This is a genomic window from Methanolacinia paynteri (genome assembly GCF_000784355.1).
Lineage (GTDB): Archaea > Halobacteriota > Methanomicrobia > Methanomicrobiales > Methanomicrobiaceae > Methanolacinia > Methanolacinia paynteri.
The window spans coordinates 1-57,671 of record NZ_KN360930.1 but is presented as its reverse complement, the minus strand read 5'-3'; the positions used below and the strand labels follow the sequence as shown (position 1 = coordinate 57,671).

The following is a 57,671-nucleotide window of genomic DNA, read 5'->3' as shown; positions in this document are numbered from 1 at the left end:
GCCCAGTGCTTCGCTTGACGTAAGTATAATCTCGAACGGCGGCGACACAAAGGACCAGTATGTCATGCTGATCAAACACCTGGGTGGTGACAGTATTCCATCAAATGACATTCAGATCATGTCGTACTATACTTCGCCTTCGACATGCACCAACGGAAAAGAGATGCTCAGCGGTTCGATAACACAGGGAACCCCTGCAATTTCGGCATCAAAATTAAGCTACAGCGACCAGGATGTAAAGATTCCGTACTTAAACAACCTGGCTGTGGGAAGTCCGGGTGATTCCGGCACAAACTTCGGCGAATACACGTTCAGTGCAGGCGATGTGTTAAGCACAGGCGATGATTTCGGCACGGCGGTTGCAATCTTCGGAATCACTACGACATCGGATATCGATGATAACGAATTTTTGGAATACGGCTTTTGCAGGGGTTCATCAGTAGAAGTCAATATAATTTACACGCCCAGTCAGACGAGCATATATAAAGGTATGGTGACTGTAGTATGATTCGGAAGATAAACGGAAAAGGAAACGACATGGCCGTATCCCCTGTCGTGGGGGTCATGCTGATGCTTGTAGTTACAATCATAATTGCGTCGATCGTATCTTCGCTCTCGGGATCACTTGTAGATTCTGAAAAGACCGCACCACAATCACAGATAGCTGTAGGATACGACGTCCAGATTACAGATGCTGACAAGACGAATAATGTTTCGGACAGTCCCCGTAACAACAACCGGTTCACTTTCCGTCTAAGCGGCGGAGAACCGATATCGCTCGACAACATCATGATTGAACTCAATAAAGGCGATAGTTCGATGAAATTCACCTCCGGCACTGTACTGAATTCTTCTGATGCGGCTGTAGAGGAGGGAAACAGTCTTGAGCTTTATAAAAACAAGGCCGGAAATTCCACCTACTTTGCCGTCTCTCCCGGAATGTCGGATATTGTCGGAGTCGGCGACACGTTCATGCTTGTTGCGGATGACAGTTACGACAGCACTCTCGCTACGGACGATTCCATAGAAAAAGGAAGATTTCTTACCTGGACACCTGAAGGATCGTCGGGTACGTTCAAAGCCCAGTACAACGTTCCTATCGAGTATATAATCTACGATACCATCAGCAGCAAGCAGATCCAGTCTGGAACGATTATTCTTCAGTAACGGAGATGGCATTGTATGATGGCAAAGATAAAAAAAAGGGCGAAAAACAATCCTTCCTTTCTCTGGGAGGAAGAGGCCGTGTCTCCTGTCGTGGGAGTGATGCTGATGCTCGTTGTAACGATAATAATTGCAGCGGTAGTGAGCGGTTTTTCCTCCGGCATTGTCGATACTACGGAGAAATCTCCTACTGTGTCGTATGAGTTTACAATAAAAGCGGGAGACACAGGTTCAAAATCCGACGGTTATCCGATCGAACTACGTGTCCTTGCCGGAGACACCGTCCCCACTGAAGATCTTCAGGTTATAACCACATATACGGTTCCCGATACTTATCGCGGAACGACCCTTGATAACGGGGGCAGAGTAATCAAGCATACTCTTGACGGTTCCATATCCCCATTTATGGAAGGGTCCACATCGTCGGACACTTCAGTAGACGTAGATGACACCGTTGAAGGCTACCCTTTTACTCCACAAGTAAACGGTTATGGCTATTCACTCTTTCCAAATACAGCCGGTGGGGATGGTACACATGGTTACCAGAATACACAGTACTTCGGTGTCTGCAACTTCGAGCCGAACTGCGTTTACTTCTTCATGTATCCTGAGAAATTTCTGGGATTCGATACGGAAGACAGCCAATACGGTTTTGGAGAAGGATCTATCGTGCACATATCGGTTGTCCATAAACCCAGTGGCACAGCAATATTCGACAAGGATGTGACGGTCAAATGGTAAACACAAATACAAAAAAAGAGGCAGTATCCCCTGTCGTAGGAGTTATGCTGATGCTAGTTGTGACGATTATCATTGCCGCAGTAGTTTCGGGGTTTGGAACCGGTATGATCGGAGATGCTCCCACGGCGACTCCCGCTTCGGTTAGGTACGTGGGCATCAGTCCCGGCGGTTCTGATATGGTACTTGATGACGGATTCGTCGGCCTGATCTTTGAAGTTACGGGGGGCTCGCTTGACCTCGAGAAGCTTAAATTTTACATATACGGCAGTGACTTCGGTGGTGGCGGCGAGGCGTACATGACATACAACGATGTCCCGTGGAGCAAATATTATGTTGGCGGGGAAGGAGCCAGCGGCGGGTTGAGATTCTATTATAACAATCCCGGAACAGGCACGCTTGCATATGAGCCAGCTGAATTCTATACAAGCCGTATGATGAAATTCACGAGTCTCGATTATACGGGCGAGGGCATGTGCCCCGGAGATACCATACTGACAACCGGCGACAGGTTCATCCTTTTCTTCGAGTATTTCAAACCCCAGACAGCAACAGGTCCTCCGACACTCGGCTTCGGAATGCACAGGAACACCGGATCCGGAGCAAGTACTGCATTCCAGAGCGGAGCGGTATATGCAAACGGCGATGGACAGGGAATTCTTTCAGGCATCGACGGAACAGTATACTGGGATGGTTACCTGAAAGCATCAGATATCATCTGATCTTCCCTGAATTAATTCTTTTTTTAAGATTAAATCCACTTTTAGTGTTCAATCAGAAGTCTGACTCTTTAAATTAGGCAAAGACAGCCGGGTGTTTTAATTTGATAAACATGTGTGAATTTTTAAAAAAATATTTGGATATGGTGTACGCTAGAAATTTTAAACCAACGATTATTTAAGCATCCAGTGACAAAGTATTATCCCACTCAAGTAATTTTTATTAAGTTACATCAATTTATCTTGTGTTAATGAGAAAATCCGGTAATTCAAGGATAGTGCATCTTTGTAGAAATCAAAAGGGGGGTTTTAGAAAAAATCAATTCAGATAATTAAGAGGAAAAGATCATGGTTGTGAAGAGGTCTTCTGAAGAAATTACATCGGTCTTAATGGGAACTCTGCAAAAGAGCAGATATGGTATGACTATCGCAGATATTGTGCGCAAAACTGGTATAAGCAGGAATACTGTGGGAAAATACTTAACAATTCTCTGCACTTTAGGACAGGTCGAAATGCACATAGTGGGGCCGGCACAGGTATACAATCTGTCGAACAGAATCCCGATAACAAAAATCTGGCTTGAAAAAGTCCCGTTCCCATATATTCTCATATCAACCGATGGAAAGATCAAGGAATTAAACACCAAACTATGTGAACTGTTTTCAATAGAAAAAGAAAAACTGATCAGTAAAAAAATAACTGAATCAGGCTTTGAAGTTCTGAATAAAATTGCAGATACATCGGATTACAACCTTGCACTTGAAGGAAAAATTAAAAAGGAAACCGAATTCGATTTTATTGAAACCGAAGGCACAATCTATGTAGCATGGACATACCCGGTTGTACTTTATGATGGGAGCTATGGAATAATCAGCTCGCTTACACCATTAAATTCAAGCTAATTTTCTACCGGATGAACTACCTGCTATATCCCTGTTTTGAACAGGACAATAAGATCCCGGTAAACTGTATCAATAGCATAAATATTAAGGAGCCAGCTCCGGCTTTTGACTAAAAATTAGTAAAAAAATCCAGTTCACAATAAAAAATTGAACAGAACAAGAGCCAACAATAAAATATTCTTATTATTTGTTGCAGGTCTTTCTTAGCTCGTTTATGAAATGACTTATCTGGAGGTTGTCACTTATTTTCTTCTCGACAAAACGCTCGAGCATGCTTTTTCTTATCTGTAGATTGTACTCAAGTGTCTCGTCATTCCACCCGTGAGTATACGCAATATCATCCAAAATCCTGGATCTTTTTTGATTTTTAATAAATTTATCATTTATATGATCCCACTTATAGATCTCATTCCACCTGATATCCCCGTCATTCACGATCATCTCATTGATCGAAAGACAGCGCCGGAAGCCATGCCCTTCATCAAACTGAAGTCCCTGGATAATCATAAGATCGAGTGCACCGAACATGACACGCGGAACATTTATCGGCTCATGTGTAAGCCTGTTGATGGCTTCACTTACGCCGCCGGCATGAAGGGTCGAATAAGTAGTATGGCCGGTATTCATAGCCTGAAACAATGTCTGTGCTTCTGAACCCCTTACTTCTCCCACGATTATATACTCCGGACGCTGCCTCAGGGCTGCCTTGAGAAGCATGAACATATCGACATCGGATTCCGTGGCAGAGATACCCGTATCTCTTGTTCTCATGGCAAGCCAGTTTTCGTGCGGAAGCTGGATCTCTCTCGTATCCTCTATAGAGACAATCTTTGCAATCGGCGGAATGAAGAAGGATGTGGCATTCATCGTCGACGTCTTCCCCGATGCAGTGCCTCCTACAATAATTATGCTCTTGTTGTTCTCAACTGCAAGCCAGATGAAAGCCATTAACTCTGCATCATATGTCCCAATCGAGATAAGATCCGCAGGAGTCATGGGATCTGTCTTAAATTTTCGGATTGTAAAGGAACTTCCTTTCGACGATACTATATCACTGTACGTTATCTGTGCCCTCGCACCTGTCGGGAGAGCGGCATCGATTATCGGCGTTGTCAGGGAGAGTTGTTTGTCCGCTTTCTGGGCAAGTTTGAGAACATATTTATTCAGCTCAATATTGTCGAAAACGAGATTCGTCCTGAGATTGGAATACTTGCGATGGAAGATATACAATGGGATGTTTGCACCGTTGCAGGTAATATCCTCGATGTTTTCATCATTCATCATCGGATCGAGCTTGCCGTAACCGGTAAAATTCCTCTGCAGGTAATAGATCAGGATATCAGTCCTTTCATCGCTTATCGATGGATTAAACGATTTTATAGCTTTCCTGACAAATTCAGGATCAACTGTCAGATCTCCTTTCGGTTTAGGAGAATCAAATACCAGAGCAGTTCTAAGGTACTCATAAGTCTCTTCAAGAACAATCAGCTCCTCTTTCGTTATCTTCGGCTCGATAATCGTGTAAGTCAGATCGAACTCCCAGTTCTTCACAATCTTTACATATGAAAAGGGCGGCTTCAGCCAGTATCGCTCAACAACCCAGTCAACCTCTTCCTCTGTCAATTCCGGGAGTAAGTATTCAGTATCCAGATAATCCTTCAGGATTTTATCGATTTTTTCATCGACAACGCTTTTTTCGTGATCGACGGATTCAACTATCTCTTTACCATGATCGGACCTCCCATCAGGACCGGTTTTAATTTTTACTTTCATTTTTGTTTTAAAGGAGAAGGCTGGTTCTCCTTCTCCGGCCTCTTTTCTTGAGGGTCTGAACTTAAAAAGACCTGTATTACCGGTTTCATGACGATTTACATCATCTACGTTTTCGCCGGCGTTCCGGGCAGTGGTTTTTTCTTTTCCCGGATTTACCGGAAGCGATAGCCGTGGAATTTTCATATAATTGCACCTCTCGGAAGACAAAAAGAACTCTTACTGACCTGCCCTCTTTGCCATATTCAAATTGTATTCAAAAATCAGCTCCCCAAAATAACCCCGATAACCAAAAAAACAGATTATTGACGAGATAACTATTATAGTGATCACCTGACAGAATATCTGAACAATATATCAAATTAATTTTAAATATATCTTTTTTATTTGTTTTATAATTCTAAAGATCCTAATAGACAAATAGTAAAATGCTTAAAATATTTACGCCTGAGCCGCTTGAACATATTAAGAAAAAAACATTTCCCGATCAACAAAAATAAATTTTCTCAAACACAAAATATATTTATCCAAAATTTTGTCAGCTTTTATTACAGTTGAAAAGCAGGTGTTTAAATTGACCGGGAATATTTTCAAAAATATTAATTTTTGCAAAGATCCTCTGCTGATATTTAAAACAGCCGGAGGTCTAAGGCTCAATTCTTTTAATTCAAACGGATTTGTAGCAGCAGTGAATCTGAAGAATGCAGCAATCGTAATCGCCTTAATTGAGGGAAATTATGACTGAAGATAACCCTGTTTACCCGTTTTCTGCAATTGTCGGGCAGAATAATATGAAGGATGCACTCCTCGTAAACGTAGTCAATCCTTCAATCGGGGGAGTCCTGATCAAGGGAGAAAAAGGGACTGCAAAATCAACGGCAGTAAGAGCAATAGCAGATCTTCTCCCTGAAAGAAAGGTAATTAAAGATTGCATCTTCCACTGCGAAGCAGGACAGACAAGGTATCTCTGTCCTTCATGCAGGGAGTTGATCGAATCGGGTGAAGCTCCAGAATATGAATATATCAGGATGCGTGTGGTAGAACTCCCGATAAGTGCAACAGAAGATCGTGTCGCGGGAACGCTCGACATCGAACATGCCATTACAAAAGGGAAAAAGAAATTCGAGCCCGGTGTTCTTGCTTCAGCCAACGGGAATATTCTCTATGTCGATGAGGTCAATCTTCTCGACGATCATATCGTGGATCTCCTGCTCGATGCCGCAGCGATGGGTACAAACTTCGTAGAACGTGAAGGAATTTCATACTCGCACCCGGCCCGCTTTATGCTCGTAGGGACAATGAACCCCGAAGAAGGAGACCTGCGCCCGCAGCTTCTTGACCGTTTCGGTCTCTCGGTCAACGTGGAAGGAGAAAGAGAGATCAAAACAAGGACCGGGATCATCAGAAAAAGGCTTGAATTTGAGAAAGATCCTCACGCATTCTGCGAATTGTATGAACCGATGCAGCAGGAGATCCGGGATCGCATAGGGAATGCGAAATCGATCCTGAAAGAGATGGAGCCCGACGATCTTCTACTTGAAACATCGGTGAAGATCTCGCTCTTCCTTGGAGTCGACGGGCACAGGTCCGATATTACCTTCGTAAAGACTTCCGTCGCCTTTGCAGCCCTTGATGAAAGAGATGAAATAATGAGAGAAGATCTCATAAAAGCCGCACGACTGGCACTGCCGCACCGTATGAGGAAACTTCCGTTCGAAGAGGCAAAACTGGAATTTGACAAGATTGATTCCGTTATCTCGGAGAGTTATGCAAAGTGAGCGAATTTGTTAACTATCCGTTCCCTGCCATAGTAGGGAATGAGACCGCGAAGAAGGCGATACTTTGCACCCTTGTAAATGAAGATATTAAAGGGCTGCTTATTACTGGCAGTTGTGGATCTGCAAAGACTGTTCTTGCAAGATCAGCATCTACAATAACAGATGATAAGCGGATCAGGATTGTCCCGCAGAACACTACAGAAGACAGGCTGTTCGGCTCAATTGATATTGAAAAGGCAATAACTGAAGGAAATATAGGAATTGTAAAAGGAATCCTGGCCGAAAGCGACTGCCAGATTGTTGTTGCAGACGACATCAACCTGCTTGATGAAAAGATAGTTCACGGGATACTAAACACCGCGGATACGGGCAGTATAATACTGGAAAGGGATGGATTTTCAGAAAAAATCAGTATGAGGTATATTCTTACCGCCACAATGGACCCTGACGAGGGAGAACTTTCTCCCCAGATTCTTGATCGGTTTGATATCTGTATTGAAACCGAAAAGATAGAAGATGAAAGTGAGAGATCCAAAATAATCAGAAACTGTCTTGCCTTCGAGAAAGACTCTGTTCAGTTTTTAAAAGAATATTCCGACGAAATCAATGAGACCAGGGAAAATATCAGAAAGGCAAAGGAAAGACTTCCCTATGTAATGATTCCCGAATCGCTGCTCGATATGATCTCGGAATTATGCATCGAACTGAACGTTTCCGGGCAGAGAGGAGATATCGCGCTTGCAAAAACGGCAAAAACACTGGCTGCAATCGACGGCAGGGATGATGTCGTTTTCGAAGATATCAAACTGGCCGCTTTAATGACCCTAGAGCACAGGAGAAGAAGCCCTCCCGACGGGAATCCTCCCCAGAACCCCGATACCCAAAACAATGAGGATGATAATGAAGACGAAGAGAAAGAGGAGGGTAAGGAAAATGAAGGCAGGCAGGATAACAGGCAAAAAAATTCAGGACCGAACCAGGAGATGGATCAAAGTGATGAGAACGACAAACAGAATCGGGATCAATCGGAAGATTCCGACAGAAATAACGAAAACATAAATAATCTGCCGCCACCGGAACAGGTATTCGATATCGGTTCAGTCTTCAGCGTCATCGAATTTCTTGACGAGAAGGGCAGATCCAAATCGAAGAAAGCAAGCAATGGCCGCAGGAGACGAAATATCAGCAAGGATAAGAGCGGCCATTATTTCTCCTACAGACAGCAGGACAGAAATAAAAACGACATCGCAATCGATGCTTCACTGAGAGCAGCTGCTCCATTTCAGGTTAAGAGAGATAAAAAAGGGCTCGCAATTAAGGTAGACAAAGTCGATCTGAGGGAGAAGATCCGGGAAAAAAAGACCGGAGATGTCATACTCTTCCTTGTCGACGCCAGCGGATCGATGGGTGTAAGGAAGAGAATGGTGGCAGTGAAAGGAGCCATTCTTTCTCTTTTAAACGACGCGTACCAGAAGAGAGACATGGTCGGCCTTATGATATTCAGGAAAAACGAGGCAACCCTTCTTCTTCCCCCGACCAGGAGCACCGATCTCGCGTACAAACTGCTGAAAGAGATACCGACAGGTGGAAGGACACCTCTCTCAAAAGGACTTATAGAAGCGGCAAAACTCCTGACACAGGGACGATACTCAAAATCTATGGACTCCAAAACGGTAGTTATCCTGACGGACGGCAGGGCGAACACCTCCGAATCCGGTAAAAATTCATACGAGGAGCTGAAGGAAGCAGCTGAAAAAGTCACCGGACAGAAAATAAAATATGTTGTTGTTGACACTGAGGAAGGCTTCCCGAGAATGGGCCTCGCCGTGGACCTCGCATTTGAACTCGACGCCATCTACCTCCGTCTCGATGAACTCGACAGCAGTAAACTGGCAGGATCTGTCGGTAATATTGTACTAAAGGAGATGCCTACATGAAATACAGAGAACAAATGAGTTTTTCAATTTACGAATACGATCTGAACAAATTCGATAAAAGCTGGGACAATGTCAGAAGCTTTGTGCAAAGACACCAGCTTGACGGAATAGAACTTCTGGTTAATTTCGAAGAAGTACCGGCAGAGATCCCTGCTGATCTGGTATCTTCAGTCCATCTCCCTTCTTTCATGGGATGGTACAGGTTGTGGGAAGATGAAAATTTCAGGGTTCCTGAAGAAATCCCTGATGAATCACTGAAATATTTTTACGGCGGGAAAAGTCGCAATGAAGTTGTATCAAACTTCTGCGAGGCCATATCATATGCATCGGTTTTAAAACCTGCATATGGTGTGTTTCATGCAGCTTATACGGAGATCGGCACTGCTTTCAAAAAAATTCAGCCTTATTCAGACAAAGAAATTCTTGAAGGAACTGCCGAATTTTTGAATGAAGTTGCATCACGATTCCCGGGCGGAGAGCCTCCATTTGACATCTATATCGAAAACCTGTGGTATCCGGGTCTGACATTTCTCGATTCGGACGCTGCGGCGAAATTTGTCGATAAACTTGAGTTTAAAAACTGGAAACTTCTCCTGGACACGGGTCATCTCATGAACGCCACGTGTTCCTGTAATGACGAAGAAGAAGCAATCGATATAGTGCTGGAATTATTAGGAAAGCTTGATGAGAATATTCTCGAAAAAATAGCCGGCATTCATTTCCACCTTAGCACCTCCGGCAATTATCAGAACGAGATGGAGGAACCTGAGAATTATCCCAGGATGACACTTGAAGAGAAATATTCGTGCATATACGAACTCCTGAAGAATGTAGACCAGCACCGGCCCTTTTCGTCAGAGAGGTGCAGGGAGATTGTTGATTTCGTTTCACCGGATTTTGTGACACATGAACTTCCGGGAATGTCGGCAGAAGAGATCGAGAACAGAATTTCCCGGCAAAGAAGAGCTCTCCATTTTTAATCAGTTTTCACGGATAAGAGAAATGTTTTTAATCTTTCTAACAGGGCTGAAAATCAATTAAAAATAATTTTATTTAACTAAAACAAATTGTACTAAGTGCAGAAAAATCCCTGATTGTTCTACTACAGGCCTTCAACAAGTCCGGCTTTACATCAGCACAATTTCACCTGGTTAAAGCTGTCTGTATCTTGTTACCTCTTCATGGATTTAATTGAAATCAACAAAATACGGAGAGAACAAAGCAGGCCATTAGAGCAATGTTTTGGTAAAAATTTGAGGAGAAATTTGTCTTGGCAGAATATGAGAATAAACCCGGAGAACCAGTTACCGAACTGAAGATGATCTATGAAACCGGCAGCGGCGAGAAGATCTATCGGAATAACAATACCATAGTTGTAAAACTACCTGAAAACAGGAATTGCATCACCACTTCATATGTAAACGGAGGTTACCAGGAAAATCTCGAGGCTGTCTTCAACCATGAGCCGGATCAGACAAGGGGGCACTGCGGCCATGACATGGAAGGAGGAAGTGTCGAGGCATATACTGAAATACATGCCAAAAGGCTGGGATTGAATCCAGGTCGAATTGCAGCGATGATGACGGCGGCAAAGATGAAAAATGCCGCGATAAGCAGCCGGTGTTTTCGTGATCTCGAAGTAACAGCAATAGTCACCGCCGGGATAGAAGTAAACGGCGGAAGAGCGGGAGATCCCGCATCCTGGCATGAAGAGGACGGAAATTCGGTATACGTAGGCGGGACCATCAACACGATTATCATTATAAGTTCCAGGCTTCCAGCCCATGCATTAAGCAGGATGATAATGACTGCAACCGAAGCAAAAACGGTTGCAATCCAGCAGCTTATGGCCCCGAGCAGGTATTCGACAGGAATTGCCACAGGATCGGGAACAGACCAGATCAGCGTAATATCCAACATGCACAGCCCGAATGTCATAACATGGGCAGGAAAACACTCAAAACTCGGGGAACTTGTCGCAAAATGCGTAATAGATGCAACAACCGAGGCGCTTGACAGGCAGACCGGCCTTAACCCTGACAACCAGCGTGATATGCTGATCAGGCTGGAACGCTTTGGTATTGACGAGAAAAAATACTGGCAGACCGCATCCTCGCTTGAAGGCGAGAACAAAAAAGAGTTGTTCATTAAAAACCTTCGTGACTTTTCAAAGAACCCTTCCGTTGTTGCAATGACCGCCTCAATTCTGCATATCGTCGATGAGATCAACTGGGGCCTTATCCCGGAAAATGCAGGCAAAAAAACAGCATTTTCCATAATGAAGGCCCTTCCCGAGATGGCAGGCGTCAGGAATTCCCCGGACTTCAGCTACGTGATGAACGAGCGTGACCCGATTATCGACAACTGGATCAGGCTAAGCTCCTGGTGCGTGAAAAGCGGTTTTTGAGGATTTGGATAATGTTCTCCGGATTTTCTATTCTTAATCCCGCGATCGACAAAGAGGATTTTTCCAATAACACTAAAGGTGAATGAATTGGCAGATGAAAAACACAAAAAAATAATATACGCTGTACTTGTTGCGGCAATAATTATCGCGGTTGCTATAACGGGGATCTCCCTCTCTCTAAACAGTGCTGACAATGGCCAGTCCGCGGGAACCGTTCAGGAACAATCCGCATATACAGAAGATCTCTTTACTGACAAGGCATATCCCGAATATGCAACAGGATATACTGTGGAATATCACGGGACATATAAAGTAGTCCAGGTAAACGACCCGTGGGGAAGAACTTCGAAGGACCTGACATACCTTCTCGTCCAGGAGGGAGAGGAGATACCATCAGGGTACCAGGATGCAGAAGTTATCACTATACCAATAGATTCCATAATCACTCTTTCAACAACACAGCTTCCACACCTGAAAGAACTGAACGAGACCTCCTCGATCAAAGGACATAACGGGATCGATCTTGTTTACGATGACGAGTACCAACAGCTCGCTGACGAAGGCAAACTGCTTGAGATCGGAAGCGGAGCGATGTCGATGGAGAGTCAGCTCAAGGTCGAGCAGATGATAGAGCTTGATCCGGATGTCGTCTTCTGTTCTGCCAGCAACACGGATGAATACGATAACCGCGACAAACTGGAGGAAGCAGGCTTAACTCCTGCAGTAGTCTCGGACTGGATGGAAAACGATCCCCTCGGGCGTGCCGAATGGATCAAGTTCTTCGCCCTGTTTTACAATAAAGAAAAAACAGCCAACGAGGTCTTTGACAGAATTGAGGAAAACTATACCACAATCAGGGACCTGGCCGAAAGTGCCGGGACAAAACCCATTGTATTTTCAGGAATAGATTTCCAGGGAACCTGGTATGCAGCGGGTGGAGACAGCTATGTTGCAAAACTCTTCGCCGATGCAGGTGCCGACTATCTCTATGCGGATAATAACGAAAGCGGCTCCATTGCACTCGATTTTGAATCTGTTTATGAAAAGGCACAGGATGCCGATTTCTGGATGAATACAGGGTATGGAAACGACGCCGCTGATCTTCTTTCATACGATTCCAGGTATTCTAAATTCATGGCCTACCAGACAGGAAATGTCTACAACTATAATGCAAGGGAAAATGAATACGGCGGCGATGACTACTGGCAGTCGGGAATAATCAAACCTGACGTCATACTTGCGGATCTCGTAAAGATATTCCACCCCGAGCTCCTGCCGGATCATGAATTATATTATTACAAAAATATAGGTGCCACCCAGACGGAGGAAAGTGCATGAATTTCTCCGGCAGTGATAGCGGGGACAGTCTGAAGAGACTTACCTTAGTCCTACCGGTGATCCTCATAGTCCTTATTGCTCTGTTTATCCTTGACCTTCTGGCAGGATCGGTGAACATTCCCCTGGAAGCTTTTGTAAAAATGCTGACCGGAGGCGATGTAAAAACAACGTGGGAGAATATCTTCTGGGACTGGAGGCTTCCCAAGGCAATAACCGCCGTATTTGCAGGCGGGGCACTTGCTCTTGCCGGTCTCCTCATGCAGACATTCTTCAGAAATCCGCTTGCCGATCCGTATATCCTCGGTATAAGCTCGGGAGCGAGTCTCGGTGTTGCACTGGTTATGCTCTCTGCAGGCGCCTGCGGTGTAGGTGCGATATTCGCCACCATCGGGTTCATCGGCGACCTGAGCATATCGGTTGCTGCGATAATCGGATCCTTTGCAGTACTGGCCCTGATATTGATCATCTCGTCAAAGATCAAGAGCAACATCACGATCCTTATTCTCGGAATAATGGTCTCCTATATAAGCAGTGCAATAGTCACCATCCTCCTACAGTTTTCAGATGAATCCAGCATGCACTCTTATACCGCCTGGACCTTCGGCAGTTTCTCGGGAGTTACATGGGGGCAGGTCCCGATCATGGTGGCCCTCCTCCTTGTAGGATTCATCCTTTCGATCTGCACGGTCAAATCGCTCAATGCCCTCCTGCTGGGAGAACAGTACGCCGAGAGCCTTGGAATGAACTACAAAACGACCAGAATACTCATCATAACCAACACAGCGCTTATGGCAGGAGTGGTTACGGCCTTCTGCGGCCCTATCGGTTTCCTTGGAATTGCTGTTCCACACCTGTGCAGGGCCATGTTCGTGAGCGCCGACCACCGTATTCTCGTCCCCGGGTGTATAATCGTCGGCGGAATCATCGCACTCTGCACCGATATCATATCCCATCTACCCGGAACGGACATTGTGCTGCCAATCAATGCAATCACTGCCCTATTCGGCGCACCGGTCGTGATCTGGGTGATCGTCCGCGGAACGAAATTCGGAAGGGGTGTGACGACATGATCGGAGATCCGATCCTGACCTGCAGCAACCTGACAATTGGCTACAGGAACCAGAAGACGATCATCAAAGAAGTCTCCAAAGATCTCAACCTCAACCTAAGGAGGGGTGAACTTGTATGCCTGATCGGTCCCAACGGGTCGGGAAAATCCACCCTAATCCGTACCATTACAGGGATACAGCCGCCACTCTGCGGTGAAGTCCTGCTTTGCGACAAAAAGATAGAAGAACACACGTCCGAGGAAAAGGCGAAAACCCTGAGCGTGGTGCTGACGACTCCGGTCGAGGCAGGATACCTGACTGCTTTTGACATCGTGGCGCTCGGGAGATTTCCCTATACCAACTGGGCAGGCAGACTCACGGATTCAGACAGGGATATCGTAATATCGGCACTTGAATCCGTTGGTGCGGGAGAGCTGGCAAGGCGTTTTATGCACGAGATGAGCGATGGCGAACGGCAGAAGGTGATGATCGCAAGGGCACTTGCACAGGAACCGGAGATGATGGTCCTTGACGAGCCGACCGCATACCTGGACCTTCCGCATAAGATCGAAACGATGCGCATTCTCAGGACTGTAGCCAGGAAAACAGGAAAATCGATCCTCCTCTCCACGCACGACCTGAATCTTGCAATTCGCTGCGCCGACCAGCTCTGGATCATAGACAGAAGGGGAAATATGATCTCCGGTGTCCCGGAGGACCTAGTACTCTCAGGCATCTTCGGATCGGCCTTCGAGATCGACGGGGTGAGCTTCGACGCAGTGAGAGGGGAATTCACAATTCCTGTTGAGAAGAAAGGGACATTCTCACTCTCGGCTCCCGAATCGATTGAAAAGATCTGGACCCTGTATGCTCTTGAAAGGATCGGCTACACATCTGCCACAGCCGCAGGAGAAACGGAGACAGAAGAAGACATCCGTATCGCGATAAATAACGACGGAGGAAAAACCATATGGAATATCCATACGGAAGATTCAGAGAAGGAATGCACCAGCATTTCAGAGATGATCGAATGCATCCCGTCTTCGGACAACGGTGGTGATAGGGATTAGAATTGCCGTCTATGGAAAAGGCGGGATAGGAAAGTCGACGATCTCCGCCAATGTATCAGCCGCTCTTGCAGGGAAGGGTCTGAAAGTTCTTCAGATTGGGTGCGATCCCAAGCATGATTCCACAAGACTTCTGCTCGGAGGCAATATCCCTACAACTGTTCTCGATTACATCAAATGCGCCCTTCCAGAAGACAGGCACCTTGAGGATATCGTATTCACAGGGCACGGCGGAGTCGCATGTGTCGAGGCAGGAGGGCCCGAACCTGGTGTAGGCTGTGCTGGAAGGGGCGTAATTACCACCTTTGAGCTTCTCGAAGAGCTTGGCCTGGACCAGGAATATTTTGATGTCAGCATCTATGATGTGCTGGGGGATGTCGTATGCGGGGGATTCGCAGTACCGGTGCGTGACGAGTATGCCGATGTGGTCTTCATCGTAACCTCAGGCGAATATCTCTCGCTCTATGCCGCGAATAACATCCTTAAAGGAATAAAAAATTTCACAGAGAAAACCAGCAAAGTTGCCGGTATAATCTACAATACCCGCGGACTGGAGGAAGAAGACGACCGGGTAAGAAGGTTTGCAGAGGCAGTAAGGCTACCGGTTATAACACAGATTCCTCGTAGCGAAATATTTGCCAGTGCCGAGAAAGAAGGGCACACAATAATTGAGAAATATCCGTCTTCAGCCGAATCAGAAATTATCCGAAATATTGCCGACCACATTAAGAAGATCCTGGATGACAGAGAAGAAAGACTATATCCTGCCCTGCCGCTTGAGGAAAAAGAGCTTGAGAGCATCGTCCTTCAGCGGGAAGATTTGGCTGATGTAAAGAAATTCGACGTCTCGGTTCTGAAAAAACGCATGGAACAGGTTAAGGTAAAATCGCCGTCCGTAAAGAACAGGCGCCCCCTCATAGGCTGTGCGTTTGCAGGTGCGGTATCTGTTGCAGCCCAGATTACGGATGCTGCAATAGTTATGCACTGCCCGAGGAGCTGCCTCCTGATGATCTGTGAAAAGCTGTTTGACAGGGAACTGCATTCTGCACAGATCTACAACCTTCCATATGACGCAGGATTTATGAAGCGGTTCTTCTCCACGGATATGACTGATGAGGACTTCATCTTTGGCGGGGAGGAAAAACTGAAGCAGACGATAGAATCCTCGATCGGCAAAGGGTACAAAAATATATTCATCGTCACTGCCTGCCCTCCCGGAATAATCGGGGACAACGTCGGCGGTGTCGTATCGGGGATACTTGAAGATTACCCAAGTGTAAACCTGATACCTGTCGAGGTCGACGGAAACCTGAAAGGTGACTTTGCACAGGGCATCATGGAGGCATACAGGACAATTGCGGGAATAATCCGCTCCGGAGAGAGAGGACAACAGGCTAAGGAAAGATCCGTCAATGTGATTGCGGAGAAATGGCTTGCAACAAATGATGAAGCCTCGATGGATATCATCGAAGAACTCCTGAAAAGACTTGGAATATCCTTAAACTCCCGCTTCCTGAGTAAAGTTCCATTCAGCTCCCTGGAAAACTTCAACAGGGCGGCTCTCAATCTCCCTGCCGACGCGGAAGATACTTCTCTATCTATTAAAACGCTCCTTTCTTCGGCCTCCGACGTACCGTTCTTCGATAAATCCCTGCCTACAGGATTCAGGGAATCTGAAGAATGGTTGTTAAACATTGCAGAACTCTTTAATGAAGAAAATACTGCGAAGGAGATCATTGCAGAGGAAAAAGAAAAGTACCAGCAGAAGATTGAACGGTTAAAGCCTCATTTTGAAGGAAAGAAAGTGCTGATAACATCCTATCCCAAATCCGTCGACTGGATCTGTGATCTTGCTCATGATCTCGATATGAAGATCCTGAAGATTGGCCTCACGTATTCTCCTATTTCCGAATCGTTCACATCCCGTTATGAGGGGGAGATCGAGATTGAAAAGAATTACCCGCTTGAAAAACGCACAGAGGATATCAACGAATTAAAACCGGACCTTGTTCTTCACACATATCCCCGACTCAGGCCGGCCGACAAGGCAAGAGGAGTGCAGATCCCCTATTGCCCGGGTTTCGGCTTCCAGGCAGCAGTTGATCAGGCCGAAAAATGGAGCAGGCTGATGAAAGTGCCGGTTATAGAAGGCTGGAGATCGGACGGGGAGGTGGTCCTGTGAAATTTGAGGAGGATGCCTTCTTCGGAACACTGCTCGCAATCGAAGGAATAACAGATGCAAGAGCGGTTATGAACGGCCCGAACGGATGTCGCGGCAATCCTGCCTACTTCTCGGACCGCCATTTTCCGAGGGATAATTCACTAAATCGCCGTTCATTCGAAGAGCTCTTCTATTTCGGCCAGTCACGGATTCCCTGTACATATCTCGACAGCGATGACTATATCCACGGTTCAACAGATAAGCTGCGTGAGATCCTGCCCCTGATTGCTGAAAAAGGAGATGCATTCATTGCGGTCGTCAACTCACCTGGGGCATCGCTTATAGGTGACGATCTGAATCGTTTCCTGAAAGAGGCGGGACTTGAGGACAAATGCATGGCGTTCGAAGATGCAGGCTATTCAGGACCCCTGTCGGCTGGTTTTGACAAGACAATAGTTGCCGTACTGAAATGGCTTAGGCTCAACCGGCTACCAAAATCCAAAGACAGGGTAAACCTGCTGGGTTTTTCGATCTACCAGAAATATTGGAAGGGAAACATCGCCGAACTTACCAGACTATGTGAACTTATGGGACTCTCGATTGTATCTGCACCAGGTGCAGGATCGGACACAGCAACGATCAGGGAATCGGCCACAGCATCATACAATATCGTAATATATCCCGAATATGCAGGACAAACAGCCGAATGGTACGAGTCTGAATTAGGGATAACTACAGTCCGTCCTTCCGCCGGGGCACCGGTGGGATTCGATGCAACAGAAAGCTGGATCAGAGAGGTGGCCGGGGCTACTGGACGCGATCCGACCCCCGCACTTGAAGATATCCGGAGAAAACGTACAGATGCCTACCACCAGATATCCAGGTACTTTAACGAATCGGATTATCCCAAAGGGGCAACATTCGGGATAAAGGCGGATTCTTCTTTTGCCCTTCCTCTTGTAAAATGGCTCTATGAATACTTGGGGATGCTCCCCGTTTCAGTAGAATTTATGGCAGGAGAAGATACCAGAACCGTCAGAAAATTAATTGAATTCCTTGAATCAACTGGACTTCCCGGGGCCCTCTCAGCCGATCGCGAAACAGTTATGCAGGACTTCTGTTTCTCAGACGGGATATCAGGAGAACACCTGGAGCTTACCGGGAGATGCAGGTGTCCTGTTGAGATATTCAACAGGATATCAGGAGAGATTGAGTTCACACAGAAGGCATTTCTGGGCGGAGAGGGAGTACTCTATATTCTCGAAAGAATATTCAATGCCCTGAGAAAATTTTCATAATTTTAAGAAACTTTTATAAAGAAAATTTTCTAGATATATTACTATATATAATATTAACTATTGATGTTTTTTCAAATATAATCGAACATACACAATGTTAAAATTAATTTAACCCGAAATTATAGATCTTTTCCAACAAAAAATTAAGATCGGTATCTTTAAATAAAGATATTTTAAATTTGATCATTGTAAAAAAATTCGTTTGGAGATTATAGTCATGCACGGACATGGTAAAAAACCTGAGAGCCACGGTGCTGTTTTAATCGTGGCAGTCGGAACAACCCAGGCGGAAGGCCGCCAGGTTGTCGCGAGCTGTATGAAGAAGGTACAGGAAGTATACCCGAAGGCGGAGGTAACATATGCCTTCAGCTCCGAACCCGTCAGGCTCGTATTGAAAGAGCAGGGTGAAGATGTCCCCGGCCCTCTCGCCGCTCTTGCATCGCTCATCGAGAAAGGCCATTCAAGGATAGTGGTGCAGCCGCTATTCCTTACGCCCGGAACAAGATACCACGAACTCTATCCGCTCGTCAAATCGCTGAACGAGATGGCCGGCGCCCACGGCGTTCTCGGATTCGACGGTATACTTATCAGCACACCGCTTCTGATGTTTGACGAGGATTATTTCGAAGTCGCGGAAGCTATTCAGTCGATCTACGGAAACCTTGCCGAGGATGAAGCAGTCGTGCTTGTATCACCCCAGTCCGAAGGCGGCACGGACCCGGCCCTCTGCCAGCTCCAGATGGTCCTTGACGATGTCAGTAAGACAGGCAGGCTGACAATCGGGGCTGTTGACGGTTATCCGGGAATCGAGAAAGTCAAATCCAGGCTTGGCCACATAGGCACAAAGAAGGTCAGACTGGTCCCTCTCACCATCGTTCCGGGAATTCATGCATGGATAGAGATCGCAGGCGGAGCAAACAGCGATTCATGGCAGAAACTCCTGGAAGGAGCAGGATATTCGGTGGAAGTCGATTCAAAAGGCCTCGGCGAGTATGACCAGATCACGGACATCGTCGTAAAGAGAATGATATCACGTGTGGATTCTCACGCATTCCTCAAAAAATAACCAACTCTAATAATAAATTCAAAAAATTTCTTTTGGCCTTTCACTAATCTGTGCAGGTATAAAAAGCAAGTTTCACTACTTTTGACAACCCCTCGCCGCGAGCCGCAAAGCAGGCTCGCGGATCGGCCCCGACCTCGGGGCCTCTCCATTGTGAGAAGCCGCTCAGGGGATAGACAAGTATCCCCTGAGCGGAGAGACGCGGTAGATTCATGGCGTGTACTATACCAAGAAAACCAAATTCAACAGCTTAGGGGACCCTTGCCGGTCCCCTAAGCGTGCCGTGGGAGGACTATCTTAGGGCAAGGCCCCTAGGCAGGGGCCGTCCGGCGGCCTGGTCGCCGGTGCCGGGGTTGCCCAAGTAAGATCAGCAATACAGCAGCGCCATGTATGCTATCCCGGAATTATTTACCCACATGAAACAGCAAAGAGTCATTGCCATTTCTTTCGCTAAAAAAAGAAGAGGGAATTGCTTCCAGACCTCTAATCATCACCGGTTCTTTCAAGATACTCTTCGGACTCGAGATAGATCTTCTCAAGTTTCTTAATCATCTCTTCCTTTGCATCCCAGAATCCCCTGTCCTTTGCCTCCAGGAGCCTGCCCGATATGGCGTGGAGAGCATACGGGTTATTATCTTCTATCCATTTCCTGTTCTCCTCATTGAATAAGAAATGCTCTGCTGCAGCCTGGTACTCCCAGTCATCGACTGCATCGGAGGTGGCATCCCAGCCGAAGGTGTACTCGAGTGTTGTCACGATATCCTGAACACCGCGGAAACCGTGCGGCTTCAACCCCTCTATCCACCGCGGATTCAGCACCCTGCTCCTGAAGATGAACCTGATCTCTTCATCGAGCAGCTTCGTCTTGATATTCTTCGGATCAGATGCATCGCCTATTACCGAAACAGGATCTTTGTCACCGTAAGCCTTGACACATGCATTCATTCCGCCGAGGCATGCATAGTCGTCATCGGTTTCGAGAATATCCCACTCTCTTGAGACGCGGTTCTTGACAGTCGCATCAAGGCTGCCAATCTTCTTTTTGAACAGCTCCGGGAATTTTTCACCCCTGAACTTTCTTCCGTACGCATGAGCCCCCCAGTTGGTATAGACATCGGCAAGGTCCTTTCGGGTCTCCCATGCGGATGCATGCAGGACTTCGCAGACACCTACACCATGCTGGCCCGGAGGATCTCCGAATATACGGATAAGTGCCATTTCACGGGCCTCTTCCTCTGGGAAACCTTCCTTGATCTTCTCCAGGAGATCTTCTCTCAGATGAGCCGCAAGATAGTTGACATCATCCGATTCATCGAGCGAAGCGATCATCTCCACACCTTCATCAATCATATGGACAAGATTCGGGAACGAATCCCTGAACATTCCACTGATACGCAGAGACATATCGATACGCGGCCTTCCAAGTTCACTGGCGGGAATTACTTCAAGACCTGTAACAGCACCCCCGCGATTCGACCAGATTGGCCTGAGACCCATAAGCCACAGGATATAGGCGATATCGTCTCCTCCTGTCCTCATAGTATCCGTTGCCCAGACAACGATGCCCACATTTTGGGGGTATTCTCCCTTCTCTTCAATATAGCGCCCAACCATCTGGTCGGCAAGCTCCTTTCCGGTTATCCATGCAGCATGGGTGGGGACGGATGCAGGATCTATAGAATAGCAGTTCCTGCCTGTAGGGAGGAGATGGGCGTTTCCGCGGGTTGGATCACCTGAGGGGCCGGGTTCAACATACCCTGCATCAAGGCCTCTGAGCATGTTGGCAATCTCATCGGTCGTCCTGTTGAGATTTTTGAAGATCTCATCGCAGATGAACGCACCACATGCTTCAAGGTTAGGATTCCCGTTGCCATATCCAGCCCTGATAATCTTCAGTACTTCTTCACGGTCATACCCGCATTCGGCCATCATTTCAATAAGAAGATTGCTCGCGGCATCGATCTCGTCGACGAGAGCACCGTTTGTCTGCCTCTTCAACTGGTTGAAGCCGGAAGGTTCTTCAAGAAGCTCCCTAAGTGACAATGACATCGCCTCTGCCACGCTCTCCCTCAACGATGGAACGGACCCGTTTTCGAGGCGGGTTAAAGCATAGACCATCTCCAGGAAGCGGTTTCCTGCAGGCGGCTGCCCGTAGATGTGAAGACCGTCCTTGATGATTACATCACGCAGTTCGCAGATGTAGTCATATAATCGTTCGGCATTCTGTGCAATCTCACCGGATTCCGGTTCCTCTGAAAGGCCGAGATCGTTTGTCAGGTTTTTGTCTATGACTATGACACGGGCTTCCTCGATCAGGCCGGCCGCTTTCTTCTCCTCGCCGCCGCGTTTTGCCCGGAGGTATTCCTGCAGAATAATGTCCAGATCGGAGAGTTCACCGTACCCCTGGGCACGCATCATCGGGGGTGTGTTGTAATCGAGTGCAACACCCCATCCTCTTCTCTTCGCCTCCATACCCTCGCCGGGATCGTTAATGATATAAGGGTACAGGTGCGGCATGTCCTCGAGGATCAGGTCGGGGTAACACTCTTCCGACATTGCATTACCTTTTCCCGGAAGCCACTCAAGAGTGCCGTGTGTTCCAAGGTGGATGACCGCATGTGCCCCGAACACGTGTTTGATCCAGCGGTAGTAGGCGAGATAATGATGCGGCATTACGAGATCGGTCGAATGGATCATCGTTTCAATCTGATCGAAATATCCTCTCGGCGGCTGAATCCCGATGAAGATATTTCCCTTGACAACCCCGGGAATGCAGAGCCCCTCTTCAACCTCAAAGATTTCGCCGGGCGCTTCTCCCCAGTCTTCGTATATTTTATCCTGATTTGCCTTTGGGATTTTTTCAAACCATTCCCTGTAAAGGTCTGTGCTTACAAATCCGGCAGCCCGCTCTTTCATCTGCTCCTTTGAGATCCACCGGGTATCGTTGGTAAGCCCCGCAATCATCTCATAAATGAGGTCATTGCCCGTTTCCGGGATATTTTCAACGAAGTAGCCCTGGTCTTTCAGGCTGTGCAGGATCTCGATCACACTCTGCGGAGTGTCGAGTCCTCCGGCATCACCAAGCGCATCCATCTCCTCGGTGTACTGGTAGAGGAATATGACCACTTTCCGGTCCTCGATAGGCACTTTTTTTAGTTCGGACCAGCGCTTTGCCATCTCGGCAACTCTTTCAGGACGCCCCGGAATCGGAATCGCGACATTTTTCCGGCCCTCATATTCATCAGTTGTGCCAATAGGTATAGCGATTATCTGCCCGTCGAACTCTGGCCAGATTACCCCTGACGAGATCTCCATCGCAGAGAGGCCCTGGTCGTCGTCCTTCCAGGCCTCGTAAGACCTGTATAGGGTTATCGTCTGGAGAAGTGGTACATTCAGGTCACTGAAAAAATTATAAACGGGATCGGTTTTTGTGCCGTCGTTGGGATCTGATAGTGAGAGCTGGGAAAAAGACATGTTGACAATCAGGACATCGATGATGGAACTCCCGTCTCTAATCAGGTAAGTCTCAATAAATTTCCTGATTCCCATTGAACCAGTGACCTCGTTAGGGCTCGTGACAAGGAAGAAAGGCAATGCATTCATTTCCCTCTCTTCAACTGCCTTTATCAGGGCCTCTACTGGCAGGAGATTCTTGCGGATGAAGCCAAACTGGTGTACAAGGATTCCTATGGTGGGCCTTGAGGGATCGAGCCTTTCCATATGGGACTCATAGTCGTAAACCTCCGGCATTGACGGATGGAAAAATCCCTCAGTCGGGGGATAGACCAGCGGAGGCACATCTACATTCGCACCGCCGATCTCTTTGCAGGCCCAGAGAATCAGGCTCTGTGTATTCTCCTTTCCTCCGAGTTCGAGACATGCATGGATGAAATCGTAATCCTCATCAGACTGCCTGAAGAGCTGTCTGTTCTCCTTCATCTCTTCGTCTACTGAACTGCAGACGAACGTATTGATATTGTTCTCCCGTGCCTTTTCGATCAGCCTGTCGAACTTTTTAAAATATGTTACACTGCCATGATTGCTGACCAGAAGAAGATCGCCGGTCCGGACGTCTTCCAGGATTTCAACAAATTTCTTCTCCTCCGAATCGATCGCTTCAGAAGTGGACTGGACAATCTCCAACCCCGTCCCCTGATCAGGACAGGAAGCCGCTGCTCCTTCAAGCCAGGGATTTTCACCAGTTCCTGCGCTAATATATACTATTTTCATCTTAAATCCTCAGTTTCGGAAAAACAAATGAGATAGAAATAAAGATCATAGTAGAAGTCAGCAGCGGCAAATAAATTTTTTTTTATTTAACAAAAATAAAATGAACATATTCAAAAATAATAAAATTCAATTTTAGTACATGAAGAAAGGTGCTGTTTTATGCATTATTATTGCTTTATTCATTCTAATTTCAATAATTCTCATATCCACATACCTCATAGGATCAGATTCAAAAAATACTGTCAGCATAAAGATTCTTGCGATCAACGACTTCCACGGTCATCTATTCGCTGAACAGCAACTGAACGACAGGCCCGTGGGAAGTGCCCCGATTCTTGCCTCATACCTGAAATCAGCCATCAATTCATCAGAAGCCGATTATAATCTTATAGCTCTTACGGGCGACACAATTGGAGCATCGCCCGCTGAATCCGCCCTCCTTCAGGATGAACCCACCATCGAGTTTTTCAACTCGCTGGCGAACGATCAGTGCGATCCTCTTGACTCCGGGAAGTGCACTGGATGCAACATAATTTCGATCCCGGGGAACCACGAGTTCAACGACGGAACGAACGAACTTATGCGCATTGTCCACGGGGGCAACGGAACTGCATCAATTCCGCATAACGCGGACCCCTATCCCGGAACAATGGCTGATTATGTATGTGCGAACGTTGTCTGGAAAGAAAACGAAACACCGGTATTTTCGCCATATACGATCCGCGAGATAAACGGTGTACAGGTTGCCTTCATCGGTGCCGTGACCCTTGAAACAACAATACTCGAACTTCCACAGAACATAGAGAATATTACGTTCATCAATGAGAGTGAAGCGATAAACAGTTATGTTCCCGAACTTCAGGCGCAGGGAATCCATGCAATTGTCGTTCTGATTCACGACGGAGGAAAACAGGAGTCGTACGAGGGGCCCACACAGGAAGGAGGAAACGTCACCGGTCCGATTACCTCAGTAGTTGCCGAACTATACGAGGATATCGACGTTGTCCTCGCCGCTCACTCCCACGGTTTCATAAATACTTATCTCCCTAATGCAGGGGGGAAGGACATCCTTGTCGCTGAGGCATATTCCTACGGAAAGGCATATGCAGATGTTGACCTGCTTATCGACAAGGAGAGCGGTGAGATTACAAATAAATCGGCCGTGATAGTTCCGGTTTATGCCGACGAGGCACCGGGGACCTCTCCTGATCCTGCCGCAGAAGAACTTCTTGCTGAAGTTGGGGAGGCCGTTTCAGAGCTGCGTTCTGAGATAATCACAACCTCCGCAGCCAATATTTCACTAATACCTGATGCAGACGGAGAATCAGCGCTCGGGGATCTCGTTGCCGATTCACAGAAAGCTGCGATGAATACAGATATTGCACTGGTCACATCGGGGTCTCCTTCAGGGGCGGTAAAGGCGGATATCCCCGGCGGCAACGTCACCTGGGGAGATCTTGAAAAAGTCCTTCCCCCCGATGCCTCGATGGCCGAAACATATGGCGGATGGTACAGCAGGCCGCATGTCGCATCCCGTGAAGTAACCGGAGAGCAGATTAAAACCATACTCGAACGACAGTGGGAGGAACCGGTTCCCGAAGAGAACCTTTCAGTCTCCGGAATTACGTACACATATGATCCCTCCCTTCCTGCAGGAAGCAAAGTAACCGAAGTTCTCGTAAACGGCATTCCACTGGATGAAAACGCAACATACACAGCAGCCATGAACTACTACATGGCCTACGGAAGTGCAATGGGAGGAGGAGGAGAGTTCGCACCACCATGGGACTGGAACGTTACTGTCAACGTCGGCCCGGCTGATATAGACGCACTTATAGATTATATCCGGGGACGTCCTGGGCCTCTGGATGTTATGACCGATGGGAGAGTAAAAATGTACTGATAATGTGATCTGCCGCTTCACAAGATCCTTTAGCAGTGGTCACCTGCATCGGAGAAGAGAGATCCATTCACAGACATCATGAAGTGATTTATCAGCTCAACCTTTCCTTTCGGATGCGGGATGACTGAAGCATCCATACATCTTTTGTAGATATCGACCTTTTGCATTCAATCACCTTTACGCGTAACATGTTTGAGAATCAGAATATTACATGTCGTCTTTGATCGGTTATGATGACAGAGAATGATAATCAGCCGCGAAGACCCATTGAATCGTGTCATGCATATGCAGAACAGGAATGTGATCCCGACCCCAGTCTTCTGTACCGAATGCACATCACGCAGGATACAAACCTGTCGGAGTGGCAGAGACAAAAATGAAATACGGACATTACTACGGCTCAACAGGGAGATCTGAATGATAGACCCTCTTCTGATAGAAAGTACAATGATCTGATTATCGGTGGAATTGTTCATATCCGTATGCTAACCGGATGCCATCAGGCGGACAAGAAAGTAAAAAAATAAAAAAAAGTAATTTTTCTGCTTACTGAAGAACCAGTTTACCGGTTGCTATCACTGAATCGGAATTCGTGTCGATGACCTTCCACTCGAACATCTCTCCGAGAGGACCATATCCCCTGCTTGAAAGCTCCCATGAAATATATTTCTGAGTGATATCATCCTCATCAGTTATGTAGCAGGCATCGGCATATAGCATGAATTTGTCACCAGGTTCGATGACCATATCATCTACGCTGCTTCCGATTTTTGCGAAATACCCGCCATCTGTCACATCTTCAGGCAGGCATACATATGGATCGCTATAATCCACGCGGTTACCCGGGGTGACTGTCATGGTGACACCCTGATTTAGAAGCTGTACTTTGATCTCATTCAGCATGAACGTATCACCGCCCATATTCTCAAACAGAATACCATTTGCCGCACTGAAATCATCCGGATAATTGGGATTATAATTTGCTGTATCCGTATCTTTGATTGGGTCGTTCACGGCAGATTCCGCTTTAATGGTCGCCTGTGGTGCTATCTCCTGATCTCCGGCCATTCCTCCTGCGAACGCAGACACAACAGCCGCAAGAATAATTGTCACAACAAGCATCAGCATTACGCCAACTACCGGGGACACCGCTCTGTCATTCTTTCGGATCATTGGACGATGACCTCCTTGTTATAGATAAAATTGCCACTTGGAACGTGTTTTATCTTCACATCCACAATACTGCCGACACCAAAGTCCGGATCTGCGATTCCACCAGAACCATCACCGATTCCGAGCAGTTCTGCGGTTGCTTGAGTAGTACCTGCGGTCATAATATCACCGGTCGTCAAAACAAAATTTCCGAACCACACCTTCTCATTTGAGGCCCAACCTACCGAAAGATCATTAAGATAAGGCACTCTCGTGATACCATATCCCTCGTACAGAGGTGAACCAGTGTAAATATCATATGTGTCACTGGAAGGACTCTGTTCGTGCTTGTACGTATCGCCGCTTATGTTCGTGTAGTAGGTGATGATTTCCAGATCTTTCGTCGGGATGGGTTCACCGCTGACCTGCTCAAACGACGTAATGTAACCGAAATTGCTGGAATCTATACCTACATTCATGCCCATATCGGCATACTTAATCTCCACATCGAGAACGGCCTGTGGTGCCTTCTCCATGTCGCCTCCCATTCCTCCTGCAAATGCAGAAACAACAGCCGCAAGAATAATTGTAACGACCAGCATCAGCATTACACCTACAACCGGCGAAACAGCGTCTTCGCTAGATTTAATCATTTTTTTCATCTCTCCGTCTCTAATCAACAAAACAAGTTAATTTGTGTTAACTCAAATTAACTGTAATATTAAATTTGGTATTTAACAGTATAAAGTTTTTCAAAAGAAGTTTATCTAAAAAAATTTAACTTGTTTATATGTCAATATTTCTGTAATGTCCAAATGGTTTCTTCGAATGACTCTGATGTTATTTGTATTTACAGGAATTCTTCTCTTTTGTTCCGGATGTACGGATAACACAGATACAGGCAGCATAAACAGCAGCAATTCTTCGACGGCAACAGATACAAGAGTAGTCTCCCTCGCACCGAGCGAGACAGAGATATTTTACGCGATAAACACGCCGAACTCCGGCGTTTCGCTTGTAGGGAGAAGTGATTATGATGACTATCCCCCTGAAGCACTCTCCGTTCCTTCGGTAGGAGGCCCGCAGACGCTCAGCATCGAATCGATCGTATCGAAGGATCCCGACCTGATAATCGGAACGACACTTGCGGACAAAACAGTTGTCGACAGCCTGAAAAGTCTCGGCTACGATGTTGAGATCTATGATCTCGAAACTATCGACGACGTATATTCGAATATCGAATCACTCGGAGAAATTCTGGGACTTGAAGATAGTGCCGACGCACTCATAGGCAATATGACATCCCGCCAGACAGCAATCGAAGATGCCCCCAAGGAGACGCCCGCACCAAAGACCTGGTATGTGGTTGCGGTCGAACCGCTCTATGCCGCTGGCAACAACACCCTGCAGGGTGAGATGATAGAGGAAGCTGGTGGAGTGAATGTCTTTGCCGACATGGACGGATATTTTGTCGCGTCATATGAGGCAGTGATCGAAAGGGCGCCTGAGGTCATCATAGTTCCTTCAGGCCACGGAAGCACCACGGTTAATTTCACACAGCAGATCCTTTCGATCCCTGAATTTAAGGATCTTCCGGCAGTAAAGGACGGCAGGGTCTACACGGTAGACGACGACACGGTTTCAAGACCCGGACCCAGAATAATCGACGGACTGGAGCAGTTCTATCAATGTATAAACGCAGAAATACTGTGATGATCTCGGCAGGATTATTCCTGCTCACGATTATCATAATGCTTATCTCCGTCGGCATCGGCGAATCCAATATCAGTGCGGAGACCGTAATCGCGATTCTCACCGAGCCGCTGACTCACCAGGCGCCATTCTGGTTGTCAGGCGATGCAACGATTATATGGGAAATTCGCCTGCCAAGGGTGATACTTGGTGCACTCGTCGGCCTTTGTCTTGCAATAAGCGGTGCGGCACTCCAGAGCCTCTTCAGGAACCCGATGGCCGACCCGTACATCCTTGGAATTTCAAACGGTGCTGCGCTCGGGGCGACGATCGTCTTCGTGTACGGAGCGGCATGGGCCCTGAGTCTCTATACACTGCCGCTACTCTCGTTCGTATTCGGCATAATTACAATCTTTCTCGTATACTACGTTGGGAAAGTTGGAAATCACGTTCCGGTAAACACACTCCTCCTCTCAGGTATCGCGATATCGGCCTTTTTATCGGCAATAAATTCATTCATGATGTTTACAGGCGGACAGAACCTCCAGCAGATCATGTTCTGGATGATGGGCGGACTTTCAGGGAGGGGATGGAATTATATCTGGATAATAATACCATTCGCAATAATCGGTTCGCTCGCGATGATAACAATGGCGAGGAGTATGAATGCCATCATGTTCGGGGAAGAATCGGCACAGTACCTCGGGATCGATGTTGAAAAGATGAAGAAGGTCCTTCTTGTCCTTACAGCATTTGTCACAAGTGCGGCAGTCGCGGTAAGCGGGGTCATCGGATTCGTCGGCCTTATAGTACCGCACATAGTAAGGCTCATTGTCGGGCCGGATCACAGGATACTAATTCCCGTTTCGATATTTACCGGAGCGATATTCCTTGTAATTGCAGATGATTTTGCAAGAATCATGATATCGCCCGCAGAACTCCCTCTCGGAGTGCTGACCGCACTTTGCGGTGCACCGTTCTTCCTCTATCTCCTCAGGTCAAAGCGGGGTGAGCTCTGATGCCGATAAGTATTGAAGGAATTAAGTTCGGCTACACCGAATCGAGAGAGGTCCTGAAAGATATGAACTTCACATGCCGCGACAACAGGATCACCGGCATTATCGGGCCGAACGGATGTGGAAAAACAACAGTCCTGAAGGTAATTGCAGGGTTCCTTCAACCTTCGGAGGGAGTCATCAGGTACAATGATACAGTCATCGGGGAAGTGCCACCTATAGAACTGGCAAAGATGCGAGCCGTGGTCGAGCAGAAGATCTATACGCCTTTCTCTTTTCCTGTATACGATTACGTCATGCTCGGGAGAAGCCCTTACCAGAAGAATTTCCAGCCGGATTCAAACGAAGATCACAGGATCGTGACTGACTCACTCAGGGATGCGAATGTAATCCAGTTCCAGGATCGAAAGATCAACGAACTCTCCGGTGGAGAACTCCAGCGTGTCATGATTGCAAGGGCGCTTGCGCAGGAGCCGGAATTTCTGATGCTCGACGAGCCTACATCGCATCTCGATATCAGGCATCAGCTTGAACTTATGAAGCTTCTCTCCAGGCTGACAAAAGAAAAATCAGTCGTATGCATCATTCACGAGATAAACCAGGCATCCTCATACTGCGACGATATCGTGATAACAAAGGACGGCTACGTGCTGAAAGAAGGGTCTTCAGATGAGGTTCTCTCCGCGGAAACTCTTGAAGACGTATTCGGTGTTCTCGCAATGCAGTATCCAGGGCCCGACGGCAAAAAGAAACAGTTCGCCTTCTCGCTTCCGCCCGAAAAGAAATCCGAAATAAAAAGAAGGGTTCATGTCATAAGCGGAGAGGGAATGGGGAGGCAGATCATCATGTCCCTTCATTCCGCCGGGATGGAAGTTTCTGCGGGAATCCTCAACCAGGGTGACCAGGACTACGAGTCTGCAAAATCGATAGGAATAGACACAATCTCAGCACCGCCTTTTACACGATATTCGGATACGGAGATTGCAGACCTGAAGAAAATCTGCGATCTTGCTGACACGATTATAATCGTGGCTGTAAATGTCGGCAAAGGAAACCTGCCGAATCTTGAGATTGCCGCCGAATACCTCGACAGGAAAGAGGTCATATTCGTAAACCCCAATAACAAACTGAAGAAGAAGGATCTAACCGACGGAAGGGCGACGGAACTTTACAATCTCATACAATCCAAAGCAAAATGTGTTGAAAATACCGATGAAGTTTTGGAAGAGTTGCTTTGAACCGGGACTTTTATTTTAATTTTTAATATGGGACGGAATTCCCCCTCTTCCCTGTTTATCCAGATTTTTTTAATTTTAGAAGGGCATGAGCCCCTACGGGGCAGCCCGAACGCAAGATTGCTCCGCAACTTGCGCAATTGTGATAACCCGGCCTGGACGCTACCCCTTCGGGTAGCCTCGGCCGGGAAGAACAAAATTAGAGATAGAAATCCCTATGACTCAAAACTATCCTATACTTCGAAAGAAATCAAATTCATTCATGGAACCGGAGGGATGCTTGTCTATCCCAACGCGACCTATCGCCACGAGGGGGAGGGTTAAAGGGATGGGGATACTTCCCTCTCACTCTATAATAATGATTTCCACCAGGAAAATAAAAAAATTAAATCAACCCGTTGTTCATGGCATAATAAACAACGAACAAAACAACACACACAACAATCCCTCCAAGCATGAGATAATCGGCCGTCCCTGTGGGATTCTCCATCACGTGTGTCCTCTTCATCGTCCGAAGGCCCCTGAGATCGATCGTCAGGCCCAGGACGTTCGCTTTCCCTAATGCGTTTGAGACGAGTGGAATCATGACGGGGGCCATGGAATTGATCTTTCCCTTCACTCCTTTGCCCGGATTGTACGCCCTTGCAAGCTGGGCCTCCTGGATCCTTTTTCCCTCCAGCTGGAGGCTGGGGATGAAACGTATCGCAATAAGGAGCATCAGCGTATAGTCTACAGGAAGCCTCATCGTCTGTAAGGCGTGAACCAGTTCTCTCGGCTGCGTAGATATGATCACGATCTGGAACGCAAACAACATCACGAAGAAGCGGAGCGAGAGGATCATTGCAAAAGTCAGGGCTCCGCTCGTTATCGGTACGACGCCCCCGATCACCGGGATGAAAGACGGTATGAGATATCCGACTGTGTCTCCCGCCTGCATAGTGATAATCGTCAGGAGGAAAAGGCCCAGCGAGAGGAATATCAGCATCGGAACCTGCCTTAAGAGCTCCATGTGCATCTTTCCTGCGATCGACAGAAGGAAGATCACTGCAACGATCCCGAGAAGAACCACCGGGTCGGTGGATATTATCGCCGCAATTACAACGAACACCAGAAAAATCACCTTCGTTAAGGCGTTCATCCGGTGAAATACTCCGTTCATCCTCTTATACTGCAAAATCTCTGACATTATTCGTTCACCTCCCTGAAAGTATCCGAAACGATCTTCCCGTCTGCCATCTTTATGATCCTCGCCGCATGGTTCCGGACTATATCCAAATCATGGCTCACCATGATTATCGTATGTCCTGCCCCGGAAAGACCCTCGAGGATATTCATGATCCTCTCCGACTCTACCGGATCGAGGCCTGTCGTAGGTTCGTCGAGAAGAATCACTTTCGGTTTCATGGCAACAACACAGGCAATCGCAAGTCTCTGCCTCTCTCCGCGGCTCATCGATCTCGGGAACGCCCCTTTCTGCTCAGAAAGTCCTACCTCATCAATGACCTCGTCGATGTATCCTTCCGGATAATCCATCGAGATGTTCTTCAGGCCGAACTCGATCTCCCTCTCGATCGTATCCTCGAAGAGCATCGTATCGGGATTCTGGAAGACAAGACCGACATGGCGGGAAAGTTCGATCACGCCCGAATCCGAGGAATCGATCCCCGAGATCATAACTGTCCCCGATGTCGGCTTCAGGAGGCCGTTAAGATGCTTCGAGAGAGTAGTCTTTCCCGAACCGTTCTCCCCGATTATTGCAATGAACTCCCCGGGGTAGAAGTCTACGGAGATCCCATCAAGTGCCCTGAACCCCCCTCCATAGTCATGGACAAGATCACGGATCGACACGACAGGTTCGCCGCAGCCATTACTGATCTTTTCTTTCAGGCTATACCCGAATGTCACGGTCTTCTCCGCTTCTTCCTTCTCTTTCTCGCTGAAGAACTCCGAAGGCGAGATTTCGTTCACCAATCTTCCATTATCTATGAAGATCACCCTGTCGGCGATCGTCGAGAGTGCTTTGGGCTTCTGTTCGACGACGATAATGGTCTTTCCTTCGTTCTTCAGCCTCGTAAGAACAGTAATAATTTGTTCGGTTGCAACCGTATCCAGCTCTGCGGTCGCCTCGTCAAGGATCAGGCAGTCCGTTCCCGAAGCTAGTGTCGATGCAAGTGCCACTCTCTGCTTCTGACCGCCCGAGAGGGTATGCGGCGACCTGTAGCGGAGGTGTTCGATATTGGTCAGTTTCATTATATCTTCGAGCCGCTTTACGACATCGTCCGCCTCAAGTCCCCTGTTCTCGAGTCCCGAGAGAACCTCCTCCTCGACAGTCGTAAAGATCAACTGCGCATCGGCATCGTCGAAGACTACTCCGACATGCTTCCCGATGTCACCCATATCGGTATAAGAGGAAACATCTCTTCCGAATATCGAGATGGTCCCTTCTTCCCTGCCCTCGTATTCATGATGAAGGATGCCTGCCGCTGCAAGACAGAGTGTCGTTTTTCCCGCACCCGTTGTCCCGTTGATAAGCACGCACTCCCCCCTGTTTATTTTGAGATTTATACTAGAGAGCGCGGGCCTTTTGCCTGCCGGATAGTTATACGTATAATCTTTGAACTCAACCGCCACAGGAGATATTTCCTCTTCTCCGGCAACCGGCGAGATCACTTCTGCCTTTACAGGAGCAGGCTCCGCCTCACCCTTTATCCCCCTCATCAGTATCCTCGATGATGGGAAGTAGAGCACCTGTGTTATCACCGCGTTAAAGACCGAGGTAGCGATGACTATAGGGGAGAGCGTAACTACGAATGCACCTATCGTGTTATATTGTCCTGCCAGCGGAATTATGCCTGCTACAATGACTATGATACTTACAAACAGAAACGTAAAACCGCTTGCAAGAGTGGCCACAAGCGTTGAAATCCCTGGAGAAAAAGGGAGTCTCTTCCTTGTTACCGAATAGACGCCGAGACACACCAGGGCTCCGACCGGTTCGCTTATGAGATTTCCCGGCGGAAAGATCGAGTGGCTGATCAGGGCGGAGACGATTCCCGCAACGATACCAATACCGAGTGCATCCCTTGCCCTGGGAGCAATCAGGATTATCGCGAGACAATAGAGTGCAATAATCGGATTCGCGACGATCGCACCGGGAATAATATTTGAAAAATATCTCAGAATCGCACCAATTGCCAGCAGAATACCCACAATCGCAATGTCTTTCGATTTCATCCAATTTTTGCTCCGGACATATTATCAGAATTACCTGTTAATTATTTTGTCCTTCGATGTATAAACATGTTCATCGAGGCGTATTTTTATCCAAAAAAAGTACCCGGTGAAATTACCGGGAGAGAATTCTTTTTGCAGGGAAGTAGAGAACCTGCGTAACGATACAGTTGAACACCGCCGTGATAATCACGATTGGTGCAACAGCCACGAAAAATCCCATAACTGTTCCTGTGGGAATTGAGATTATCGAGGCAAGCATCACAAGCATGCAGACGAGAATGAACGAAAATCCGCTCACAAGAGTCGCAACGAATGTCGTAATCGCAGGTGCGACTGCAATCTTGTTCTCAAGCATCGAGTAAAGAAGCATACATACGATGGCACCAAGCGCTTCACTGACAAGATTCGCCGGCGGGAAGATCGAATGGCTGATCATCATCGACACGATCGCGGCAACGATTCCTATCCCGAAAGCCTCTTTTACGGTAGGATGAATCAGAATAATCGCAAGACAATACAGTGCGATCACCGGGTTTCCCACGATTGCTCCGGGGAACATGTTCGCGATAAATCTCAGGATCGCACCTATGGCAAGGAGAATTCCCACTACTGCGATATCTCGGGATTTCATCTCAGAATACCCCCGCGAATTCAGATTTTTTCCGTATAATAATACCAGTCACGATAAAACCATTTACTACCATTAATGTACATATCCATACATCGTAGTATAAATATGTTGCCGAAGAGATTACCAAAAATTCCAAATCCATGAAATGTCCAAAAGTAATGAAATGAACCCTGCAACAGACAGGTTTATGACCGCTGCAATAATCGAGGCGAAAAAGGGGCATGACGAAGGCGGCATCCCGATAGGTGCGGTTCTCGTGAGGGACGGCAGAATCATCGGCAGGGGGCACAACAGGCGCATCCAGGAGGATGATCCCATAGTTCATGCAGAGATCGACTGCCTGAGAAACGCAGGAAGGATTGGGAGCTACAGGGACACGACCCTCTACTCCACGCTCATGCCGTGCTACCTTTGTGCCGGAGCAGTAGTGCAGTTCGGAATACCACGAGTCATTGTGGGAGAGTCGAGGAACTTTGCAGGCGCAAAAGATTTCCTGATATCGATGGGCGTCGAGGTGACAGATCTCGACCTGGACGAATGTGCCGATATGATGGCAGAATTCATAAAAAACAACCCGGAGTTGTGGAACGAGGATATCGGGGAGTTATAATTAGAGATCTATTGAAAAATAGCAAAGTTAAATGTTCTTATAGTTAATTTAGTTGTAAGAAGTCTATGCAGTATCACATACTGATCTATATGCTTTTGGGATAACACAATATATTTTAAGCACTAAAAATATACTTGAAGACAGGATCTAAAATGAGTAATATAAAAATAGCAATTGCCGGTATCGGGAATTGTGCTTCGTCTTTAATACAGGGACTATGTCTTTACAAAACTGTGGATCGAGACAGTGGTTTAATCCCCGGGATTCTTCATAATGAAATTGAGAATTACAAAATATCCGATATAGAATGCGTGGCAGCATTTGACATAAATGAAAAAAAAGTAGGGAAGGATGTTTCCGAAGCGATATTTACAGAACCTAATAATGCAATTAAATTTTCAGAGGTTCCTTTTTTGGATGTAACAGTAAAACAAGGACCTGTATTAGATGGACTAGGTTATAAACTTAGTAAAATTGTAAAAGTAAATTCTGAATCTATAGAAGTGAATGTAGCAGACGAATTAAAAAAAACTGGTGCTGAAATATTAATAAATTTGTTACCAACAGGGAGTGTAAGAGCCTCTGAATTCTATGCAGAACAGGCATTAATTGCAAATTGTTCCTTCATTAATGCTATTCCAGTTTTTATTGCCTCAAAAAAAGAGTGGAGTAAAAAATTTGAAGAAAGAAATCTTCCGGTTGTTGGAGACGACATTAAATCACAGATCGGAGCCACTATACTTCATCGAACTCTCGTTGAATTATTATTGAAAAGAGGGATTTATATTGAGAACAGTTCACAAAAAAATATTGGTGGGAACTCTGATTTTGTTAATCTTTCCGAAAAAAACCGTCTACAGTATAAACGAATCTCAAAAACTGAAGCAATTGAAAGCATAATTCCTTATAACAGTAATATTGTAGTACTTGATCCTGAATATTCTCCTGAATTAAAGGATGTTAAAAAATGTAATATAGAAGTAAATTGCCGGAATTTTGGAAATTTGCCTGTTAAGATTAATTTAGATCTTGAAGTTGAAGATTCACCAAATTCAGCAGGCGTGATGATCGATGTAATCAGAAGTTTGAAACTAGCAAGAGATAAAAATTTATCTGGTTCAATAAATGATATTTCATCATTCTTCTTCAAACACCCTGAAATTCAAATAGATGACAATGAAGCATATCAAAAATTTGAAGCGTTTATAAAAAATTGATTTGACTTAAAAAAACAGACGGTAGGGAATTACAATAGAGATTTTACAAAAAAACTTTGATTAAAGGTTTTACCACGAAAATGAAATATAAATGACAGAATATCCTTTATGCCGATATGAACATTTGAATAAAATTCACTAATATAGATCAGTTAATTTAATAATTGTTTAAACTTATGATAAGTTTATATAATGATTACTAATCAAGAAGACCTAGAAGAGAAGGAAGCTCTATCTAACGATAATTTAAACAGTAATCTATTAGCTCAATCTGAAACAGATTCTAAACGAGATGCTACCATTGAATACTCAAAGCAAGATTCTATTAGGGCATATGAATATTTTATGCAATTACGTAATTCAGAACATAAATTGCTAATGTCTAGGACTACAATATTTATGCTCCTGAATAGCGCATTAATTGGCCTTAATTTCTCTTTATTAAGAAATCTTGAATTGAATCCCAAAAATTTGATTATATTACTAATTTTTTCATTAGTTGGATTTTTTATCTCTCGTTATTTTTATAAAATAAACATGTCTGGGATATTTTGGACTGCATACTGGGAAAATAAATTGCGTAATTGTGAAAAATACCTCTTTTCAACACATGGAAAGCATTTAAATATATTCCGTAAACATCCCTCATTCGATAATGATTATGATTGGCCGATAATTAAAGGAAAACCACTAATATATGTATCAGGAAAGAATACTATGCTTCATTTAAGTAGATTTTTTATCAGAATTTGGTTTATTCTCTTTAGCATTACACTTTTTCTAATAGTTTGCTTTTTTATGAATTTTGACATTTTGTGCTTGTTAAATAGTTAAATAAATAATAATTAAAAAAGTATTTAATCCCAATAATATTAATTCTAAAAAATTGAATTTTAAGGATTAAAGGGAATTTAAAAATTAAAGCCTTAGAATTAAGATGATATGGATTATTACTGAAAGCGATTACAGATATTACCAAAAAAAATTATCTTAAGATTAGAATAGGGACATTGATCGATGTCGAGATATCCTTGAACAGTGTCCCAACCCTGATATTGGATCTCTTACCAAAGGCTCCCATGACGACGAGATTGTAACCCCCGGAGGAAAACTCCTTCAGGATCTCATCCTCACGCTTCCCCTCGACAATCTTCGATCTCCCCTTCAGGTTCATCCTGTTCATATTCAGGGTCAGTTCGTTTAAGTCTTCGCCGATGCTCTTCTTTAAATCCCTGTATATCTTGTCTTCATGCTCGTTGACGAGATCGCACCTGTTGCTCTGCTGGCAGAAATAGAAGGCAGCGGAACGTGTCTCCTCCCTGTCGATAACCGAGAAGATCGTAATCTCCGCATCCTTCTTCTTCGCCATCTCAATGGCGTTGATTGCCGCCTTGTAACTCCACTTCGAGCCGTCCAGAAGTACTAATATTTTCATCCTTACACCTTCCTTTAATTTAGAACATTATATACAGCATACCCAGGCCAATCGCGACCGTGACGACGAGGACCAACATTCCGATCTTCAGGAAATCGAAGAACGTGATCTTTATCCCTTCTCTCTCAGCTATACCCAGCACGACCACGTTCGCAGACGCCGCAATCGCCGTTCCGTTTCCTCCCAGACAGGCACCGAGCGAGAGCGCCCACCACAGCGGATAGATATCGATATTCGGCGCATTTATGCCGATATCCTGGATAAGCGGAATAAGGGCCGCAGTAAGCGGAATGTTATCCACAATTGCTGAGGCAATCGCCGAGAACCATGCGATCACGAACATCGCCTCGCCGGTACTTGTCAGGCTGGACGTCATCATCAATGCGAGATCGTTGATCACCCCGGTCTCCACAAGTCCGCCGACAAGGATGAACAGGCCGCCGAAGAAGAACAGGGCGGTCCATTCGACCTTCTCGAATATTACTTCCGGGGACTTTCTCGACCAGAACAATATCAGTGCCGCTCCGATAAGAGCCACCTCGGCAGGTTCGAGAGTCATCGACGGGTCCACGAACGGAAGGAACGTGTGCAGGATCTCACCGATATTGTTGTGCATGAAGAAGAGCATGATTACAATTGCAAGGGCGATGATCGATTTCTTGAACAGAACAGTGTCCTGGATCGCCGCACGTTCGTCAAGCGCATCAATAGTCTTCTTTATCGCCGCCTTCCCTGTATCATCGACCTTCATCTTCCGGCCATAGATGACGTAGAATATCACCAGTATCACGAGAAGATCCACGATCGCGATCGGCCCCATCGTCATCAGGAACTCGTTGAATGTCAGGCCCGCAGCGGATGCAATCATGATGTTCGGCGGATCACCGATAAGAGTCGCCATTCCGCCCACGTTAGAGGACAAAACCTCGGCAAGAAGGAACGGGATGGGATTTAAGTCCATGACCTTCGCGATGTAGAGCAGCATGGGTGTCATCAGCAGAACCGTGGTAACATTATCAAGGAAGGCGCTCGTCACTGCGGTTACACACGAGAATAACACCAGCACCATTATCGGGCTGCCCTTAGCCGCCTTCGCCGTGATAATCGCAAGATATTCGAACAACCCGCTGTTGCTCGCGACATTCACGATGATCATCATTCCCATCAGAAGAAATATAGTCCCGAAATCAACATATTCGAGCAGATTCTCCCACGGGACAATCCCAAGGAATACCAGAACCGCGGCACCCGCCATCGCCGCAACGGCCCTGTTTATCCTTTCATCGACTATCAGGACATATGTGATCAGGAATACAACTACCGCGATTAATGCCTCAATTAATGCCATATGAATGCTTCACCTCCAAAAACCTCAGTATAAAATAGTGGACACACTCATCTGCTGGACAAGACGCTGTGCAACAGGGCTTATCTCGTTTTCATCGCCCCTGCCTCCGCCATAGCACTTGGAGATCGCGACAAGGTCGTAATTCTCGGACATTATCTCGACATCGTCCCATTTATGGCCGGAATACTGGCGGCGGTTCACAGCCATTCCCCGCCCTTCAAGCTCTCCCGATATCTTTTCGAGGAGTTTCGTGCCGTACTCCTCCTTTTTGTTCTGGTAGACTTCGGCCGTATCCTCCCCCAGGACATCGCTTATTATCGAGACGACATCGGAGTCGGTGATATATACCAGGTTTATTTCGATGTCGTCAAAAGCTGTCAGGAGATCATAAAGATCCTCCGATGCCTCTTTGACAAATATATCGAGCGGCATCAGGACCTTCCTGAAATTGCAGATGACTATCTCGTCTTCGGTCAGGAGGAACTCGCGGTAATCTTTTAAAACATCTTTGTACCGGGTTCCGACAACATCCTTGAATTTTCTGTTGATCAGTGATTTGAAATATTCCATATCAGTCTCCTGAATATGAGTGAATACTCTGATTTGTATTGACCACTCCTTAAGCTTTTGCAACCTCGAAGGTTGCATTTATTCTCCAAAAAAACGTCTAACGATATTCCGCCAAAACAGAGATCCTTGAATCCACCGATTCAAGCATTACATCGAGTTCTCCCCGGATTACACTGATAGCCTGCGTATAGTCCGAATTGATCAGGTTCTTGTCGATATCGCCGCCCATAACCTGTAGGAAGAGGATTCTCTGCCGTATATTTTGATAATCGTTCAGGACTTCAACAAGGCCGGTCCTGAATTCAGGAGTGCTCGTCTGGAATATCGCTTTGGCATCCTCGTCGGCTGCAGCCAGTTCAGAACATACATCTAGGAAATCGATCTTGAACTGGAGGGATTTTATTCTTGCTTCATATCCGTACCCTTCCAAGTAGAAGGTAGGGCCGAGCCCGTACAGCATATCGAGCGCCTCCTTGTACTGGGCCCCGGAGGCTTCAAGCTGGGAGTAGAATATCTCGTCCTGAGTCGTGAAATCGATCGCGATCAGCCTGTTGTCGGCAAGCTTTTCGATCGAATTGATCTCTCCCAAAGTTGCATTATTGGCTTCATCCTGCGAGGAGCAGCCGGAAGTGATCGATACCGCAACCAGGATGATGACGGCGATAATCGGGAGGAAATTACTAAAGCTGGATCTCATACAGCGCCTCCTTTCCGAATACATCCTCTTCGTAGTAGCCATGACCGGGAGTATCGGATGAATAAGTTCCGTCGGGGTAATAGAATACAGCCGGCTGGCCTACACCGTAATAACTCTCACCGGGATGCACCAGTTCATGATAGTTTGATGAATCCCCATAGACATAGTATCCCAGATCGGGATTCCGGCCTACCGACCAGTCAAAGTTCAGCCAGTATGCAGTCTCCCCGTTCTGCCCGTCGATACTATAATAGACCCTTTCGCAGCCATAACGGGCGGAGATGCACCTGCATTGCCCGATCACTTCATCTTCGTCAGTTCCAAGGTAATATTCAGGAAACGCATGTCCGGGATTTCCCCCCGTCCCCGCGACATTCACGATCCTCATCTCCGCACCCACGGAACCGGCAAGCCCGGCCATCAGAACCGAGTAGTCGTCGCAGTCTCCCCTGAGATCGGCCTTTATCGATTCAAGCGAGGACGAGATATACTCAGGGCCGGGAGGATCGCTGACGACCTTCCAGTTGCTGTTGAGATCGTCCCATATATCGCAGGCGTACTGCAGGGTATCTCCGTCAGGATCAACGGCTGTCGTTCTCAGCAAGGCGTAACCGAGAACGGCGGAATTGTTCGTCTGGAGCGCATCGGCATAGAGAACAGCCTTCTTCTGGTCGTACGGCACCACGGGTGACTCGACAACGTCCTGCGTCTCCTGGGAGGAATATACCAGGATGCCCGCCTGGGTCGCCGCGACAATGCAGCAGATTCCCAAAACGGCCAGAACAAGACCGCAGACATTCCAGCTACTCTTTTTCAACCCCTTCCCCTTCATATTTCACCCCGTTTCTGCCGGTTCGTCTTCACCTGCAATTACCCGATTACCGGTGCAACCTTTTCATTAACTCTTACCGATTTATACGAACCGTCGGAATAATATACCATCGCCGAACCGGCGTCGCTGTATCCGGTATCACCGGGATATTTCCCGGAAAGCTCCATAGGAAGCCAGTATGTAACCTCGCCGTTCTCCTCGACGTAATAATCGTAATTCAGGTTCCTTATATCCCTGGTCTCCTTATATTTGTCATCATAACCCCCGTATCTAACCTGTATATAAAGCGCCTGGAAATCTATCGCATTCGTATCAGGAAACAGGAGCAGGTAATTGATAAGCTTCGGATAGTTGTAGCATATCTCCCCGTACTTCTCAGGTTCGTTCATGATCTCCATAAACGGATCCATGTAACTGTAGCAGGTATCGCCGCTGCACAGTGTCCCATACCTGTATTTGAATATCGTCAGGCCGCTTGGGTCCTTTTCGAATATTGCCGAATAATTAGATTTGAATGCCTCGTATTTTTCCGGGCTGATTATCTTCGTATTGTAATCTTCGCTGTTGCCGAGATATAGTTCGGTAACTGCATATTCGCCGGATTCAGGATCTACACCGCTCTTTACCCTGGCTTCTCCGCCTGCCCCCTTGAACATCGATGCAAGAAAAACTGCAAAATCGGCTTCATCTCCGGTAAGGCCGGTGTTGATGCTCCGGCTTGCGGATGATATATCCAGGAGCCCTCCGTCTTCTCCCGAATATGTCCAGTCGGCAACCGAACCATCCCGGATATCACACGCCTGCTCAATAGTAAAAGTGCCTGCATGATCGGATGGAATGTACCGGACCGCATAATCCCTTGTCGTCGGAAGATAATAGTCCATACCCTGCGAGACCTGCCTTGAGATCAGCCAGTTCCTCTCGGCCTTCGTGAGATATGACGGAAGCCCGTACTGCAGGGTCAGGCCGCCGGAAGCATTGTCCGCTAAAGATGAATCAGCAGTTGCATCCGGAACGGAAACGTTGACACCGACCTTTTCATCCTCTCCGGCAGTGGAATTGACCATAAATGCAATAGCCGCAACAATACAAAGGGCAGCGATGAATGCAGCAATATCGAGGGTCCGCGGATCCATTATTAATCAGTATTTAATCTTTTACAATAATACCGTTTCTTTATATGCTTTAATCGGAAAACCTGTAGAGATTCAGGTACTGCCTGCATTCAGGGCACAGCGTCTTCTTTTTCCGGTCAAGTTCATCGAGAGTCTGCGGGTAGTACATTATGCACTCGGGGTTTTCGCAGTGATCGAGTCCCATACAGTGGCACAGCTCGTGGCACCCCTCCTTAACCAGCCTGTCCATGAGGTCTTCATCGCTCGGCTGCCTCCCGTACCAGCGGTTGTCGAGTCTCGCCGTCGAGACGACGGAAACCTTAACTCCCGGCCGTGCAAGACCGAAGACAAAGTCCCGCCCCCTGATATAGAGGTCTTTTCCCGTAACAAGCAAAACAGCCTCTTCGCATCCCGCCCGCCGGGTGTATATATCCTGCATATCCCCGAGTATCCTGCTTGCATCGTTCTGATTCCTTGAACGATCAAAACCCCTGAGCATCATGCCGTTGGGCTGGGCTGACGCGGGCATATCGAGAGTATGAGAGACCATCCGGACGAACGGCTGCTGGAGGCCTTCAGGGACATCTTCATCCCAAAAAATAAGAATCCCCATTCAGATTATATTTTGACAATGGTCGATTATAAGAGTATTGAAGAACGAATCGCGGAATACCTGGCCGGACATTACAAATCCGCAGTCGAAGTGGGCATCGGCAGGAATACCACAACAGCCGAAATCCTGGCCGAAAGGGGGGTCGATCTATGCGCAACCGATATCAGGGAATGTCCCGAATGCCCTGTCATTTTCACCCGGGACGATATCACGTCGCCTGATCTCTCCATATATTCGGGCAGGGGACTCATCTATTCCGTCCGGCCCGGTGTAGAGATGGTCCCGGATCTCATTAAGACCGCAAAGGCAGCCGGGGCCGACCTGATCGTATACCACCTGGGAAATGAGATATATGAAAACGGCGGCGAGATAATAGACTGCGGCGTTATCCTGCACAGATATTACAGAAGAGAAAATTATAAAAATTGAAAGTCAGAAACCGTCGAAGAGTGTCGACTGAGATGAATCTTCCTTCTTCTCCGGGGGTGCTTCCGCCGCATTCGCCACCGGTTCAACGGCCGGATCATTGTTGATCTTCTCTTCCGGAAGAGCAGGTGGATCTTCGGGAACAGTTTTTTTGGCAGAGATTTTTTTCTTCTTCTCCGCCTTTGCTTTTTCTTTTTCCGCTTTTTGAATATCCTTTATTACTGCATCCGATCTCGCCTTGTCATGCAGGAAGAAGTCGAGCTCGTCCTTATCGAGATTATTCTGCCTTGCGAATTCATGGGGCGATTCGTCTGCGATGATGGAGAGCGGTATCAGCATATCGTCCCGCAGGGTGTCCTCGGGCATATGGTAGGTCTCCGACAGATTCCTGAAGAGAGAATCCCTGAGGCCCTTTTGCTTCTTCGCCCTGAACAGCCTCCCCCATCTTGACGGAGGCATTATCCTGCCGGAGACTCCTGCACCCCCGGCCGATACCGCGGTTCCGATAAGCATCATGGCTCCGGCGTATCTCCAAAGGGTGTAATACTGTCTCCTGTAGGTATCCCCGAGGAATTCATCGGCTTTCGAAATATACCTGTACGCAAGCGCCATATCGGCTGGATCTTTAATCGACGGAAGGTTGTCCTCGATCCACTGCTCGGTTGTCTCCGGGGTGTCGGGAATCTCGTACGAGATGGACATGAGCCTCTTATCGTCCTTTCCTTTAAATGCGGCGCCGACAAGATCGAATATCGTGGATCTCTCGTCCTTTGAGGAGGTTGCAACCTCATTCTCGCTCACGTCCGCACCAGCCGAAGCCGCATGAAGCATATTTATCGCCGATCTCAGGTCGCCGGATGACTCATCGGCGATATCAAGCAGAGCACTCTCTTCGCATTTTATCCCCTCGGACGAGCAGATATATTTCAGCCGGGGAACGATCGATCTCGCCTGGAGCGACCTGAACTGCACCTGGATGCAGACGGATTTGAGCTCCTTTGCAACACCGTATATATCGTTTGCAATAAGGGCGATCGGCTGGCAGGAATTTTTTATCGTATCGAGAATCGCCCTGGCCCCGCCCCTGTCGGCGTTCCCGTGCAGGTTGTCGGCCTCGTCAAATACGATAAGTTTTCTCGACGCCCCGGTGAGGCTCATCGTGGTAGCAGTCGTGCCGGCGATCTTATCGATGACGGATTTAGTCCGGTCGTCGCTCGCGTTCAGTTCGACGACCTCCCAGTTCATATCGGCCGCAAGTGCATAAACCGCAGAGGTCTTGCCTATACCGGGTTTTCCATATATTAAGACAGGTTCGTCCCCGATCTTCCAGTTTGCCGCCCATTCGGCCAGCTGCCTGACTGCGGCATTGTTGCCGACTATATCCCCGAGACTCTTCGGCCTGTACTTCTCAACCCAGTCCAGCATGCAACTCACATAATATTAGCATGGTTTCATGAAAACGTTTATGAAACATATGTTTCACGGACTGTTCGATGTAAATCGCAACGCGATTTTCATAAAAGAACTGAATGGTTATCCAGCAGTTACCAACGGATAAACCGTTCAATAACAACAATGTAATAGTATAGAAAGACCGAATAATTAGATAAGTTGGTGTTAAGAGTGGAGAAAAAATGTTCCACTGAGCAGATAGCACAAGTAGTGCGCGAATATGCAGGAGTCACGAGGAAACGTGCGATCGGAGAGATTATCCAGTCTCTGCGAATAGAATCAGACAATGTTATCGTGTCCTTCGGGGAAGATGCCGCCTTAATAAAAAATAACGAAGAAGGCCTTCTTCTTGCTGCGGACGGGATCTGGAGTATGCTGATGGAAGCCGATCCTTATTGGGCCGGGTTCTGCTCGGTTCTTGTTAACGTGCACGACATTGCGGCGATGGGAGGGACACCTCTTGCGATGGTCGACATCCTCTCAGTCCAGGACGAAAAAATCTGCCATGACGTTCTCCGGGGAATGGCCGACGCCTCCAGAAAGTTCGGCGTCCCGGTAGTCGGAGGACACCTCCACCCCGACTCACAGTTTTCTGCCGTTGACGTTGCGATACTTGGAACAGTAAAACCCGACGAGGCGATCTTCTCCCATACGGCAAAGGAGGGAGACAGGATAATCGCGGCATTCGATCTCGACGGCCGGGTCCATCCTTCCTGCGCCCTGAACTGGGACACTGCAACACTCCGCGACACCGAAACTCTTCGCAGCCAGATCAGGATGATGAAGACCCTGGGCGAACGCCGTCTCGTTACCGCAGGAAAGGACATCAGCAACCCCGGTGTAATAGGCACTCTCGGGATGCTCCTTGAGACAAGCAAAAAAGGAGCGTCCATAAGCCTTTCAAAGATCCCGAGACCGGACCTCGCAAAGGCAGGCATCGATTTCTACCACTGGGTGCGGATGTACCCCGGAATGGGCTTCATCCTCACGGCTGAGGAAAAGAATGTAGCAGAGATTATCAGGCTATTCTCTGAAGTAGGCATCACGGCCGCAGATATCGGCGAGATAAATAGCACAAACCTCCTCACCATAAAATACGGCGATATGGAAAGCGAGGTGTTCGATCTCGGTGAAGAAGGGATCATGCACCTCTTCATCTGATTAAGGAGGAATCAGTGATGCATATCGGCATCGGTATAGACAAAAATGCAGAGAGAGTGACAGGATCTCTCACTTCCGCATCCAAGAGCAACAGGATCACCATTTTTTCGAAGACAAATATTCCGGGCACGCCGTACGATATAGTAGTCAGCGATAATGCCGAAGAGGAGCTCATCAAAGCGTTGTACGAGGGACGGATCGATGCCGCCGTGAGAGGGACGCTTCCGGCCAACGCCGTAATGAAGCTCCTGAAAGGATATGGAAATGTTAAATCCCTGAAACGGATCGCACTCCTCGAGACGCAGTCGGGGACAAAGTTCCTCCTCGCACCGGTCGGAGTCGACGAAGGCTGGACAAGGGAAGAGAAAGTAGAGTTCGTAGGCTACGCAAGGGAGATCGCGTCCGCACTCGGGATGAATGAAAAGACCGCAATACTCTCCGGAGGGCGTCTGGGGGACATCGGAAGGCACCCTGTCGTCGACAAAACCATCGAGGATGCCGAGGCCGTTGCGGCAGAAACAAGTTCCGATCACATGGAGATCCTGATCGAGGACGCAGTCAGGGATCACGGGATAATAATCGCCCCGGACGGCATATCCGGCAACCTTGTCTTTAGGACTCTCGCACTCCTCGGAGGAGGGCGGGCACACGGTGCTCCGGTGGCAAATCTCGACAGGATATTTGTGGATACTTCGCGCGCCTCCTCTGATTATTCAAATGCCGTTTTTCTGGCTTCAGCATTGGCCGATTACAAACAGAAGATATTTTAGGATTCTTTTTGAGATTCAGTACGATTATGAGGTTTTTAAGACTTTTAATAATTTTTCTTTTATTTTTGCATAAAAATCAAAAAATGCAGTAATTATTTGTTTATATTCCTCAAAACCCTCTAAATTCCCAAAAAGTATTTATGTTCCCCGATATACTTTTCAAATGAGGTGGAATTGAAATGGCGAATGATCTACCAATTGCAGCAGTTGTAAGAATTGCAAAGAAGAATGGAGCAGAGAGAGTAGGCAGCGATGCCGCACAGGCAATCGTTGACGCAGCAGAGGCATACATTGCAAACCTCACAAAAGAGGCATCAAAGTACGCCCAGCATGCAGGCCGCAAGACGATCAAGAAAGAAGATGTTGACATGGCAGTCAACGCCTGAATCTTTTTTCTTTTGAATTAATCAGCTATTTTAGTATTTTGTTTTCATATCCGGACTTTTCACGTCTATCGACCCTTGAGTAAGACATAGAATTCTTACGGAGAAATTTGCTCAGTATTTTTTCATAACCTTGTCACATATTTCCGTTCAGGGGGCACTCGCCTGTCCCCTGAACGGTTTATCGCCACAGGGAGGCCCCGAGGTCGGGGCCGATCCGCGGGCCGGCAAAGCGGCTCGCGGCGAGGGGTTGCCAAAATATGCTGATGATGTACGACAAATCAACGGCTGTTAAAAAAGATTAATAAAAAAAAGATCAGAGTTGTCCTTTTGTACTCGGTATTCCTTTCTCCGGGTCCACTCTCGTAGCCGCTTTAAGGGCGACACCGAAGGCCTTGAAGACTGCCTCGCACTTGTGATGCGCATTTTTGCCCTCGAATGTTATGTGGGCGGTGAGATCCGCATTCGAGCAGAGACTGTAGAAGAAATGCTCCAGCAGGTCTCCCGGAATTCCAGACACCGGATACTCGCCGAGCGAGCCGTTCATCACAAGGTACGCCCGTCCGCCGCAGTCGAGGGTCACGTACGCGATCGATTCGTCCATCGGAACAGCCGTGTGAGAGAACCTCGTGATCCCTTTCCCGTCGCCGATCGCACCGGCGATTGCCTGGCCTAAGACGATCCCGATATCCTCGATGGTGTGGTGGCAGTCGACATCGAGGTCTCCCTTCGCCCTTATCGTCAGATCGAACATCCCGTGCCTTCCGAACGCGTCGAACATGTGATCGAGGAACGGGATTCCGGTCTCCGCCTTAACTATCCCTTTTCCGTCAAGATCAATCCATACAAAAATATCCGTCTCTTTCGTCTTCCTCGATCTTTCAAAGCATCTCATTTGGAAACCTCCAGGGCCGCCCCGAGGCTGATCCTGCCGCTGTAAAGTGCAGAACCCAGTACTATTCCATCTGCTCCAATCTTCTTTATCTTTACTACGTCTTCCGGCGAGGAGATGCCGCCGGCGACTACAACGGGAAGGGAGGTAGCCTTCACGAGTCTTTCGACAGGAGCAGGATCGATTCCCTTCTGGAGTCCCTCGACATCGACGTTGGTGAAGAGAAGGGCTCCCGCTCCCGCTTCCTCGAACCTCTTCGCCCACTTGATATAATCTCCGGCCGGATTTTCCCAGCCCTTCACGACGACCTGACCACCGCGTGCATCGACGCCTGCAACGACCCTCTCCTTCCCGAAGAGATCGGAGACCTCAGTAACGGCCTCAGGATGCTCTGTCGCGAGTGTACCGAGGATCACCCTATCTACACCGGTTTCAAGCCACCCGGAGGCGTCCTCGACGCTCCTGATGCCTCCTCCGAGCTGAACGTATACACCGGTCTCACGCACAAGCTCCCGGATCAGCTCCGCGTTGCTTCCGGCACTCCCGAACGCCCCGTCAAGATTGATTATGTGGAGGCAGTACGCACCCTCGTCTATCCAGCGGATCGCACAGTCGAGCGGTGCCCCGTACTCTGTCCGGCACTCCCTCTTCCCTTGGACGAGCTGCACGCACCTGCCGCCGAGTATATCCACAGCAGGAAAGACCTTCATCTCTGCCTCCAGGATCAACGGATCATCCGCTCGATCGGGACCACGAGGATATCCCTTGCGCCCGCCTTCTTCAGCTTTCCGACGAGCGAATAGAGATGATCCTCCTTTACGACCGCATGAACAGCGACAAGGTTGTCATCCGACGAAACGTCCATCACCGTCGGGCCCGAAAGTCCGGGAAGCTCCTTCTTCACCTCTTCGAGCGACTGACGCATGACATTCATCATGAGGTAGCACTGGCCCCGTGCCCGGATTACACTCTCAAGTGCGAGGCATAGCTCAGCGATCTTCTCGGGGTACCTTGCCTTTGCATTCCTGTTGGCGATTAGAACCGTCGTCGATTTGAGAATCTCGGCAACAACCTTCAGGTTGTTCGTGGCGAGAGTGACACCCGAACTGGTGAGATCGATTATCGCGTCGGCGATCCCGAGATATGGTGCGGCCTCGCAGGCGCCCCCGACGGGAACGAGTGTGACATCTATGCCGAGATCTTTGAAGTACTTCGCCGAGATCCCCGAAAATTCGGTCGCGACACGGAGGCCGTCGAGCTGCTTCGGATCGGTTATACCCGAATCCGCCGGGACCGCCAGTACAAGGTTCGCGTTTCCGCTCTGGAGATCGAGGAGCTCTTCAACATCGGATCCCCTCTCCATGATCATGTCCTTTCCCGTGATCCCGAGATCCGCCGCCCCGTCCGCCACGAACTCCGGAATATCGATAGGGCGTGCGAACAGCACCTCGATCTCCGGGTCGGAGGTCTTTGAGATCAGCTTTCTCTGGACGCTGTTTTTGATTTTGAGCCCGCTCTTCTCGACGGTTTCGATAATCGGATCGGCAATTCTGCCTTTATTGGGGATGGCGAGACGTATTACATCCCCTGGTTTTGCATCGGAATTCATTCTTATAAAAATAGTTGTATTAGAAAGTCTTTAATTCACCGCGGATTACCCTCTCGGTGATTGACCTTATATCGGCCAGTCTCTCGTCGATTATCGAATTGATATCCTGCCCGACGGAGGCGTTGCACTCTTCTTCAGCTATATACTGCGCACTTGCAACGAACGGCTGGTCGATGGGTTTTCCAATCTGCGAGAGAAGGCGGACGTAGAGATCGTCGATTCCGTCGATCTCGTTCACGCACTGTGTTGCGATCTCCGTCGAGAGGAGGTTGTAGATCTTTCCTATGTGGTTTATCGGGTTCTTTCCGCTCGTTGCCTCCATGCTCATCGGTCTCTGCGGGGTGATCAGACCATTGCAGCGGTTGCCGCGGCCGACAGATCCGTCGTCGCCCATCTCCGCCGAGGTTCCGGTCACGGTGAGGAAGATGCTTCCCTTGTCTACACGGTCGCCGGTGTTTATCCAGACATTGACTTTCCTGTCCGTGCATCCGGATGCGACCTTCTTTACTTCTTCGCCTATGAAGCCGACCGCGTCGACATAGTCGTCCATTGAACTGCAGAACTGATCGATCATCGGGACACAGAGTGTCAGGTTGATCTCGTTGTTCTGCCTGAGTCCCATAATCTTGACATCCGTTCCGATTACCGGCTTTTTGGGCCTGACATTGTTGTCGATGTGTTCGCTAACCGTCAGGATGATGTTTTCAAGATCGCTGAAGGGTGCATGGCCGATACCGAACGACGTATCGTTTGCGTGGGGGACGGGGTTGTCGCCGCATGCCTTGAAGACGTCGCGGAGATCGGACGAACCGACTCCCATCCTGCAGTCGACGATTACGTCTCTTTCCATATTGAGGAACTGGAGCGTCTCGCTGAGATAGCTGCGGGCTGCCTCGACTGCAATGGCGTCGGTAGGAATAGTCTTTCCCTGGAAGTCCTTCGTCGCACGGCCGGTAAGTAGGATGTATATGGGCCTTGTAACCTTTCCGCCGCCGAATTTCGGTATCGACTCGCCTGCGACAACTTCGCCCTGGTCCGTGTTGTGGTGAAGGACCGCATCGCACTCTTCAAGATATGTTTTCGAAAGGGCTCTCGATACCGCCTCCGCGATTCCGTCTGCAAGACTGTCGGGGTGGCCGATGCACTTTCTCTCGGCGATCTCTATCTGCTGCTTTTCAATTGGTGTCTGAGTTAGTTTCTCAACTGAGATATTTCTCTGCATAGCTTTCTCCCAAAAGACAATTCTATATTACTTTAATTCAGTAATACAATATAATTTGCTTATTGAATATTACTGTCAATAATAATCCGGAAAATAATTACATAAGCAACGTGATTAGGCACAATGGTGATACACGATCCTGTAATCAAAATATTTTTTTTAGAGTAAAAAATTCACAGAAGTCAGCCTCTCACTCCTACCCCTTCATCCGGTTCCGCGGTATCGAACTTCCCGCCGCTAAGGAATCCTGTGACCGTTTCCCAGATCTCCGATGCCTTCTTCCCGATCTCATCAAATAGCGACATTATCGCACCGGCCGGCTCCGTCTCACTGTTTTCCCTCTCTATCGCCCATACCGGACCGGATGAAAACGTCCTGGCGGAACCGAGACTGGAGAATTCGATCGTAACCTGCGAGCCCTCGTCGCACGATATCCGGTCGCCGACAAGTATTATCTCGCCTACGGTCGCGGGAAGGATACGGTCGCCCCTCTGGATGTAACAGCTTCCGCCGACTGAATCGACCCTGCCCGCCTCGTGGCCGGTGTCCGCAGGAAGGTACACGGTCTTCACCTGTTCGTCCACGCTATCCGACGAAGAGCCGGATTTTTTGAACAAAACAGCAAGGCCGTCGGTCCCGCCCCCGAACATCTGCGATGAGGGCCTGTCGGAGAGCGAGACATCGGCATATGCACCCCTCTGCAATACCAGGATATCCCCGTCTTCGATCGAATCCCCTGCGGAGACGGGAAAGACCTCTGTTCCGCGGGTGATCGTAACCGAATACGATCCAATCTCGGGCACAGTCGTAACCGATACGATCTCCCCGAGAGACGAACCACCGGTATCTACGGTCATCTCAATGTTCTGGTATGTCTGTGCGGATACCGGCGCCGATACAACCACGGCTATGAAAAGAACGATCAGCAAAAGTATGGGACCACAGGAAAACCTCATAAAATTAAAGCTCTCTTTACGCATATCAATATGATCTTTCAGTATTACGGATAGTTTGTTTTATATCCGGCAAAATTATCTTTCCGGAACCGGCCTTTATGCCCGGCCGGATTATCGATCAAAACCGGAAAATACCCGTTAACAATATACAATTTCAAAAGGGCCGGGGGGTTTCGCATAGCTGAAATTTATATTTCGGCACCGCTGTTAAAAGACAATCGCATTTTCCCGGACGGAGAAGACAGGTGAAGTTCTCCTCCGGCCGGACCCTTTTAAAAAAATCCAATCAAACGGTAAACGACCGGAACCACAGGCCCGAAGTTTCACACAAAACCTACGACCCGGTCATTTCATCTGCCGACTATACAACCGACATATTCTCTGTCGGCACCACCGACGATAAATGTTTGCACACAGTTTGAGAACAGCGGCGGGGAGAATCCGGGAGAGTGGTGAAAACCGGTATTAAGTAGTTGATCGTACATTCTCAATTGAAGGCCAAAATATGAATACACTCTCAACCGGAGATCGCAGAAGATGAAACTCCGGGAAAAGCCGTTAATAATCATCATAATTATCACGGCTCTTGTAGTTTCGGGAAATGCCTACACCCCGGACGAACCGGCAGGGTGCAGTGAAGGATCATACTGGTATAATGTGAATCCCGTAGGAGCACAGCCTTTCGGTGCGAATTTTACAATTTCCGGGACGACCAACCTCCCGGCCGGCCAGGAGATCGGTTATATGATACAGGTCTCGGATCTCGGGCCGGGAAGCCCCGGACTTCGACCGCCGTCATACACCGGCTCAACAACGGTCGTCGCAGGAGAAGAGGGAATTAATTCGTGGTCGGCGGAGATAGATACGACAAAATTCGAGACCGACACCGGATTGCAGTCCGGAGCGGTTGCCGGGAAATATTCTCTTATCATCGGGCCGTTCTGCAACCAGGTATTTCATTTTGTTCTTACAGACGACCGGCCCATATCGATCGCCATCACCTGGCCGGAAAACGGAAGCAGGTTCCACAGCGACGTCGTTCCGCACGAGGTCAGGGTCATCGCCGATATCTCCTCGAAGTACGCGATTGCAAACGTAACCCTCGACAGCGGATGGGAGACAGTCGAATCCGATCCCTCCTCCCATATCGAAGACTCCGTCCACGTGGAGGGCGGCGGGGAAAATTCGATTTCCGTAACAGTCACCGACGAAAAAGGAAACACGGCATCAGAAACCACTATGTTCACAATAATCACGGGGCCGCCGCCCGCACCAATTTATACGCTGCACGGGCTGGTCACGGACCCTGACGGCGAACCGGTGGAGGGCTGCCTGGTCAGTGCGAATTCTTCGGCTTTAATCTCCAAAGGCGTATTTATCGGTTCGACCGCCATGACCGATGCCAACGGCAGTTACAGGATAGAATATGTCTACGGCCCGAAGCTCAACATCACTGCCGAAAAAGAGGGCTTCCGGCAGTACAAAAGCCTGGAGGGCTTTGATGACGCAAAAGTTGAATTCGATATCGTCATGACGCCGGAGGAGAAAGAGTCGCCCGGATTCGGTTTTATCGCGGGAATCGCCGGGATCGCTTTTGCGGTCTGTCTTTTGATATTGATGCCCGCGAGGAGAAGGGCCGTGAAGACCCGCTGATCCGTTATATATTAGAACCGACAATTTATTTTTATTATTAGTTCCGGGATGCAGGAAGGGATTCATGAAGATCGATTTTATAATCAAAGAGGAGTTGATGCGGGCATTTGTAGTATATATCGTTTCATTTCTCGTTATTGGCGGTGCAATAATGGCGCTCCCGCTCCCAGTGCCTTTGTCGCTCACATTCTGGATTGCACTGGCTCCCGCTGCACTGCATTTCATGGTCCTGGTAAAGTACAGGAGAAAGGAGCACCTGGCAGACCCGACCATCACTAATATCATCAGTCACGCCTTTTCGGCAGATGAGAGCAAAAAATAAAAATTGAAAAAAAGGAGATATTACGGGAGAATCAGTCGCCGGTCTTCACACCCGCTTATTTTACCCGGCAGATATTTACCTGTCGCTGGTTTCAGGTCTCTTCGGTATCTTCACCGGATACTGATATCCGACCTGATCGTCAGGACGCAGGAGCCGTCGCGGAAGACCCTCACGATCCCGCCCGACTCCGAAACAGTCACCCCGACCACGGGAAGGTCCATCGTTATCGCTGCCGCTGCAAGATGTCTTCCACCCATTCCGCCCGGGAGTTTGACCGTCCCCGTATTGATATTAAGGTATCTTCCCGCGGAGACGATCTGCCCTTCGGTATTTACGATAAATACGCCGTCGAGCTGGGAGAACTCCTTTATGCTCTCCCAGTTGTGCTCGTTCTTGATGTTGCAGTCCTCGGATTTCTGCCCCTTGTAAGGATTGATTATGGCCTGGTACGAGTGGGTGTAGATCTTGTTCTCATCGCCGATGATAAACGCGGTTCCGATTTTACGCCCCTCCCTTCCCTGTCTGGAGATCTCGAGGGCCACCTTCAGTACGGCCGACATCACGTCCCTCGGGATGATATCCTCGAAACTCCTGACGTTGATGAACGAACTGCCGTCCTTGATATCGAACGTTATCAGTGCGTGGGGGAAAACACCAACGACGATCCCTTCCTCGAACTCTTTTGCGAGGTAGATCTGGACAGCGGCATCATTGAGATGCTTCTCGGATACCTCGAGGATATCGTGCATGGTCAGGTCCTTTAAGACATCGAGCTGGAGATCCTCGACCCAGATTACCGGGATAGCAGATTCAAACTCCAGTGGAGAGAGGAAGGAGACGATCGCCTTCGCACCTGTCTTTGCGGCAAGATCAGCCGCGATCTGCATCATAAGAAGTTCATTATTCACTAATCTATCATCCCGGCTGATACCTAATAAAATTTTTTATAATTATAAAAGTTCCCTGATGAGAACCGGGATGTCGGAAGGCTTTTTTGCCACGGTTATGCCCATAGATTCGAGGCGGCTGATCTTCGACCTTGCATCGCCCTCGCCTCCGGCTACGATCGCGCCGGCATGGCCCATCCTTTTCTCCGGCGGAGCGGAGATGCCCGCGATATATGTCACGAGAGGAAGGTTCGAATACGACGCTCCCTCCTCTTCGAGATTTCCGCCGACTTCGCCGATAAGGACTACTGCCTTAGTCTCCGGGTCCTTATCGAACCTCTCGATAACGTCCACGAAAGTCTCGCCGATTACCGGGTCGCCACCGATCCCGACGATCGTACTCTGCCCGATTCCTGCACGGCTGAGTTCGTTAACTACCTCGTATGTCAGGGTTCCGCTCCTTGATATGACGCCGACGTTCCCCCTCATTGCGAGCTGTGCCGGCATGATCCCGAGTTTAAGCTCGCCGGGAGACATCGTCCCGGGACAGTTGGGGCCGATGACGCTGCACCCTTCGATTTCTGCGTATGAGATCGCCTTTATAGTGTCATGAACAGGTATGTGCTCGGTTATCGCAACGACAAGATCGAGGCCGTTGTATGCCGCCTCCATGATTGAATCCCCTGCAGCAAAACCGGGAACGAAGAGGACGCTCACCGATGCGTCGTGTTCGAGGAGGGCTTCCCTTACAGAGTTATAGACCGGAACCCCGTGGACCTCCTGCCCGCCTTTGCCCGGCGTGACCCCGGCAACGACTCCTTTTCCGCCGACCGATTCAGCGTATTCATTCATGAGGTCGATATGGAAAGCTCCCTGCCTCCCGGTCGCACCCTGAACGATTACGCCCGTATTTTTATCCCCGTATATCATCTCAGTCGGCCTCCTCTACCGCGAACTTAACAACCTCTTCCATCGACCCGAGCATCCTGTATCCCTTCTCCGAGAGGATCTTTTTGCCCTCGGCCTCGTTCGTCCCGGCAAGACGGACGACGACCTGCTGCGGTACTCCCGCCTCCACAATTCCGGCGGCGACCTCGTCGCATCTCGTAATTCCGCCGAGGAGGTTGACGACTATGACCTTCACTCCGTCCATTCCCGAAACCAGCTTCACTGCGCTGCACACCCTCTTCCGGTCCGCACCACCGCCGACATCGAGGAAGTTTGCAGCCTTTCCGCCGAAGTATTCTATCATATCGAGGGTGGACATCGTCAGACCCGCACCATTTCCGATAACACCGATGTTTCCGTCAAGCTCGACGTATGAAAAGCCAAGATCCTCCGCCAGCCTTTCGCGTTCCGTCAGGTCGCGGTTCACGGAAATTCCCTGCCGGCCGAGGGCGTTATCGTCGACGATGATCTTCGCGTCGGCCGCATAGACTCCCCTTTCTGTTGTGACAAGCGGATTTATTTCGGCCAAGATCGCATCGCTTTTGCAGAAGACACGGTAAAGCGACTTTATTACAGGAGCAAGCTCCTTAGGGGCTCCTCTCAAAAGCTCCCTCATCATGAAGTCCGGGATATCGTCGAGCATGGGCGAGACCCTGACCCTGTGCAGAGCACCGGGGTTGTTCTTCGCCGTCTCCTCGATCTCCACCCCCCCCTCGGCCGAGAAGAGGATCACCGGCGCCTTTTTGGACCGGTCGAGCGTGATGCTCACGTAATATTCGCCCGTTATCGGGAGTTTCTCCTCGACGAGAATTGTCTCGACGGGAACGCCTTTGATCTCCTTTGCAAACATCGCGGCGGACTTTTCCGGTGCATCACCCGAAGGACAGATCACGACCCCGCCGGCCTTGCCCCTTCCGCCGACTTCCACCTGGGCCTTGATGACAACCTCTTCTCCGAGTTCGCATCTTTCGATCCCTGTATTTATTACGGCACCTGTCCCGTCACAATCGGTTTTTTTTACAACAAACCCCTTTGCTACGGGAATTCCATATTTTTTAAAAATATCCTTGGCCTCATATTCCAAAAGCTTCATTACTAAACCTCGTTAAAAATCGCAGTTCTCTCCGAGTTCGAAACCGGCATTAAGGGCATCCATATTCAGTTTCTCGGTGCCCTTCGGGACGCTGTCCATCACCGCCATCTCTATAGCCGCCCTGCTGACGACCTCCGTCGCCGTAACCAGCGCACCGAGCATGATAATATTCGCGACGATTACCTTCCCCAGCTGCTTCTTGGCGGTTCCTGTCGCAGGGATCTCCGCATAAGGACACTCCGGCCTCGAAAAGACGAGATCGGAATCGAGCAGCATCTTCGCGTCCGAACCGGCCCTGACACCGTACTTCTCGAAGCCCTGCTGCGACATTATAACGTAGATGTCGGGACTCCGCACCTTCGGGTATAAGACCTCCTCTTCCTCGATGATTACGGCGCTCATCGAGGCGCCTCCGCGGGCTTCCGGCCCGTAGACCTGGGTCTGGACAGCAAACTTGTTGTCGTATATCGCGGCCGCCCGGCCGAGGATCACGGCGGAGAGGATAATCCCCTGACCGCCGAACCCGGAGAAGAGAACTTCATTCCTCATTACGATCACCCCTGACTCCAAGTGCGGGCCTGTAGCGTTTCACGAACTCGCCGACCGTAAACTGGCTGCCCGAAAGCATCTTCCCTTCGGCCTCCATCCTCTTCGCCTTTCCGAGAAGAACGGCATTGTCCCTCAGGTACTCGAGCATCGAGGTCGTCGTCCGCAGCTTGTTCCTCCGCCCGAACGACGTAGGGCACTGGGTCATCGCCTCGATGAACGACAAGCCGGGAGTCTCCATCCCCGTTTTTATCGCCTTCGTGAGCTCCTTGACGTGGTACGATGTCCATCTCGCCGAATAGTTCGCACCCGCAGCCTCCGCAAGCCTTGCGAGATCGAAGACGGGCTCGGCCGCACCATATGGAGTCGTCGTGGATATCGCCCCGACCGGCGTGCACGGGCTCCCCTGTCCGCCGGTCATGCCATAGA

At 48.2% G+C, this 57,671-nt stretch carries 55 protein-coding genes (1 of these 55 running past the window's edge); 29 read left to right on the top strand and 26 right to left on the bottom strand.

The genetic code is table 11. From position 1 onward, the window contains the following. The 5 genes from METPAY_RS06435 to METPAY_RS06415 form a co-directional block, all read left to right on the top strand. On the top strand, positions 1 to 508 hold the 3' portion of the coding sequence (locus tag METPAY_RS06435; protein WP_048150426.1) for a type IV pilin N-terminal domain-containing protein. 164 nt of this gene lie to the left of the window's left edge; the window shows 508 of its 672 coding nt (coding positions 165-672); its start codon lies beyond the left edge, outside the window; the stop codon is at positions 506 to 508. Further along, positions 505 to 1,167, top strand: a complete 663-nt coding sequence (locus METPAY_RS14180) for a type IV pilin N-terminal domain-containing protein (RefSeq protein ID WP_052418708.1) — start codon at positions 505 to 507, stop codon at positions 1,165 to 1,167. Before METPAY_RS06435 ends, METPAY_RS14180 begins: the two co-directional genes overlap by 4 nt. Before the next feature lie 15 nt (positions 1,168 to 1,182). Then, entirely contained in the window at positions 1,183 to 1,905 is a 723-nt protein-coding gene (locus METPAY_RS14175) for a type IV pilin N-terminal domain-containing protein (RefSeq protein WP_052418707.1), read from the top strand. Next, positions 1,899 to 2,624: a type IV pilin N-terminal domain-containing protein gene (locus METPAY_RS06420; protein ID WP_048150424.1), complete on the top strand. Its 726-nt coding sequence runs from the start codon at positions 1,899 to 1,901 to the stop codon at positions 2,622 to 2,624. Before METPAY_RS14175 ends, METPAY_RS06420 begins: the two co-directional genes overlap by 7 nt. A gap of 345 nt (positions 2,625 to 2,969) precedes the next feature. Next, entirely contained in the window at positions 2,970 to 3,524 is a 555-nt protein-coding gene (locus tag METPAY_RS06415) for a hypothetical protein (RefSeq protein ID WP_048150423.1), read from the top strand. A 183-nt stretch (positions 3,525 to 3,707) separates the two neighbouring features. Here the strand turns inward: METPAY_RS06415 and METPAY_RS06410 are convergent, their stop codons facing one another. Further along, a complete protein-coding gene (locus METPAY_RS06410; RefSeq protein WP_048150421.1) occupies positions 3,708 to 5,480 on the bottom strand; it encodes a type II/IV secretion system ATPase subunit in 1,773 nt (590 codons plus the stop codon). 349 nt (positions 5,481 to 5,829) lie between these two features. Here METPAY_RS06410 and METPAY_RS15095 point away from each other — a divergent pair, with 349 nt between their 5' ends. The 11 genes from METPAY_RS15095 (at position 5,830) to METPAY_RS06360 (ending at position 19,395) form a co-directional block, all read left to right on the top strand. Then, complete coding sequence (locus METPAY_RS15095) at positions 5,830 to 6,039, top strand: hypothetical protein (protein WP_169743643.1); 210 nt, start codon at positions 5,830 to 5,832, stop codon at positions 6,037 to 6,039. Continuing rightward, positions 6,032 to 7,072 carry an ATP-binding protein gene (locus tag METPAY_RS06405; RefSeq protein WP_048150420.1) on the top strand — a complete coding sequence of 347 codons (1,041 nt, stop codon included), beginning with the start codon at positions 6,032 to 6,034 and terminating at the stop codon, positions 7,070 to 7,072. The genes METPAY_RS15095 and METPAY_RS06405 overlap by 8 nt, the downstream gene beginning before the upstream one ends. Then, a complete protein-coding gene (locus METPAY_RS06400) occupies positions 7,069 to 9,009 on the top strand; it encodes a VWA domain-containing protein (protein WP_048150418.1) in 1,941 nt (646 codons plus the stop codon). The genes METPAY_RS06405 and METPAY_RS06400 overlap by 4 nt, the downstream gene beginning before the upstream one ends. Then, complete coding sequence (locus tag METPAY_RS06395) at positions 9,006 to 9,989, top strand: apurinic/apyrimidinic endonuclease family protein (RefSeq protein WP_048150417.1); 984 nt, start codon at positions 9,006 to 9,008, stop codon at positions 9,987 to 9,989. Before METPAY_RS06400 ends, METPAY_RS06395 begins: the two co-directional genes overlap by 4 nt. Positions 9,990 to 10,279: 290 nt before the next feature. Next, positions 10,280 to 11,416, top strand: coding sequence for an adenosylcobinamide amidohydrolase (locus METPAY_RS06390; RefSeq protein ID WP_245611547.1), 1,137 nt, complete (start codon positions 10,280 to 10,282; stop codon positions 11,414 to 11,416). A gap of 87 nt (positions 11,417 to 11,503) precedes the next feature. Next, positions 11,504 to 12,754: an ABC transporter substrate-binding protein gene (locus tag METPAY_RS06385; RefSeq protein WP_048150415.1), complete on the top strand. Its 1,251-nt coding sequence runs from the start codon at positions 11,504 to 11,506 to the stop codon at positions 12,752 to 12,754. After that, on the top strand, positions 12,751 to 13,824 hold the full coding sequence (locus METPAY_RS06380) for an iron ABC transporter permease (protein ID WP_048150412.1): 1,074 nt from the start codon (positions 12,751 to 12,753) through the stop codon (positions 13,822 to 13,824). Before METPAY_RS06385 ends, METPAY_RS06380 begins: the two co-directional genes overlap by 4 nt. Beyond that, on the top strand, positions 13,821 to 14,873 hold the full coding sequence (locus METPAY_RS06375; protein ID WP_052418706.1) for an ABC transporter ATP-binding protein: 1,053 nt from the start codon (positions 13,821 to 13,823) through the stop codon (positions 14,871 to 14,873). Before METPAY_RS06380 ends, METPAY_RS06375 begins: the two co-directional genes overlap by 4 nt. Then, positions 14,860 to 17,052, top strand: a complete 2,193-nt coding sequence (locus METPAY_RS06370) for a nitrogenase component 1 (protein ID WP_052418705.1) — start codon at positions 14,860 to 14,862, stop codon at positions 17,050 to 17,052. Before METPAY_RS06375 ends, METPAY_RS06370 begins: the two co-directional genes overlap by 14 nt. Next, a complete protein-coding gene (locus METPAY_RS06365; RefSeq protein ID WP_048150624.1) occupies positions 17,049 to 18,329 on the top strand; it encodes a nitrogenase component 1 in 1,281 nt (426 codons plus the stop codon). Before METPAY_RS06370 ends, METPAY_RS06365 begins: the two co-directional genes overlap by 4 nt. A gap of 202 nt (positions 18,330 to 18,531) precedes the next feature. Further along, entirely contained in the window at positions 18,532 to 19,395 is an 864-nt protein-coding gene (locus tag METPAY_RS06360; protein ID WP_245611546.1) for a sirohydrochlorin cobaltochelatase, read from the top strand. A 480-nt stretch (positions 19,396 to 19,875) separates the two neighbouring features. Here METPAY_RS06360 and cobN read toward each other — a convergent pair whose 3' ends face one another. Beyond that, a complete protein-coding gene (cobN, locus tag METPAY_RS06355) occupies positions 19,876 to 23,622 on the bottom strand; it encodes a cobaltochelatase subunit CobN (protein ID WP_048150410.1) in 3,747 nt (1,248 codons plus the stop codon). A gap of 139 nt (positions 23,623 to 23,761) precedes the next feature. Here cobN and METPAY_RS06350 point away from each other — a divergent pair, with 139 nt between their 5' ends. Continuing rightward, positions 23,762 to 25,525: a bifunctional metallophosphatase/5'-nucleotidase gene (locus METPAY_RS06350; protein ID WP_048150408.1), complete on the top strand. Its 1,764-nt coding sequence runs from the start codon at positions 23,762 to 23,764 to the stop codon at positions 25,523 to 25,525. Between the two features lie 29 nt (positions 25,526 to 25,554). On the opposite strand, the gene METPAY_RS14890 is transcribed toward METPAY_RS06350, so the two are convergent. From METPAY_RS14890 to METPAY_RS06340, 3 genes are all read right to left on the bottom strand, one after another. Further along, positions 25,555 to 25,692 (bottom strand): hypothetical protein, encoded by a 138-nt coding sequence (locus METPAY_RS14890; protein ID WP_157199019.1) that lies wholly within the window; start codon positions 25,690 to 25,692, stop codon positions 25,555 to 25,557. Positions 25,693 to 26,071: 379 nt separating this feature from the next. After that, positions 26,072 to 26,698, bottom strand: a complete 627-nt coding sequence (locus METPAY_RS06345; protein ID WP_048150406.1) for a type IV pilin N-terminal domain-containing protein — start codon at positions 26,696 to 26,698, stop codon at positions 26,072 to 26,074. Next, positions 26,695 to 27,339 carry a type IV pilin N-terminal domain-containing protein gene (locus tag METPAY_RS06340; protein WP_048150404.1) on the bottom strand — a complete coding sequence of 215 codons (645 nt, stop codon included), beginning with the start codon at positions 27,337 to 27,339 and terminating at the stop codon, positions 26,695 to 26,697. Before METPAY_RS06340 ends, METPAY_RS06345 begins: the two co-directional genes overlap by 4 nt. Before the next feature lie 166 nt (positions 27,340 to 27,505). Here METPAY_RS06340 and METPAY_RS06335 point away from each other — a divergent pair, with 166 nt between their 5' ends. The 3 genes from METPAY_RS06335 to METPAY_RS06325 are packed head-to-tail and all read left to right on the top strand — an operon-like array spanning position 27,506 to position 30,623. Then, entirely contained in the window at positions 27,506 to 28,390 is an 885-nt protein-coding gene (locus METPAY_RS06335) for an ABC transporter substrate-binding protein (RefSeq protein WP_048150403.1), read from the top strand. Continuing rightward, positions 28,366 to 29,388, top strand: coding sequence for a FecCD family ABC transporter permease (locus tag METPAY_RS06330; RefSeq protein ID WP_048150401.1), 1,023 nt, complete (start codon positions 28,366 to 28,368; stop codon positions 29,386 to 29,388). Before METPAY_RS06335 ends, METPAY_RS06330 begins: the two co-directional genes overlap by 25 nt. Next, positions 29,388 to 30,623: an ABC transporter ATP-binding protein gene (locus METPAY_RS06325; RefSeq protein ID WP_048150399.1), complete on the top strand. Its 1,236-nt coding sequence runs from the start codon at positions 29,388 to 29,390 to the stop codon at positions 30,621 to 30,623. Before METPAY_RS06330 ends, METPAY_RS06325 begins: the two co-directional genes overlap by 1 nt. A 382-nt stretch (positions 30,624 to 31,005) precedes the next feature. Here the strand turns inward: METPAY_RS06325 and METPAY_RS06315 are convergent, their stop codons facing one another. From METPAY_RS06315 to METPAY_RS06305, 3 genes are all read right to left on the bottom strand, one after another. Next, complete coding sequence (locus METPAY_RS06315) at positions 31,006 to 31,806, bottom strand: energy-coupling factor transporter transmembrane component T family protein (RefSeq protein WP_048150395.1); 801 nt, start codon at positions 31,804 to 31,806, stop codon at positions 31,006 to 31,008. Then, complete coding sequence (locus tag METPAY_RS06310; RefSeq protein WP_052418703.1) at positions 31,806 to 33,854, bottom strand: energy-coupling factor transporter ATPase; 2,049 nt, start codon at positions 33,852 to 33,854, stop codon at positions 31,806 to 31,808. Before METPAY_RS06310 ends, METPAY_RS06315 begins: the two co-directional genes overlap by 1 nt. A 112-nt stretch (positions 33,855 to 33,966) precedes the next feature. Next, on the bottom strand, positions 33,967 to 34,485 hold the full coding sequence (locus tag METPAY_RS06305; RefSeq protein ID WP_048150392.1) for a hypothetical protein: 519 nt from the start codon (positions 34,483 to 34,485) through the stop codon (positions 33,967 to 33,969). Positions 34,486 to 34,648: 163 nt separating this feature from the next. On the opposite strand from METPAY_RS06305, the gene METPAY_RS06300 reads away from it, so the two are divergent. The 3 genes from METPAY_RS06300 to METPAY_RS15090 all read left to right on the top strand — a co-directional run bounded on the left by METPAY_RS06300 (position 34,649) and on the right by METPAY_RS15090 (position 37,146). Next, positions 34,649 to 35,095, top strand: coding sequence for a nucleoside deaminase (locus METPAY_RS06300; RefSeq protein WP_048150389.1), 447 nt, complete (start codon positions 34,649 to 34,651; stop codon positions 35,093 to 35,095). Between the two features lie 152 nt (positions 35,096 to 35,247). Beyond that, complete coding sequence (locus tag METPAY_RS06295; protein ID WP_048150387.1) at positions 35,248 to 36,312, top strand: inositol-3-phosphate synthase; 1,065 nt, start codon at positions 35,248 to 35,250, stop codon at positions 36,310 to 36,312. Positions 36,313 to 36,504: 192 nt separating this feature from the next. Continuing rightward, positions 36,505 to 37,146, top strand: a complete 642-nt coding sequence (locus METPAY_RS15090; RefSeq protein WP_048150385.1) for a RipA family octameric membrane protein — start codon at positions 36,505 to 36,507, stop codon at positions 37,144 to 37,146. A gap of 151 nt (positions 37,147 to 37,297) precedes the next feature. On the opposite strand, the gene METPAY_RS06285 is transcribed toward METPAY_RS15090, so the two are convergent. The 7 genes from METPAY_RS06285 to METPAY_RS06255 form a co-directional block, all read right to left on the bottom strand. Further along, entirely contained in the window at positions 37,298 to 37,747 is a 450-nt protein-coding gene (locus METPAY_RS06285) for a universal stress protein (protein WP_048150384.1), read from the bottom strand. A 19-nt stretch (positions 37,748 to 37,766) separates the two neighbouring features. Next, positions 37,767 to 39,095, bottom strand: coding sequence for an ArsB/NhaD family transporter (locus tag METPAY_RS06280; RefSeq protein ID WP_048150383.1), 1,329 nt, complete (start codon positions 39,093 to 39,095; stop codon positions 37,767 to 37,769). A gap of 24 nt (positions 39,096 to 39,119) precedes the next feature. Then, complete coding sequence (locus tag METPAY_RS06275; RefSeq protein WP_048150380.1) at positions 39,120 to 39,665, bottom strand: hypothetical protein; 546 nt, start codon at positions 39,663 to 39,665, stop codon at positions 39,120 to 39,122. 97 nt (positions 39,666 to 39,762) lie between these two features. After that, complete coding sequence (locus METPAY_RS06270) at positions 39,763 to 40,362, bottom strand: hypothetical protein (RefSeq protein WP_048150378.1); 600 nt, start codon at positions 40,360 to 40,362, stop codon at positions 39,763 to 39,765. After that, positions 40,346 to 41,179, bottom strand: coding sequence for a transglutaminase domain-containing protein (locus METPAY_RS06265; RefSeq protein ID WP_169743642.1), 834 nt, complete (start codon positions 41,177 to 41,179; stop codon positions 40,346 to 40,348). Before METPAY_RS06265 ends, METPAY_RS06270 begins: the two co-directional genes overlap by 17 nt. A 53-nt stretch (positions 41,180 to 41,232) precedes the next feature. Beyond that, on the bottom strand, positions 41,233 to 42,330 hold the full coding sequence (locus METPAY_RS06260; RefSeq protein WP_048150374.1) for a hypothetical protein: 1,098 nt from the start codon (positions 42,328 to 42,330) through the stop codon (positions 41,233 to 41,235). Between the two features lie 49 nt (positions 42,331 to 42,379). Beyond that, positions 42,380 to 42,922, bottom strand: coding sequence for an archaemetzincin family Zn-dependent metalloprotease (locus METPAY_RS06255; protein WP_048150372.1), 543 nt, complete (start codon positions 42,920 to 42,922; stop codon positions 42,380 to 42,382). An 18-nt stretch (positions 42,923 to 42,940) separates the two neighbouring features. Here METPAY_RS06255 and METPAY_RS06250 point away from each other — a divergent pair, with 18 nt between their 5' ends. Continuing rightward, complete coding sequence (locus METPAY_RS06250; protein ID WP_048150369.1) at positions 42,941 to 43,351, top strand: UPF0146 family protein; 411 nt, start codon at positions 42,941 to 42,943, stop codon at positions 43,349 to 43,351. A 3-nt stretch (positions 43,352 to 43,354) separates the two neighbouring features. On the opposite strand, the gene METPAY_RS06245 is transcribed toward METPAY_RS06250, so the two are convergent. Beyond that, complete coding sequence (locus METPAY_RS06245; protein WP_084600710.1) at positions 43,355 to 44,773, bottom strand: replication factor C large subunit; 1,419 nt, start codon at positions 44,771 to 44,773, stop codon at positions 43,355 to 43,357. Between the two features lie 198 nt (positions 44,774 to 44,971). Between METPAY_RS06245 and METPAY_RS06240 the strand changes: the two genes are divergently transcribed. The 3 genes from METPAY_RS06240 to METPAY_RS06230 all read left to right on the top strand — a co-directional run bounded on the left by METPAY_RS06240 (position 44,972) and on the right by METPAY_RS06230 (position 47,117). After that, a complete protein-coding gene (locus METPAY_RS06240; protein ID WP_245611544.1) occupies positions 44,972 to 45,961 on the top strand; it encodes a methanogenesis marker 2 protein in 990 nt (329 codons plus the stop codon). Between the two features lie 17 nt (positions 45,962 to 45,978). Next, a complete protein-coding gene (gene mtxX, locus METPAY_RS06235) occupies positions 45,979 to 46,731 on the top strand; it encodes a methanogenesis marker protein Mmp4/MtxX (RefSeq protein ID WP_048150364.1) in 753 nt (250 codons plus the stop codon). A gap of 179 nt (positions 46,732 to 46,910) precedes the next feature. Next, positions 46,911 to 47,117, top strand: coding sequence for a histone family protein (locus METPAY_RS06230; protein ID WP_013330186.1), 207 nt, complete (start codon positions 46,911 to 46,913; stop codon positions 47,115 to 47,117). A gap of 313 nt (positions 47,118 to 47,430) precedes the next feature. On the opposite strand, the gene hisB is transcribed toward METPAY_RS06230, so the two are convergent. The 5 genes from hisB to METPAY_RS06205 form a co-directional block, all read right to left on the bottom strand. Then, positions 47,431 to 48,009, bottom strand: coding sequence for an imidazoleglycerol-phosphate dehydratase HisB (gene hisB / locus METPAY_RS06225; RefSeq protein WP_048150361.1), 579 nt, complete (start codon positions 48,007 to 48,009; stop codon positions 47,431 to 47,433). Beyond that, complete coding sequence (hisA, locus tag METPAY_RS06220; RefSeq protein ID WP_048150613.1) at positions 48,006 to 48,716, bottom strand: 1-(5-phosphoribosyl)-5-[(5-phosphoribosylamino)methylideneamino]imidazole-4-carboxamide isomerase; 711 nt, start codon at positions 48,714 to 48,716, stop codon at positions 48,006 to 48,008. Before hisA ends, hisB begins: the two co-directional genes overlap by 4 nt. A gap of 14 nt (positions 48,717 to 48,730) precedes the next feature. Continuing rightward, a complete protein-coding gene (gene hisG / locus METPAY_RS06215; RefSeq protein WP_048150359.1) occupies positions 48,731 to 49,615 on the bottom strand; it encodes an ATP phosphoribosyltransferase in 885 nt (294 codons plus the stop codon). A 19-nt stretch (positions 49,616 to 49,634) separates the two neighbouring features. Next, positions 49,635 to 50,837 carry a methionine adenosyltransferase gene (locus METPAY_RS06210; RefSeq protein WP_048150357.1) on the bottom strand — a complete coding sequence of 401 codons (1,203 nt, stop codon included), beginning with the start codon at positions 50,835 to 50,837 and terminating at the stop codon, positions 49,635 to 49,637. Between the two features lie 182 nt (positions 50,838 to 51,019). After that, positions 51,020 to 51,766: a hypothetical protein gene (locus METPAY_RS06205; protein WP_048150354.1), complete on the bottom strand. Its 747-nt coding sequence runs from the start codon at positions 51,764 to 51,766 to the stop codon at positions 51,020 to 51,022. Positions 51,767 to 52,330: 564 nt separating this feature from the next. On the opposite strand from METPAY_RS06205, the gene METPAY_RS06200 reads away from it, so the two are divergent. Next, positions 52,331 to 53,446: a carboxypeptidase-like regulatory domain-containing protein gene (locus METPAY_RS06200; RefSeq protein ID WP_048150351.1), complete on the top strand. Its 1,116-nt coding sequence runs from the start codon at positions 52,331 to 52,333 to the stop codon at positions 53,444 to 53,446. Positions 53,447 to 53,510: 64 nt separating this feature from the next. Next, positions 53,511 to 53,768 carry a hypothetical protein gene (locus METPAY_RS06195; protein WP_052418702.1) on the top strand — a complete coding sequence of 86 codons (258 nt, stop codon included), beginning with the start codon at positions 53,511 to 53,513 and terminating at the stop codon, positions 53,766 to 53,768. A gap of 110 nt (positions 53,769 to 53,878) precedes the next feature. Here the strand turns inward: METPAY_RS06195 and METPAY_RS06190 are convergent, their stop codons facing one another. The 5 genes from METPAY_RS06190 to METPAY_RS06170 all read right to left on the bottom strand — a co-directional run. Next, complete coding sequence (locus tag METPAY_RS06190) at positions 53,879 to 54,676, bottom strand: DNA integrity scanning protein DisA nucleotide-binding domain protein (RefSeq protein ID WP_048150348.1); 798 nt, start codon at positions 54,674 to 54,676, stop codon at positions 53,879 to 53,881. Positions 54,677 to 54,718: 42 nt separating this feature from the next. After that, on the bottom strand, positions 54,719 to 55,585 hold the full coding sequence (sucD, locus tag METPAY_RS06185; protein ID WP_048150345.1) for a succinate--CoA ligase subunit alpha: 867 nt from the start codon (positions 55,583 to 55,585) through the stop codon (positions 54,719 to 54,721). Position 55,586: 1 nt separating this feature from the next. Then, positions 55,587 to 56,696: a succinate--CoA ligase subunit beta gene (locus tag METPAY_RS06180; protein WP_048150343.1), complete on the bottom strand. Its 1,110-nt coding sequence runs from the start codon at positions 56,694 to 56,696 to the stop codon at positions 55,587 to 55,589. A 12-nt stretch (positions 56,697 to 56,708) separates the two neighbouring features. After that, positions 56,709 to 57,245 (bottom strand): 2-oxoacid:acceptor oxidoreductase family protein, encoded by a 537-nt coding sequence (locus METPAY_RS06175; protein ID WP_048150341.1) that lies wholly within the window; start codon positions 57,243 to 57,245, stop codon positions 56,709 to 56,711. Further along, positions 57,235 to 57,671, bottom strand: a 437-nt coding sequence (locus tag METPAY_RS06170) for a thiamine pyrophosphate-dependent enzyme (RefSeq protein ID WP_048150338.1), incomplete at its 5' end; no start/stop codon positions are given. The genes METPAY_RS06175 and METPAY_RS06170, both read right to left, overlap by 11 nt.

Coding starts and splice junctions, on each gene's coding strand:
- METPAY_RS14180 (WP_052418708.1), top strand. CDS start 505: ATGATTCGGAAGATAAACGGAAAAGGAAACGACATGGCCGTATCCCCT.
- METPAY_RS14175 (WP_052418707.1), top strand. CDS start 1,183: ATGATGGCAAAGATAAAAAAAAGGGCGAAAAACAATCCTTCCTTTCTC.
- METPAY_RS06420 (WP_048150424.1), top strand. CDS start 1,899: ATGGTAAACACAAATACAAAAAAAGAGGCAGTATCCCCTGTCGTAGGA.
- METPAY_RS06415 (WP_048150423.1), top strand. CDS start 2,970: ATGGTTGTGAAGAGGTCTTCTGAAGAAATTACATCGGTCTTAATGGGA.
- METPAY_RS06410 (WP_048150421.1), bottom strand. CDS start 5,480: ATGAAAATTCCACGGCTATCGCTTCCGGTAAATCCGGGAAAAGAAAAA.
- METPAY_RS06405 (WP_048150420.1), top strand. CDS start 6,032: ATGACTGAAGATAACCCTGTTTACCCGTTTTCTGCAATTGTCGGGCAG.
- METPAY_RS06395 (WP_048150417.1), top strand. CDS start 9,006: ATGAAATACAGAGAACAAATGAGTTTTTCAATTTACGAATACGATCTG.
- METPAY_RS06380 (WP_048150412.1), top strand. CDS start 12,751: ATGAATTTCTCCGGCAGTGATAGCGGGGACAGTCTGAAGAGACTTACC.
- METPAY_RS06375 (WP_052418706.1), top strand. CDS start 13,821: ATGATCGGAGATCCGATCCTGACCTGCAGCAACCTGACAATTGGCTAC.
- cobN (WP_048150410.1), bottom strand. CDS start 23,622: ATGAAAATAGTATATATTAGCGCAGGAACTGGTGAAAATCCCTGGCTT.
- METPAY_RS06350 (WP_048150408.1), top strand. CDS start 23,762: ATGAAGAAAGGTGCTGTTTTATGCATTATTATTGCTTTATTCATTCTA.
- METPAY_RS14890 (WP_157199019.1), bottom strand. CDS start 25,692: ATGCAAAAGGTCGATATCTACAAAAGATGTATGGATGCTTCAGTCATC.
- METPAY_RS06345 (WP_048150406.1), bottom strand. CDS start 26,698: ATGATCCGAAAGAATGACAGAGCGGTGTCCCCGGTAGTTGGCGTAATG.
- METPAY_RS06340 (WP_048150404.1), bottom strand. CDS start 27,339: ATGAAAAAAATGATTAAATCTAGCGAAGACGCTGTTTCGCCGGTTGTA.
- METPAY_RS06335 (WP_048150403.1), top strand. CDS start 27,506: ATGACTCTGATGTTATTTGTATTTACAGGAATTCTTCTCTTTTGTTCC.
- METPAY_RS06330 (WP_048150401.1), top strand. CDS start 28,366: ATGTATAAACGCAGAAATACTGTGATGATCTCGGCAGGATTATTCCTG.
- METPAY_RS06325 (WP_048150399.1), top strand. CDS start 29,388: ATGCCGATAAGTATTGAAGGAATTAAGTTCGGCTACACCGAATCGAGA.
- METPAY_RS06315 (WP_048150395.1), bottom strand. CDS start 31,806: ATGTCAGAGATTTTGCAGTATAAGAGGATGAACGGAGTATTTCACCGG.
- METPAY_RS06310 (WP_052418703.1), bottom strand. CDS start 33,854: ATGAAATCGAAAGACATTGCGATTGTGGGTATTCTGCTGGCAATTGGT.
- METPAY_RS06305 (WP_048150392.1), bottom strand. CDS start 34,485: ATGAAATCCCGAGATATCGCAGTAGTGGGAATTCTCCTTGCCATAGGT.
- METPAY_RS06300 (WP_048150389.1), top strand. CDS start 34,649: ATGAACCCTGCAACAGACAGGTTTATGACCGCTGCAATAATCGAGGCG.
- METPAY_RS06295 (WP_048150387.1), top strand. CDS start 35,248: ATGAGTAATATAAAAATAGCAATTGCCGGTATCGGGAATTGTGCTTCG.
- METPAY_RS15090 (WP_048150385.1), top strand. CDS start 36,505: ATGATTACTAATCAAGAAGACCTAGAAGAGAAGGAAGCTCTATCTAAC.
- METPAY_RS06285 (WP_048150384.1), bottom strand. CDS start 37,747: ATGAAAATATTAGTACTTCTGGACGGCTCGAAGTGGAGTTACAAGGCG.
- METPAY_RS06280 (WP_048150383.1), bottom strand. CDS start 39,095: ATGGCATTAATTGAGGCATTAATCGCGGTAGTTGTATTCCTGATCACA.
- METPAY_RS06275 (WP_048150380.1), bottom strand. CDS start 39,665: ATGGAATATTTCAAATCACTGATCAACAGAAAATTCAAGGATGTTGTC.
- METPAY_RS06270 (WP_048150378.1), bottom strand. CDS start 40,362: ATGAGATCCAGCTTTAGTAATTTCCTCCCGATTATCGCCGTCATCATC.
- METPAY_RS06260 (WP_048150374.1), bottom strand. CDS start 42,330: ATGGATCCGCGGACCCTCGATATTGCTGCATTCATCGCTGCCCTTTGT.
- METPAY_RS06255 (WP_048150372.1), bottom strand. CDS start 42,922: ATGGGGATTCTTATTTTTTGGGATGAAGATGTCCCTGAAGGCCTCCAG.
- METPAY_RS06250 (WP_048150369.1), top strand. CDS start 42,941: ATGGTCGATTATAAGAGTATTGAAGAACGAATCGCGGAATACCTGGCC.
- METPAY_RS06245 (WP_084600710.1), bottom strand. CDS start 44,773: ATGCTGGACTGGGTTGAGAAGTACAGGCCGAAGAGTCTCGGGGATATA.
- mtxX (WP_048150364.1), top strand. CDS start 45,979: ATGCATATCGGCATCGGTATAGACAAAAATGCAGAGAGAGTGACAGGA.
- METPAY_RS06230 (WP_013330186.1), top strand. CDS start 46,911: ATGGCGAATGATCTACCAATTGCAGCAGTTGTAAGAATTGCAAAGAAG.
- hisB (WP_048150361.1), bottom strand. CDS start 48,009: ATGAGATGCTTTGAAAGATCGAGGAAGACGAAAGAGACGGATATTTTT.
- hisA (WP_048150613.1), bottom strand. CDS start 48,716: ATGAAGGTCTTTCCTGCTGTGGATATACTCGGCGGCAGGTGCGTGCAG.
- hisG (WP_048150359.1), bottom strand. CDS start 49,615: ATGAATTCCGATGCAAAACCAGGGGATGTAATACGTCTCGCCATCCCC.
- METPAY_RS06210 (WP_048150357.1), bottom strand. CDS start 50,837: ATGCAGAGAAATATCTCAGTTGAGAAACTAACTCAGACACCAATTGAA.
- METPAY_RS06200 (WP_048150351.1), top strand. CDS start 52,331: ATGAAACTCCGGGAAAAGCCGTTAATAATCATCATAATTATCACGGCT.
- METPAY_RS06195 (WP_052418702.1), top strand. CDS start 53,511: ATGAAGATCGATTTTATAATCAAAGAGGAGTTGATGCGGGCATTTGTA.
- sucD (WP_048150345.1), bottom strand. CDS start 55,585: ATGATATACGGGGATAAAAATACGGGCGTAATCGTTCAGGGTGCGACC.
- METPAY_RS06180 (WP_048150343.1), bottom strand. CDS start 56,696: ATGAAGCTTTTGGAATATGAGGCCAAGGATATTTTTAAAAAATATGGA.
- METPAY_RS06175 (WP_048150341.1), bottom strand. CDS start 57,245: ATGAGGAATGAAGTTCTCTTCTCCGGGTTCGGCGGTCAGGGGATTATC.